Here is a 41,845-nt window from a genome sequence, read left to right as displayed (position 1 = left end):
GCCGCCAAAGGCTCTACCTTTGAGGTAACGCGGCGGCCGCACCTGGCCTCGCCGCAGAAACGCACGCCGTTAGGCGTCGTCAGTGAAACCTCTCTTTTCTTCCGGAACACCATGCATCAACTCCTGGCTCGCCCCCGTCGTCCTACTCTCCGTCCTCAAGTGCGGCACCCACCGAGCCAGCCGCGCCGGCTCCGCCGCCGGTCGTCTCGACGGATATGCCACCCCTCCTCGAGCGGCGACCGCTTTCGATTGCCGACGCCGATCTCCCGGACCGCTTCTTCAGTCCGGCAGCTGTCGGTCCCAATGGCGAGGTAGTGTATTTCAAGGCGCTTGAAGCCAGCCGATCTTCCGCATCGTGGACTCGACTGGGCAGCGCATCGGTGGCTTCGGACGGCAGGGCGAGGGACCTGGAGAATTCCGGCTGCCATTGCAGCTCCGGAGTGTATGGCGACTCGATTCGCATCCAGGATTTCTCGCGGTTGGTCTCGATCGACTATTCAATGGCGGGGAAGTATCAGGGCGAGCGAAATGCGCGCATCCTCAAGACGCAGCCGCTGGCGTGGCTCCGTGACTCCGTCGACATCTGGGACCTTTCGCCCACTGGCGCCACGGCAACACCGGCAGTCGTTCGTCAAGCGCTTGATGAATCGAAGGTCGGACGGTCATTCCGGCGACCGACTCCGGGCTCCAGCACCTGGCGGACGTCTTCCGTGCCCGCCCTCGACCGGTCATCCCGTATGCCGCCGGTGCAGGGCGCGTTTATCTCGCCGATCCGTACGCGTATCGCATCCACAGCTATGACGCGTCGGGGAAGCCGCTGGCGGTGTTCGGACGGGATCTCCCACCCCACTTCCGCGGCCCCCAAGAGTTGGCACAGGTCCGCGAGGCCGTGCTTCGCGCACAACGACCGGTGCCAGGTCCGAATGGTCGGTCGATGGGGGTCAGGATCAGGGCCGCCGACTGCACCCGCTCGCGAAGGAAATCACGGCGTACTTCCACCGCACGCCCCTGCACGTAGACCGAGCGGGGCGGCTCTGGGTGATCCGCACCACCAATGACTCCACCACGATCGACGTGTTCGCGGACACGACGTTTTTTAGCCGCACCACGCTGCCCTGCTTCCTGCTCGTAACGGGGTACCCCGCGGCGGTGCTGAACGGCGGATGGCTGCTCTGGAATGCACGCTCCCCGACACCGCGGATCGGCGGTCTGGTTGCAGCCTACCTGGGTACTAGATCCCGTTCGGCAACCACCCAAGAAGGACGACGCCTAACAAGCGTTTGCTGCGGTCGGGGCCTGACGCCTCGGCCCACGCGCCGTAGCTTTACGAGGCACGCGCGGGCCTCGGCAGGCCCCGCCGCAGAAACGCACGACGTTAGATGGACCCTTGGCGTTGGTGCTATGCGATCGCCTTGGCGATGTCCTTCGTCGTGGCGCCCAGGTGCAGCAGCGACCGCATGAGGAGGTCGAGGGACACCGTGGGATCGGCGGCTTCCATCTTGGCGACCCGCGATTGGCTCGAGCGGAGGACCTTGGCCAAGTCGCCCTGCGTCAGCCGCTTCTTGTTCCGCCACGTGCGCAACGTCTGGCTGAGTGCGAGGCGCATCTCCACCAGGGCGGCCTCTTCGGGACTCAGTCCGAGGAAGTCCGCCGTCGAGCCAACCTCCCACCCGGCGGCCTTCAGCTTCTCGCGCTTCGTGGTCTTCATCTCAGGACTCCCGGGTGGCGGCGTCGTACGCCTTGAACCGTTTCTGGCAGGTGGTGATCACCAACTGGGGCGTCTGCGCTGACTTCTTCGCGAAGACCTCCCCGATCACAATCGCGTCCGAATCGAGGCGGTACACAATCCGCCAGGTCACATCGGCATCCGGCACCCGCAGCTCGTGCACCCGACGGCCAATCGAGGGCATCGGGCGGGAATGCGGCAGCGAGAGGGGATCTCCGCGCTGGAGCTGGCGCAGCAGGAGCCCCGCCTCAAGCCGGGCGGCCGCCGAGAAGGGTGGTGTTTTGACCTCGCCCTTGAGCCAGACGAGCGGCTTGTTCCGGTCGGCCATGAAGTGCAAAATATGTCAGGTTTGACATACGCACAAGGGGCCATCTAACAAGCGTTTGCTGCGGTCGGGGCCTGACGCCTCGGCCCACGCGCCGTAGCTTTACGAGGGCACGCGCGGGCCTCGGCAGGCCCCGCCGCAGAAACGCACGACGTTAGGATGGCGACCCACGATCACGACAGAAGTTTTTGGGTGGTCGATCGCGACGCGGCGTCCGTCGCGGTGGCACGCAGGGTGGGATCGGTGCGCGGTGCGCCGCGCAGGAAAGCGGGTCTCGAAGGCGGGGCCGCACGGGGCGTCAGCAGGAGAGCCGACAGCGGCCGGCGTGCCGTGCGCAGTGGGCGACCCAGAAGCCGCTGCGGCCTCCCGCCCTCTGTCCTCCGGGCAAGCCCGTACCCCACGGCCCCGCGGAGCGAGTGCTGGCCCAGGCGCAGCGCACCCGTCTCGCATCGATAACCGCAGTGCACCACGACCACCGTGCACGGTCTGCATCCTAACAAGCGTTTGCTGCGGGCGTGGCCATGGCGGTGCGGCCGCCGCCAAAGGCTCTACCTTTGAGGTACGCGGCGGCCGCACCTGGCCTCGCCGCAGAAACGCACGCCGTTAGGTGGCCCGACGAACTACAGCGAGGGGCGAAATGACCCAGTCCTTTCAGATCAACGCACCGCTGTTGGAAGGGGCCGACCGGGAGGCCCGGAGTCTTGGGCACCGCCAGGTTGGCCCCGAGCACTTGTTCCTCGCCATCGCGAGCAATCCCGATCCCCTCGCGCGGACCTTCCTCGATCAGAATGGCCTAGAGTCGAGCTCTCTCCGCCAGTCAGTGACCGATCTCATCGGGCCTCCGCCGGCGCCGCCTGCACCGAGCGACGTTTCGCTCACGATTGGCGTACGCGCGCTTATCGCGATCGCGTCGGCAATTCGTGAAGCGAAGAGTAGCGGCCATGGGGCCGAGGTGTACTCGCAAGCCGATCTACTCAACGCGCTGTTTAGCGATGAAGTGGCCACACCCGCGTTAGTCGGCGCAATGCTTGAGCGCGTTGGGCTTAGCCCGGCATCGGCCAGGGCGCAGCTCGCGGTTCTGTCTAGGTCGGCCACCTAACAAGCGTTTGCTGCGGTCGGGGCCTGACGCCTCGGCCCGCGCGCTGTAGTCTTACGAGGGCACGCGCGGGCCTCGGCAGGCCCCGCCGCAGAAACGCACACCGTTATGCCGACTCCCACGACCGATGGCCCGCGGCACCCGCCCTCTTGCCGTGTACGTACAACACATGTACAGTTGAACCATGAGCGACCTTCGGTTTGAATGGGACCCGCGGAAGGCCGCGGCCAACCTCCGCAAGCACGGGGTGTCGTTCAGTGAAGCCCAGTCCGTGTTCGCCGACGAACATGGCCTCATCATCGACGACGTCGAACACTCGGCTCAGGAGGAACGCTTCGTACTCCTCGGCATGAGTACCGCCAGCCGAACCCTGGTGGTGGTGCACTGCTATCGCGCCGAGGATCTGATCATCCGGATCATCTCGCACGGAAGGCAGACCGGATCGAGCGCCGTCAGTACCAGGGAGGGAACCTCGGCCATGGAGGATCGCTACGATTTCTCGAAGGGCCGTCCGAATCCCTACGCCAAGCTCTTGAAGAAGCCGGTGACCATCCGCCTGGACACGTCGACCGTCGAATACTTTAAGGCGTTGGCGGAGGAGTCGGAGATTCCCTATCAGACCTTGATCAACTTGTATCTGCGCGACTGCGCCACCCACCAGCGTCGGTTGGACTTGCGGTGGCGGCCTTCCAAGGCTGGGGCGGCATAACAAGCGTTTGCTGCGGTCGGGGCCTGACGCCTCGGCCCGCGCGCTGTAGTCTTACGAGGGTACGCGCGGGCCTCGGCAGGCCCCGCCGCAGAAACGCACGCCGTTATGCGGCAAGAGTGCAATGGCGCCCGGACGCTGCCTCCGGCAGAGGACAGATGCGATGCTGACCCAGTGCGCCATTCGTCCACTTCTCGTAGTCCTGCTTATCGCAGGCTGCCGCGACGTCCCGCCCCCGCAGCCGAGCATCAGCACCCAATCCAGCGAGCAGCTCCCGGCCATTCATCTGCACCACACGTCGGATCACCTTGAGAACTCGCCCACCAGTCTGGGAACGCAGTTTGCCGTCAATCGCGACGGGATGGTGATCGCCAATGTTCCAACCAACCGCCAGATGGCGTATGTGGTGATCGACAGCAGCGGGAATGTGGTTGCCGCCGCCGGACGGGTGGGAGAAGGCCCTGGTGAAGTCCGTGGCGGCACCATCATCTTTGCCGAGTCGACCTTCGTCATCGCTAGTGAACGATTGGTGCAGTTCGATCTCCGCGGGAATCCAACCAGTACGACCGCGCTTTCATTCGAGTCGTATCCTCGGGCCTACGTGGCCCCGGATCAACTATTGGATATCACGCCCGGTTCCGGAGGAGTTCGTCTGGGGCTGACCTCGTTGACCAGCGGAAAGTTCCGGCCCCTCGTGTCGAGCGCCACCGATACGTTCGTCGCTAACTCCTTTGGCCTTCCCCTCCGTCCTGACGGGGGGACCCGGAATCCGACGCTGGGATTGTGGTCGGGCGGCATTCTTGTGGGGGATGGTTGGACCTACAGGCTGGCCCTCTACGACTGGAGTGGACGCCCCGTTCGAAGCCTGCGACGTGAGCTTGACCCTCCGGTGCTTTCCGAAGCGCGGCTGGATCGCGAAGTGGAGCTGACGGTCCGTAGCCTCCGGCTCGCTGGCCGCCGAATGGACCCGGCCGCCACTGCGCAACTCCGGCGCACGACTGCCACAGCCCAACAGCGGCACTTCACATTCTTCCGCCCCACCGGCCTAGACGCAAAGGGCCGGATATGGGTCCTCGGCGTCGAGGCTGATTCGGGATTCGCGGACGTGTTCAGCTCGGAGCACTTCTTGGGGCGCATCAGCTTGCCCTGCGCAGGCTTCTCACACGGCTGGTCTCTCGCAGGCACCTGGCTTGTCCTCGCCTGTCTGCCCGATGCACCAGACTTCGCCGGAGACGCCGTGTTCAAGGTGTTCAGAATCGAGGGATAGGTGCGAGGATCGCGGTGCGGCTGCGACGCGCGTGGCACTGCCGCATAACAAGCGTTTGCTGCGGGCGGGGCCTGACGCCTCGGCCCACGCGCTATAGACTCATTGAGGCACGCGCGGGCCTCGGCAGGCCCCGCCGCAGAAACGCACGACGTTAGGCAGCAAAGCAATGTCCCACGAGCACCCAACTTCCTTTCGCGGAGCCTCCGATGCTCGCACTCGCCGTTCTGATAGCTATCTCGGGTAGCACGCCTTTCTCGCTCGAGTTCCAAGTTCAGGTTCGTGTCTCCCAGGGGAGCGATACTACGAGGACCACATTCCGGCTCGCTGAGGGAATCGAGGGGCGCGCCATTGTCCAAGGCCCGAAATCGTTCACCCGAGTGCACGCCACAGTTCGCCGGGCCACTTCCGAGGGCTGCCTTCGTGTGACGGTGGGCTCGGCGACGGCTCCGGACGAGGCGGCTGTAGATCGGTTAAAGGTGCAGCCTGCCCCGGTGATCGAATTGTGCGGCACCTCGACGGCGAACCTGTCCATGGAGGGTGGCCCTTCGTATCAAGTAACTGTGCACGAGGTCAGCGCACCCGAGTAGTCGGGTGGCCCCGAAGAAGTGAGGCCCCATCCTTGGGCGCGGGACCCTGATGTTCATCGTCTGGCGGACTGCTGCCTAACAAGCGTTTGCTGCGGTCGGGGCCTGACGCCTCGGCCCACGCGCCGTAGCTTTACGAAGGCACGCGCGGGCCTCGGCAGGCCCCGCCGCAGAAACGCACGCCGTTAGGCGTCGTCAGTGACCTCTCTTTTCTTCCGGAACACCATGCATCAACTCCGGCTCGCCCCCGTCGTCCTACTCTCCGTCCTCGGGTGCAAGGCACCCACCGAGCCAGCCGCGCCGGCTCCGCCGCCGGTCGTCTCGACGGATATGCCCCTCCTCGAGCGGCGACCGCTTTCGATTGCCGACGCCGATCTCCCGGACCGCTTCTTCAGTCCGGCAGCTGTCGGTCCCAATGGCGAGGTAGTGTATTTCACAGCGCTTGGAAGCCAGCCGATCTTCCGCATCGTGGACTCGACTGGGCAGCGCATCGGTGGCTTCGGACGGCAGGGCGAGGGACCTGGAGAATTCCGGCTGCCATTGCAGCTCCGAGTGTATGGCGACTCGATTCGCATCCAGGATTTCTCGCGGTTGGTCTCGATCGACTATTCAATGGCGGGGAAGTATCAGGGCGAGCGAAATGCGCGCATCCTCAAGACGCCGCTGGCGTGGCTCCGTGACTCCGTCGACATCTGGGACCTTTCGCCCACTGGCGCCACGGCAACACCGGCAGTCGTTCGTCAAGCGCTCGATGAATCGAAGGGTCGGACGGTCATTCCTGCGACCGACTCCGGGCTCCAGCACCTGGCGGACGTCTTCCGTGCCCGCCCTCGACCGGTCATCCCGTATGCCGCCGGTGCAGGGCGCGTTTATCTCGCCGATCCGTACGCGTATCGCATCCACAGCTATGACGCGTCGGGGAAGCCGCTGGCGGTGTTCGGACGGGATCTCCCACCCCACTTCCGCGGCCCCCAAGAGTTGGCACAGGTCCGCGAGGCCGTGCTTCGCGCACAACGACCGGTGCCAGGTCCGAATGGTCGGTCGATGGGGGGTCAGGATCAGGGCCGCCGACTGGACACGCTCGCGAAGGAAATCACGGCGTACTTCCACCGCACGCCCCTGCACGTAGACCGAGCGGGGCGGCTCTGGGTGATCGGCACCACCAATGACTCCACCACGATCGACGTGTTCGCGGACACGACGTTTCTTGGCCGCACCACGCTGCCCTGCTTCCTGCTCGTAACGGGGTACCCGGCGGTGCTGAACGGCGGATGGCTGCTCCTGGAATGCACGCTCCCCGACACCGCGGATCGGCGGTCTGAGTTGCAGCTCTACCGGGTACTAGATCCCGTTCGGCAACCACCCAAGAAGGACGACGCCTAACAAGCGTTTGCTGCGGTCGGGGCCTGACGCCTCGGCCCACGCGCCGTAGCTTTACGAGAGCACGCGCGGGCCTCGGCAGGCCCCGCCGCAGAAACGCACGACGTTAGGCCAATGGCGCCCGGACGCTGCCTCCGGCGAGGACAGATGCGATGCTGACCCAGTGCGCCATTCGTCCACTTCTCGTAGTCCTGCTTATCGCCAGGCTCCGCGACGTCCCGCCCCGCAGCCGAGCATCAGGCACCCAATCCAGCGAGCGGCTCCCCGGCCATTCATCTGCACCACACGTCGGATCACCTTGAGGGAACTCGCCCACAGTCTGGAACGCAGTTTGCGCGTCAATCGCGATCGGATAGTGATCGCCAATGTTCCAACTAACCGGCAGATGGCGTGATGCGGTGATCGACAGCAGCGGGAATGTGGTTGCCGCCGCCGGACGGGTGGGAGAAGGCCCTGTTAAGTCCGTGGCGGTACCATCATCTTTGCCGAGTCGACCTTCGTCATCGCCAGTGAACGAGTGGTGCAATTCGATATCCGCGGGAATCCGATCAGTACGCGGGACCGCGCTTTCATTCGGAGTCGTATCCTCGGGCCTACGTGGCCCCGGGATCAACTATTGGATCATCCCCGGTTCCGGAGGAGTTCGTCTGGGGCTGACCTCGTTGACCAGCGGGAAAGTTCCGGCCCCTCGTGTCGAGTGCCACCGATACGTTCGTCCTAACTCCTGGCCTTCCCCTCCGTCCCTGACGGGGGACCCGGAATCCGGACACTGGGATTGTGGTCTGGCGGCTTTCTTGTGGGGGATGGTTGGACCTACAGGCTGGCCCTCTACGACTGGAGTGGACGCCCCGTTCAGCCTGCGACGTGAGATTGACCCCCGGTGCTTCCGAAGCGCGGCTGGATCGCGAAGTGGAGCTGACGGTCCGTAGCCTCCGGCTCGCTGGCCGCCGGAATGGACCCGGCCGCCACTGCGCAACTCCGGCGCATGACTGCCACAGCCCAGCAACGGCACTTCGCATTCTTCCGGCCCACGGCCTAGACGGAGAGGGGCGGATCTCCAGGGTCCTCGGCGTCGAGGCTGATTCGGGATTCGCGGACGATGTTCAGCTCGGAGCACTTTTGGGGCGCATCAGCTTGCCCTGCGCAGGCTTCTCCACACGGCTGGTCTCTCGCAGGCACCGGGTTTTCTCCCGCCTGTCTGCCCGATGCACCAGACTACGCCGAGACGCCGTGTTCAAGGTGTTCAGAATCGAGGATGGGTGCGAGGATCGCGGTGCGGCTGACGCGTGGCTGCCGCATAACAAGCGTTTGCTGCGGGCGGGGCCTGACGCCTCGGCCCACGCGCCGTAGCTTTACGTAGGCACGCGCGGGCCTCGGCAGGCCCCGCCGCAGAAACGCACGACGTTAGCCGGACCGACACGGAGGTTTCTCGATGAAAGCACGGATCGCGCCACTAGTACTCGGAAGCATGCTCATCGTCGCGGTGTCCCTGCCGGGCGAGGCCGGGGCTCAGGCAGGCAACGCCCAGCGACCGAACGTCGTACTCATCATCACTGACGATGTGGGCTACGGCGACCTCGGAAGCTACGGCGCGCCGGACGTCAAGACGCCACACATTGACGGCCTCGCAACGGACGGTGTGCGACTCACTGACTTCTACGCGAACGGTGCCACATGCACGCCAACCCGGACAGGCCTCATCTCCGGCCGTTATCAGCAACGCTTTGGATTGGAGGCTCCGCTTGGGGGCTCCGTTGACCTGGAACGCGGGCTGTCTCCCACGGGGCGGTCGTTGCCGCAGCTACTGAAGAACAATGGGTACGCAACCGCGCTCGTCGGCAAATGGCATCTGGGGTGGAAGCCCGAGATGAGTCCGCAGGCCCACGGGTTCGACTTCTTCTTCGGGTTCAAGAGCGGCAATACCGACTTCTACCACCACACAGACGGGCGTGGCCGGGCCGACCTCTTCGAGAACGACCGCCCGGTAGAAGTGCCCGGCTACATGACGGACCTCATCACCGAACGGAGCGTGGGATTCATCGAGCAGAACGCACGGCGACCATTTTTCATCGACGTCGCGTACAATGCCGCGCATTTTCCGTATCAGGTTCCCGACAAGCCGTCGAAGGCACGCGACAACGGGAGGCACCTGGGGCCCATGGACGACTCGACGAGCACACGCGCTGATTACATCGCAATGCTCGAGCGCGTCGATCAGGGCGTCGGCAGGATCCTCAGGGCCCTCGACAGCCTTGGTCTGCGGCAGAACACGATCGTGATCTTCACCAACGACAACGGCGGCGAGTGGTTGTCACGCAATACGCCCCTCTTCCACAACAAGGGGACAGTGTGGGAAGGCGGGATCCGGGTACCTGCGATTCTTCGGTGGCCGGGTCACATTCCGGCGGGGCGCGTATCCGACCAGGTCGCGATCACGATGGACCTGACTGCCTCCATTCTCGCGGCGACTCGCACGCCAGTTCCCGACGATGCCCGCCTCGAAGGAATCAACCTGTTCCCAGTGCTCGAAGGGCGCGCGGCGGCGATCGAGCGGACGCTGTTTTGGCGCGTGGTCGGCGGGCGCGCACAGCGGGCGGTTCGCTCGGGAGACTGGAAGCTGCTTTTCGACGGCCCCAGGGCGATGCTTTTCAACCTGCGCACGGATATTGGCGAGCGAAACAACGTGATCGGAGACCGTTCCGACATTGCCCGACGACTCAGCCCGCTGCTCGCGGCATGGCAGGCGGACGTCGAAGACGAGGCCAAGCGCGCAACGCCACGCTAAATCATCGTGGCGGCACTCCATGTCGACATCGCATTCCTTCTGGCCGGCTAACCAGCGTTTGCTGCGGGCGGGACCTGACGCCTCGGCCCACGCGCCGTAGCTTTACGAAGGCACGCGCGGGCCTCGGCAGGCCCCGCCGCAGAAACGCACGACGTTAGCCGGACAAGTCAGCCTGTGAGGCGTTCGTCCATGTTACGATGTGCTTCGGTGTTGATCGCTGTTATGCTCGCTTTCCCCGTTGCTGCCTCGGCGCAACGTCAGGGAACAGGCTTCCTCAATCGCGTTGTCGTGGAGGGAAGCGAGACGCGTCGCTATCAAGTGTTCGTGCCCGCCGACTACACGAGCAGCCGACGTTGGCCTGTCGTCCTCTTTCTTCACGGGGGTGGTGAGCAAGGGAACGACGGGCTCATCCAGACTGAGGTTGGCCTCGGCAGTGCGATCCGTCGTGACGCTGAGCGCTGGTCGGCGATCGTGGTGTTCCCTCAAGTTCGCGACGGAAGGCCTTGGAATGGACAGGACGCTGCATGGGCGCTCAAGGCTTTGGAGCAGACGCAGCGTGAGTTTGCCACGGATCCATTCCGAGTGTACCTGACAGGCATGTCCCGCGGCGGGGCCGGCGCGTACTATCTGGCTTATCGTCATCCCACGCTCTTTGCAGCGATCCTCGTCGTCTGCGGCCGGGTGCGGCTTGCCGCGAACCGTGATGGCCAGCCCGCACGCGATACGGACCCCGTGATTCCAGTGGCTGATGGCGATCCATTCGAAGCACTCGCGGCGAAGCTGAAGAATGTGCCTCTCTGGGTATTTCATGGCGATGCCGACGCCGTAGTGCCCGTCGAGGAGTCTCGCCGTGCAACCGCGGCCCTGCGGAAGGCTGGTTCACCCGTGATTTATACTGAGCTTGCCGGCGTCGGCCACAACGCCTGGGACTCGGCCTATCGCAACCCCGAGGTTGTACAGTGGCTGCTTTCGAATCGAATCAGTCGCTAGCGATGACGGCTAACATGAGTTGGAGCTGGCGAGGGCGAGACTACGGGGTGGCGGCCTGCGGCCGCGATCTCTCGCAGCTCAACTCTATCCGTTAGGGCTAACGACCGACATCGCGATGTGGCCTGACTTGCTGGGCAGACGGACGTACGGTATACTGTACGTCGTAACGTCCTTATCCCGGAGCCTGCATGTCCCGCATCCGTCCCTCCACCGACGTCCGACCGGTCACCGAATTCCGGGCCAACGCCCTCCGCCTTCCTCGACCAGGTCCAGAGCACCAAGCGCCCGGTCGTCCTCACCCAGCACGGACGCAGTGCCGCGGTCCTGCTCGACGTCGGGGTGTATGAAGATCTGTTGGACGAGGTCGCCCTGCTGCGTGATGTCCGGACCGCAGAAGGCCAGATCGAGGCTGGCAAGGTGGCACCGCACAGCGTCGTGGCCCGCCGACTCAAGGCCCGCCTGCTCAAGTGAAGGTCACGTGGACCGCCCTGGCCGAGCAACAGGCTGCCGAGGCCTTTGCGTACATCCAAGCCGACCGACCCACAGCGGCGGTGCGCTGGCTCGACCAGCTGCTCGCGGCAGTCGCAACGCTCGCCGAGTTTCCCGATGGCGGCCGAGCGATTCCTGAAGTAGGTCGCCCGGAGCTTCGTGAACTGATCGTGCGGCCCTATCGCGTGATGTACCGCCGTGACCCGAAGCACGCGTTCATCTTGAGTATCCGGCATGGTCGGCGGATGTTCGACGAGCACACCTTGGAGTCGTAGCCCTAACAAGCGTTTGCTGCGGTCGGGGCCTGGCGCCTCGGAAACGCACGCCGTTAGCTGTACAGGCACCCAGCGCATTCCTTGACGACGGGGCCGACCGTTGGCATCTTACTGGTAAGTCATCTCCAGGAGCTGCCATGCGTGAAACCGCTACCACGACCCTCTCCTCCAAGGGACAGGTCGTGATTCCCGAAGAGATCCGCAATCGACTCGGCCTCAAGGCCGGCACCCAATTCGTCGTGCTCGGCGATGGGGATGTCGTCATCTTCAAGACCTTGGAGCCCCCCGCGCGTGGCGAGTTTGCGAAGCTCGTCCGTGAGGCCCGGGTGGCCGCCAAGCGCGCCGGCCTGAAGCCGTCCGACGTGACGAAGGCCGTCGCCAAGGTCCGCCGTTCCAAGTGAGGGTGGTCCTCGACACCAATGTGTTGGTCTCGGGGATCTTCTTTGGAGGAGTACCCGGGCAGATCGTGGATGCCTGGTCCGATGACCGGCTGTCATTTGTGCTCACGCCGGAGATCCTTGAGGAGTACGCGCGGGTGGGCCACGCCATGGCCGCGAAGTATCCGGATGGCCGCAAGGCCTTCACGGCCATTCTCGAGATCTTGACGGTCCATTCGCCGGTTCTCGCGGCCGCGCCCTTACCGGCGCCGGTGAGCGCGGACCCGGACGACGACAAGTTTCTCGCCGCAGCCGTCGCGGGGGGCGTCCAGATCCTCGTCTCGGGGGACCGCCACCTACTCGATGTTTCCGGATGGCAGGACATTGAGGTCGTGACGCCACGGGCGTTTGTGCGCGAGCATCTCGCCGCCACTGACAGCTAACCTGCAAATGCAGCGAACGAGCGCGGTTGTGATGCGGCTACGCCGCCCACGCCTCGCCGCTGATTTGCGAATCTTTGGAACGCATCGGCCTCACCCCCGTCGGGTGCGCCGACGCCGCGCGTTACACAGCACGGCTCGAGGTGGCTCAGCCTCCCATTGGGCGGCTGCTGTGGCACCTTCCATGGTCCTTCTGCATCCCGAGGCCGCACCATGATCCTGCCCGTCGAGATCGAACAGGAAGTTGATGGTCGATGTCTTGCCGAGGTCACCGACCTCCCAGACCTGATGGCCTACGGGGTGAGCCGCCCAGATGCCGTCGCCCGCGTTCAGGCACTTGCCCTCCATTCGCTCGCGGAGCGTCTGGGGCATGGCGAGACCGTCCCGGCATGTCTCCAGCGGGTGATCGCAACCGCATGAACTCCTCGGGCGTGGCGAAGGCGAAGCACAGCGAAGCGACCGCGGTGACGCCAAGAATGGAAATGCTCGAGCTCGGCGAAGGAGGTCGGAGCCTCTTCCGGATCCTCATCGAGGGCGACGGTGAGATCGCCAAGGGCAAGGGTCGCGAACTCGCCACTGTGATCGCAGTGGCCGACCGCGTGTTGCGCGAGGTAGACGTATAGAGGTGCGATTCACGTGTTTGCTGACCAACCAACCGCGCGAATGTGCTTCTGCATTTTTTGGTACCGCCCTCCTCAGGACCACCTTCCGATCGCTATGCGCTGGAGTAAGTTCTGACCCACCGCATCGGGCGGCCGCAGGATAGCTCGCCAGGATAGATCGAATGAAGCCGGATGACTTTGAGAAACTCGTCGTCAGCATCCGGCAGGCCGGGCGCATCCGTGCCGGCACATTGGAACCGGCCCGCATGACGACCCTGGAATCCCCGCGCATGACCTCGCGTGAGATCCTCGCCTTCATCCAGGAGGGCCGCGAGGCTGGGCTGCGCCACATCCGATCCAAGCGCAAGGAGTGAGTCGCGATGGCCTGGAGCGTGAGGCACACCGAGCATTGCGGAGCCAAGAACGGCGGTGGACACTGGGGCACTCGTCGTGAGGCGAAAAGTGGCAGCAGCCATCGTCGCCGCGAGGCGGACAAAGAATATCTTCGGCTGGGGTTTCGTGACGTCCTATCGGATCGAGTCGTCGGTGCCGGAGGTACGCGTGAGACACGGTGAGTGCCATATCGGCCTCGAATTCTATACGGCCACCAAGCGTTGGCGATGTACGGACATGGGCTCTCGGACCATCATTGCGATCGCACTTGATGCGCCAGATGAGAGTTGGTACAATGGCCCGCCGTATGCGGTGAGCGAGATCGTCTTTGACGAGTATGACTTCGACGGGATGTCCGTGTCACCTGATGATGTCTGCGACGAACCCCCAAGCCCTGAAACGCGGGTGGGGTGGGCCAGCGCGGCCGCCACGCTGGCAGCCAGGCAGGAGGGGCTTCTCGACGAGGACCGCGCCCCAGGTGCTACGGAATGAGTCGCACCATGTGGTCGCGAACCCAGGCCGCCAGCTGCGGTTCCTTGAGGGAGCCGGCCGCCAAGGCGGTGATGACCTGCACGAGCTCAGGTTCCGTCGCGTCGAGCGCCTTGCCGTTCAGGCCCAAGAAGACGGCCATGGTCAGGAGGGCAATGCGCTTGTTGCCGTCGTTGAAAGGGTGGGCCGTCGCCAGTCCGAAGCCGTAGGCCGCCGCCAGCCCGGCGAGGTCCGCGTCCGCGTCGTAGTGCCATTTCTGGCGGGCTCGAACCAGGACGGCTTCCAGCGCATCGGCGTCGCGCACACCCAGCATCCCCCCGTGCTCGCGGAGTTGGTCGAAATGGGCGGCCTCAACCACCAGGCGGGGAACCCACCGCGGCTCGCGCACGGACTACTTCGCCAGCTCGCGCAAGGCATTCCGGAACTTCTTGGCGGCGTCGGCGGCCAGCGCCAGCCCGGCCTCGACATCCGGATCGTAGGGACTCAACAGGATCCCGCGCTCCGTTTCGACCGCGAGGACGCGGTCGCCGACGGCGAGGTGGAGCCGGTCGGCCATGTCCTTGGGCAGGGTGGCCCCGATCGAGCCGCCGACTTGGCGCAACGTGATTTCGCGGACCATGGACCGCTCCAGTAGTACGGGTATGCTACCACAGTAGCACACGGGTACTACTTCCGTCAAGGCGCTCGAACCAGCGTTTGCCGCGGTCGGGCCCTGACGCCCCGGCCCACGCGCTGTAGCTTCTCGAAGGCACGCGCGGGCCGCACCTGGCCCCGCCGCAGAAACGCACGACGTGAGATGGAGGGAGGCAATGCCAGTGGAGCCTGACGGGAGGGTCGCTCTTCGCCGTGTGCAGCGCGCGGCGCTTGTCCTCGCCGTGGCGATGGGTGCCGTCACGGCACAGGCGCCGGCGCAGAAGGCGGCAAGCGCCCCCGCGGGGGCGCGAATCCTCGTCTTCTCCAAGACCGCCGGCTACCGCCACGCCTCCATCGAGACGGGAACTGCGGCCATCAGGACGCTCGGCGCCCAGCACGGTTTCGCCGTCGACGCGACCGAGGACGCGACCGCCTTCACCGACCGCAACCTCAAGCGCTATCGCGCGGTCGTCTTCCTCAGCACCACGGGCGATGTGCTCAACCCGACGCAGGAGGACGCCTTCGAGCGTTACATCCAGGCGGGAGGGGGCTACGTCGGCATCCACAGCGCGACGGACACCGAGTACGCGTGGCCATGGTACGGCAAGCTGGCCGGCGCCTACTTCAACGGACACCCCGGCAACCCGAACGTGCGGAAGGGGACGTTTCGCGTGCTCGACCGGGAGCACCTCTCGACCAAGGGGCTCCCGGCGCGATGGGAGCGCGAGGATGAGTTCTACTCGTTCCGATCGATCGATCCGTCGATCCGCGTGCTCGTCGACATCGACGAGCAGAGCTACGACGGGGGGACGAACGGCGCCAACCACCCGATGAGCTGGTACCATGAGTACGACGGTGGGCGGGGGTGGTACACCAACATGGGGCACACCGACGCGACCTTCGCCGAGCCATTCTTCCTGCAGCACCTGCTGGGCGGGATCCGGTACGCGATGGGGACTGGGGCGATGGATTATCGTCGCGCGCGCCCGGAGGAGAATCGCTTCACCAAAGTAGTGCTGGGGGAACGGCTCAACGAGCCGACGGAGCTTGCCGTGCTCCCCGACGAGCGCGTGCTGTTCATCGAGCGCAAGGGGGCGATCCGGCTCTACACGCCGGCCACAGGGAAGGTCACGCAGGCCGGCACGATCCCCGTGAACCTCACCTACCTCAATGGCGACCAGGCCGAGGACGGACTGCTGGGCCTCGCGATCGACCCGGGGTTCGCGACGAACGGGTGGATCTACCTCTTCTACTCCAAGTCCGGCCCCGAACCACGAAACGTGCTGGCGCGCTTCGCGATGCGCGGTGATTCCGTGGACGTGGCCAGCGGGACGGTGATGCTCGAGGTCGAGGTGCAGCGCGAGCAATGCTGCCACACGGGGGGCTCGATCGCCTTCGACGGGCGTGGGAACCTCTTCCTCTCCACCGGCGACAACTCCAACCCGTTCGCCAACGGCTACGCGCCGATCGACGAACGCCCGGGGCGCATGCCGTGGGACGCGCAGAAATCGTCGGCCAGCACCAACGACCTGCGCGGGAAGATCCTGCGCATCCATCCGGAGCCGGACGGGTCGTACACGATCCCCACGGGGAACCTCTTTCCCCCGGGGACGCCGAAGACGCGTCCCGAGATCTACACGATGGGGCATCGCAATCCGTACCGGATCTCGATCGACGCGCACACCGGCGTGCTGTACTGGGGAGATGTGGGCCCCGATGCCTCGGTCGACTCCGTCGATCGCGGCCCCGCCGGCCAGGATGAAGTCGGGCGCGCCGCGCGCCCCGGCAACTACGGCTGGCCGCACTTTGTCGGCGACAACAAGGCGTATCGCGACATCGACTACGCGACGATGCGCATCGGGCCGCCGTTCGATCCCGAGCACCCGCGGAACGACTCGCCGAACAACACGGGGCTCACCGAGCTTCCGCCGGCGCAGAAGGCGTTCATCTGGTATCCGTACGGTCCGTCGGCCGACTTTCCGCTCGTCGGCTCGGGGGGGCGCGCCGCGATGGCGGGGCCGGTGTTCTACCGCGAGGACTTCGCCTCGGCGGCACGCCCATTGTCGGCGTGGTATGACGGGAAGCTCTTCATCTACGAGTGGATGCGCGGCTGGATCATGGCGGTGACGATGGACGCGAACGGGAACTTCGCCGCGATGGAGCGCTTCCTGCCCAGTTCGAAGTTCGCGAACCCGGTCGACATGCAGTTCGGGCCCAACGGCGACCTCTACCTGCTCGAGTACGGGACGACGTGGTTCAAGGGGAACGACGATGCGCGCCTGATCCGCATCGAGTTCAACCCGGGCAACCGCGCCCCCGTCGCGGTCGCCCGCGCCGACAAGACGATCGGCGCGACGCCGCTGCGCGTCGCGCTCGACGGCTCGGCGACGACCGATGCCGACGACGACGCGCTGTCGTACGCATGGACCATCACCGGCACCGGTGGGCGCGTCGTGCGCCGCCTGACGGGCGCACGCCCCTCGCTCACCCTCGCGGCGCCGGGCACCTATTCGGCCACACTCACGGTCAGCGACGCCCAGGGGGCGAAGTCGACGTCGCAGCTCTACCTCACCGCGGGGAACGAGCCGCCCGCGGTCGCCATCGACGTCGCCGGCGACAACACGACGTTCTACTGGCCGCACACGCCGGTGCACTACGTCGTCCGCGTGACCGATCGCGAGGACGGGTCGCTGGCAACGGGGCGCATCGCGGCCAGGCGCGTGCGCGTGTCGGCGCAGTACCTCACGGAAGCGCCGGCGATGGGTGGCGCGGCGTCGGCCGTGCCCCACGCGGACGGGAAGGCGTTGATCGAGGGGGGCGATTGCCTCGGGTGCCACAAGGTTGACCAACGCTCGATCGGGCCGGCGTACACGGCGGTGGCGGCGAAGTACGCGACCGATTCCACGGCGGCCGCGCGACTCGCGTCCAAGATCCGCGCTGGCGGGACTGGCGTCTGGGGGAAGGTGATGATGCCAGCGCATGCGCAGCTCTCCGAGCGCGACGCACGACTCATGGTGCGCTACATCCTGGGGCTGGCGCCGCGCGAGTCGGCGGCGATGACGCCGCTCCCCGTACGCGGGCGCTACCTCCCGCCCGATTCGGCGAGCGCGACGTCCGGAGGCATCGTCCTGCGCGCGACCTACACCGATAATGGTGCAAACGGCCGCCTTGGCGTGACGACCGAGACGTCGCGGTTGCTGCGGGCGCCGACGTTGGCCCTGGCCGAGGGGGAACTCTCGGAGGGGGTGGCGACGAAGGAGGTCGCCGGCATCCCGGGTGACGTGGTCGCGGTGAGCCGATCGGGCGCGCACCTGCGGCTCAGGGGGATCGACCTCACGGGGATCGGCGGAGTGGCGATCGCCGGCGTGGCGCTCGCGGCCGACAATGCCGCCGGCGGAACCATCGAGGTGCGGCTCGACTCCCTGAGCGGGCCGCTGGTGGGAACGACGGAGGCGATGGGCGCGAAGGGCGACAAGGCGCTCGACCGGCGGCGCGTGCCGGTGCCAGCGACGCCGGGGGTACACGATCTCTATCTCGTGTTCCGGAACGAGCGTGCGACGCGTGGGCAGCTCTTGTTGTACGTGACGACCGCGACATTCGAGCGCCCATGAGGAGGCCACGTCGAATCGCGCACCGCGTCGGAGCTTTCGGACTCGTACAAGGAGGATGGATGAGATCGCTCGCTGCAGGGCTCCTTATTGCCGTCGCCCTCCTGCCGACGAACATGTCGGCCCAGGCCGGGCGGGCCGGTCGGCCCAACATCATCTACATCATGAGTGACGACCACGCGGCGCACGCGATCGGCGCGTACGGGTCGCGCGTGAACGAGACGCCCAACCTGGACCGGCTCGCGCGCGAGGGCGCGCTGCTGACGAGCGCCTTTGCCACCAATGCGATCTGCACACCGAGCCGTGCCGCGATTCTGACCGGTCAGTACGCGCACATCAACGGCGTGACGATGTTCAATCGATTCGATGGTTCGCGCATGACCGTCGCGCGGTTGCTGCAGCAGAGCGGCTATCACACCGGCATGGTCGGCAAGTGGCATCTCGGGAGCGACCCCGTGGGCTTCGACCGATGGGAGATCCTCCCCGGGCAGGGGGTGTACCACGACCCCCTGTTCTATACCGCGACCGGCGAAAAGACGTACACGGGACGGTACGTGACCGATGTCATTACCGACTTGGCGCTTGATTTCCTGGCAACCCGTCCGCGCGACAAGCCGTTCTTCCTGATGCTGCACCACAAGGCCCCTCACCGGCCATGGGAGCCAACGGAACCCCACGCCGCACACTTCGCGGCGCAGCACATTCCTGAACCGCTCACGTTCTGGGATTCGTACGCGACGCGCACGGATGCGCTTCACGAGAACCAGCAGCGCGTCGGTGCCGACCTGACCAATCGCGACTTGAAGCGGGCGCCGCCGACTGGCCTCGAGGGGCCGCAGCTCGCGAAGTGGCGACAGACCAAGCCGGACACGGTGACCATCATGCGCGGCGGCAACCCCGTCACCCTGACCGGGGAAGCGCTCGTGCGGTGGAAATATCAGCGGTACATGCAGGACTACCTGGCGACCATTCAGTCGGTGGACGAGAGCGTCGGCCACGTGCTGGCGTACCTGGCCAAGGCGGGCCTCTCGCGCAACACCCTGGTCGTCTATACCAGCGACCAAGGGTTCTTTCTTGGCGATCACGGCCTCTTTGACAAGCGCTTCATGTACGAAGAGTCGATCCGGATGCCCTTCCTCGTGCGCTGGCCGGCTGGCATCAGGCCGGGCACCAGGAGCGACGCCATCGCCCTGAACGTTGACTTCGCGCCCACCTTCCTGGAGGTCGCCGGCCTCCCGACGCCAGCCGACATGCAAGGACGAAGCCTGCTGCCGCTCCTGCGAGGCCGCCCGCCAGCGGATTGGCGCACGGCGATGTATTACCGCTACTACCACGACCCCGGTGACCACAATACGAGGGCGCACTACGGCGTCCGCACGCGCACGCACAAGCTGATCTATTTCTGGAAGAAGGATCAGTGGGAACTCTTCGACTTGGTGAACGATCCGTACGAGGTCCACAATCTGTACGGCCAGCCTGGTCAAGCGGCCCTGACCGCAACCCTGAAGGCTGAGCTCGCGAGACTGAAGCGGGACATGCGCGACACCGACCAGTTGGCCGACGAGCAATTGCCGAATGGCGTGGACGGCCCGGTGGCGCGGTTACGGGGGAAGTGACGAACGCGACGATTCCCGCGACGTCGTCCAAGGCCTGAGCCGGCGAACGGGGAGGACCCGGCGCTATCCGCGGCTTCCGGGAGTTGCTAGACGGCGGTAGCCTTCGTGGGGATTGGGCAGCGCGATTCCATGTAGACCCTTGGGTGGCCAGAATGAATCCAGCGAAAGTCGTCCGGAGCAACGTGGTCACACTCACTGACCTCCCCAATGTCGGTAAGGCCACTGCCGGCGATTTACGACTGCTGGGCATCAAGCATCCACGTGACCTGCAGGGGCGCGACCCCTACGACATGTTCGATCAGCTCTGTGCGATCACCCGATCGAATCAGGATCCGTGCGTCATCGATGTGTTCCTCTCGGTGACCGCATTCATCAATGGCGGCGAGCCGAAACCGTGGTGGTCGTTCACGGCGGAGCGGAAGGCGGTGGGGCGGCAGAGAGTGCAGGCGAAGTAGCGCGGTGTTCCACGCTCGGCGTCAGCCGGAGGACAGTGCATTGATTTCATACGAGCAAGCGGGGCGACGGGCGTTGGTCCTTCTGCTCGCCTTGAACGGCATCATGTTTGTCGTGGAGATTGTCATCGGCTGGCGCGCCGAATCCATGGGGCTCGTCGCGGATGGGCTCGACATGGGCGCAGATGCCGCCGTGTATCTGTTGGCGCTGCTGGCGATCGGGGCGCGGGACGGCCGGAAGCTCGCCGCCGCGCGATTTGCCGGCCACGTACAACTGTTGCTGGCCGTCGTCGCGATCCTGGAAATTGGCCGCCGCGCGCTCCTGGGGAGTGCTCCCGAAGCCCCCACGATGATCGGCATTTCCGCTGCTGCCCTCGTGGTGAATGTGGCCTGCCTCACCGTGCTTCGCCGCTACCGCGACGGTGAGGTGCACCTTCGGGCGGCATGGATCTTTTCAGCGACCGATGTCCAGGCAAACCTCGGGGTGCTGGTAGCCGGTGTCCTCGTCGGAGCCCTGAAATCGCCAATCCCAGATCTGGTGATCGGACTCGTTGTCTGCTGGCTCGTGCTCCGTGGTGCACTCCGCATCAGACGTCAGGTTGCGGCGGCGGAAGCCAGCGCGCTGCAGCTGGTCGCCTCGCACCCCAGCTAACACGCCCTCGTTGCGCTCGGGGCCGGACGCCTCGGCCCCGAAGCGCACGACCTCCGACCGCTTTCGACCCAGCCGACCTGTCCCTACCTTTTGGCATGCCGCCTCTTCCGTCTGACATCCTTGCCGCAATCCACGGCTGGGATCACGCGATGCTGACCAATGACGCTGACGCCATTGGCCGCTTCATGGCTCCCGACTGGGTCATCATCGGGACGGATGGGAGCGTGGATGGGCGGGAGCGGTTCCTGAGCTTGATTCGGTCAGGCGATCTGACCCACGACGTCATGGAGTCCAGGGATATCCAGGTCAGGCTGTTTGGTGATGTCGCCTTCGCCGTGGCCGAAGGAACCTCGGGTGGACAGTTTCGTGGCCAGCCCTTTCGCCTGGTGGAGCGCGTCTCCTGCCTCTTCCATTGGAGCAACGGCGGATGGCTCTGCCATTCCACACACCTGTCGCTGATCCGAGCAGTCCCCGCCGAGGCATAGCGACGAGGAGCAAGGCATCATGCAGGCGGCCGCGGTTCCAGCCTTGTGCTCCCCCACCAGAGCAGCAGACCGATCGCCAGCACGACGAGAAACTGGATCATCTCGCCGATCGGTCGTGCCAGGAGGAGCACGGCGCACATGCCCACACACAGGGCGGATACCCCTCTGCCTGCCGGAACGCGGAACACCGTCGCGGCCGAATCGTCGGATCGCCGCAGGACGGGGAGCGCCGCACAGGTGACCAGGTAGATGATGACGCGCAGGCCGACGGTGATGGTCAGTGCCGATGTGAAGGTCGTCATCAGCGTGAACAGGAGCATGCCGCCGGCCGACACGAGGATGCCGAGGAATGGTGTCTGGTACTTCGGATGCACGGCGGCGATGGCAGGCCACAGCTGCCCTCGCTCGGCCATCGCAAAGGGCATCCGACCCGCGGCGAGGATGATGGCGTGGGCCACGCCGAGCGTCGAGACCAGCGCGCCGACGACCATGACGGCAGCCCCGACGGGTCCGAACAGCCGTGCTGCCGCATCGGCGAGCGGTCGTGCGGAGGTCCCCAGGTCGGGTAACGTCCCCACCGCCACTACCTGGACCCCCACGTACACCGTGGCGACCACCGCCAGGCCTGCCAGGAGGGCGAATGGAATGGTCCTCACCGGGTCGCGTACTTCGCCCGCAGGTACCCCCAGAGTCTCGAAGCCGCTGAAGGCGTAGATGGCGAGGAACACCGTGCTGGCCATCGCGGCCATCCCGGGGGCCGTACCACCGCCGCCAGCCGCCATCGATCCGGTGGCGCGGAAGAGATCGACGTCGAGGTAGAAACTGCCGACCACGATGAAGAGCGCGAGCGGAGCGAGCTTGCCGATCGTGAGCGCGGTGTTCACGAGGGCGGCGCGTCGAATCCCCAGCACATTGACCATCGCCAGCACGACGACGACCGCGAGGATGACCGCGGCACGCCACACGCCCGTGGTGATGCCGGGCACGAACCACCCGGCGTAGTTCACCATCAGATTGGTCACCGCGGCGAAGCCGCCGAGTTGGGTGACCCACATGAGCCATCCCACTTCGAAGCCGACGACCGGCCCGAAGGCACGATAGGCGTACAGGTACGGGCCGCCCGTGTCGCTGAATCGGCTGCCGACCTCGGCAAAGCAGAGGGTGATCAGAGAGACCGCCAGGGCTGCACACACCATGGCGGCCACGCTGTATGGTCCGACCCCCGCGTAGAGAACGGCCGGAATCCCGAAGATGCCCGCCCCGATGACTCGGTTGACGGCGAAGGCAGAGAGGTCACGACGACCCAGCGCACGGTCGAGGGCAGGCTCGGCGGGTGTGACGGATGGAATCGGCATGAGGCGGGCAATTCCTCCTTCCTGGGTGTCCCGGGAATGACCAGCGTGCCGGCATGCCACGCGACCTGCTGCCGCGAAGCAATGATTGCCTGACGGCCGCACGAACGGTAGACAGCGACGAGCCCCGCCGCCGGGTCGGTGGGTCTCGTCCCGAGGGGGTGGGTGGCGGCTGGCGCACGCGGATGCCGGTGGTAGCTTTCGCTTCGCGGTCGCCTGCCCCGTGCGCCTTCAGCGCTGGCACGCACCCTCACACCGCGGAGCCAGCCCTCATGAAACGTCTCCTCCTGCTGTCAGTCGCCCTGCTCCTCCCGAGCACCGCCTCGGCGGATGTGCGGCTTCCCGCGATCATTGCCGACGGGATGGTGCTCCAGCGCAATGCGCCGTTGCGATTTTGGGGTTGGGCCGAGGACGGCGAGACGGTGACGGTCGAGTTTCTTGGTCAGAAGCGCACCGTGACCGCCACACGGGGCGCGTGGGAGGTGACGCTCAAGCCGGTCACGACCGCCGGGGGCCCATTCCGCCTGGTGATCGCCGGGAAGAACCGGATTGAGTTCTCGGACATCCTCGTGGGTGAGGTCTGGCTGTTGTCGGGGCAGAGCAACATGGAATGGAGCCTCAAGAATTCCTTCCAGTCCGCCGACGCGATCGCCACGTCGGCCAATCCGAACATTCGACTCTTCATGGTGCGCAACAGCAGGTCCGACGAGCCCACGAACGACGTCGAGGTGCAGCAGCCCTGGGGCGCTGCCTCTCCCGAGACGACCGCGGGGTTTTCGGCGGTGGGCTACTTCTTCGGGCGAGCGCTCAACGCCAAACTGGGGATTCCCGTCGGCCTGATCTCCGCGGATTGGGGTGGCACGCCCGCCGAGGCCTGGACACCGGAGCCACGGCTGCGCAGCAGCGCGTCACTCCAGTCGATCATCGACAACTATGCCGCCGCCACGCCAGGCTACGAGGAACGGCTCAAGAGCTGGCAGGAGGCGTCCGACAAGGCCAAGCGGGATGGCACCAGTGTCCCCGGCCGCCCGAATCGCTGGCGCTACAGCGAGCTCTACAATGCGATGATCGCCCCGCTCACCCGCTTCCCGATCAAGGGTGCGCTGTGGTATCAGGGCGAGTCGAATGCATCGCGCGCGATGCAGTACCGTGAGTTGTTTCCCGCGATGATCGACGCCTGGCGAGCACAGTGGGGTATCAAAGACTTTCCATTCTTGTTGGTTCAGCTTGCTCCGTTTCAAGGAAGTGGGTCCGACAAGCTGGAGTACGCGGAGCTCCGCGAGGCGCAGGAGATTGCCACGCAGCGGCTCAAGAACGTGGGGATGGTGGTGATCACCGACGTTGGTGAGGAGAAGGACATCCACCCCAAGAAGAAGCAGCCCGTCGGAGAACGACTGGCCCTGCAGGCTCGGAAGCTTGCGTATGGCGAAAGGGATCTGGTCGCGGTCGGCCCCACCCCTCACGCACGCGCGCTTCGAGGGTGCCAAGGCCGTCCTCACCTTTGACCATGTCGGCTCCGGACTGGTATCCGGTCCCGAGGGCAAGCTTGTCGGCTTCACCATCGCCGGTGACGATGGCGTCTTCGCGGTCGCCGACGCGGTCATCGAGGGGAGAGGCCGCGTCGTGGTCAGCGCCGCCGCGGTCGCACGACCCCGCGCCGTGCGCTATGGCTTCCTGAACTTTCCCGTGGTCAAGCGCTGGAACAAGGAAGGCCTCCGCGCAGCCCCCTTCTGAACCGACATCCCCAAGTGAGACGCGCCGCATGGGAATTCTGACCTTCAGCCTCAACCTGACCCTGGACGGCTGTGTCGACCACCGGGAAGGGATCGCCGACGACGAGACCCACGCCTTCTTTACCCGCCTCATGGATGAGGGCGGGGCGATGCTGTGGGGCCGCGTCACCTATGAGATGATGGAGAGCTTTTGGCCGGCGGTGGCCCGCGGCGACGTCGAGGCGCCGTCCGCGTTGCGCGACTGGGCGGTGAGCCTGGAGGCCAAGCCGAAGTATGTCGTGTCGTCGACACGAACGCACTTCCCGTGGACCAACAGCCACCACATGTCCGGCGATCTGCGCACGAGCGTGCAGCAGTTGAAGGACGCGACCCCGGCCGGCGTGCTCCTCGGGAGCGGCAACCTCGCGACCCAGCTGGACCGGCTCGATCTGATCGACGAGTACATCTTCCTGGTCCACCCCAGGATCGCCGGCCACGGCCCGACCCTGTTCCAGGACGGGCTGCCCAGCACGCGACGCCTCGACCTGGTCTCGGCGACGCCGTTCCGGAACGGCGTGGTCGCCATGCACTACCGGCGTGCGGGCGACTGAGAACGCGCATCTCCATTCCGAACAAGGCAACGCGGATGAAGCTCAACAATTTCAGGAGCACAAGGGGCAGGCTGCGCCGCGCGTTCCTGCTGGCCACGTGTTGCGTGCCGGTGTGGGTCGTGGCCGTCGATGCCCAATCGCGCCCGCCTGTCTCGCGCTCGACCCCGACCGGAGCGGCCCGGCGCGAGCCAGGGTCGCCCGCGCTCGCCCTCACCCACGTCTCCGTGGTCAACGTCGAGAGCGGGCAGGTGTCTCACGACTACACGGTCGTGATCGCTGGTACGCGCATCGTAGCAGTGGGTCCGCGCGCGCGCATTCCAGTCGGAGCCCGCGTCATCAATGCGAGCGGCAAGGTCCTGATTCCCGGCCTCTGGGACATGCACAGCCATTCGTTGGACCGGTGGGAGTGGTCGTCCTTGCTCAACGTGGCCAACGGCGTGACCGGGTTTCGTGATCCCGGGGCCGTGAAGCCCACGGATGAGATTGTTCGACTGCGCCGCTCCGTGGGAGCAGGACACACCTTCGGGCCGCGGTTTGTCGCGAGTGGTACGATCATCGACGGGTCACCCAAGTCCCGGGCGACCTACGTGGCCATCGACAGCCCGCTGGCGATGCGCGTCGAGATGCAGCAACGTCAGCGCGCGGGGCTCGACTTCATCAAGGTGTACACGCGGCTCTCTCGCGACGTGTTCCTCGCCGCAGCGGACGAAGCAAAACGGCTCGGCATCCCCTTGACGGGGCACGTGCCGCTGGCGATCACGGCGGCAGAGGCTTCGGACGCGGGCATGAGGAGCATCGAGCATTCGTACCGGCATCGCATGGCGTGCGCGACGGCGGAGGACGAGATCCGACGGCTGCTCCGGGATCTGATCGCGATCGGGGTGGCGGGGGACGACCAGCGCTACGCGGCCACCGAAGACTCCGCATTCGTGCTGGGGCTGAACACGTACAGCCCTGAGCGCTGCCGGCAATTGGGCGAGCGCTTTGCCCGGAATGGCACCTGGTTCGTGCCAACGCTCGTGGAGATGCAGACACGGTTCGTGTCGGAGTATCCGTTGAGCGACGAGTTCAAGAATCGCTTCAAGGATCCGCGGTTGCGTTACGTCGCTCCGGAGCGCGTGCTCGAGTGGCGGACCGCCATGACGCTCGACGCGGGAATCGTGCAAGGACAGTTCAGCTATGGGCCACGCGGGCCCGATAGCCTCCTCGCCGAGCGTGCGCGCGAGGTGGCGAACCGTCTGCGAATGCCTGCCGACCTGCAGCGCGGCGGTGCGCTGTTGCTGGCTGGTACGGACGTCGACAACCGGTTCCCGTTTCTGTTTTCGGGTTCAGCCTGCACGATGAACTCGCGTTGCTGGTCAAGGGTGGCTTGACCCCGTTGGCCGCACTGCAGAGCGCGACCATCAATCCGGCGCGATTTCTTGGACGCGAGCAGGAGTTGGGGACCGTGGCCGAAGGCAATCTGGCCGACCTGGTCCTCCTTGATGCGAATCCGCTCGACAACATTGGCAATACGCGACGCATCGCGGCAGTGGTACTGAACGGGCGCTATCTCTCACGTGCAGAGCTGGACAGGCTGCTCGATCGCGCCGCCGCAATCGTCAAGCGGTAGCGCGGCAGCAGTGTCACAGGGGTGGTGTTTGGCCGGATAGCCAATCGCACGCCTCCTTCACGCCGCTCCCAAGCAGAGTTCATCGAGGCGGGTGTAGCTATGCTCCATGCCCTCGGCCATGCCGGTGGAGACCGCGTCCTCGCGCGCTTCCTTCGAGGCGAACGTCATGGTGCAGAGAAGCGTCGTGATGCCGTTGTCTTCACGGAGTGCCAGTGACACGATGCAGGGATCGCCAACGGGCATGGCGAAGCCCGCATTCCCCGGATCGAAGAACTGTTCGTGGACGAGCGTGGACGGTTCGTCGACGGCGGTGAAGGTGCCGAAGAAGCCGAACTGTTGGCCGTCCTCGAGGTTTCTCCACAGCCACTTGTAGCTGCCGCCGACACGGACATCCATGTCGCACACCGGCATGTCCCAGCCGTCATAGCCCTGCCATTGCCGCACGAGGTCTGGCCTGACATGCGCATCCCACACCAATTGGCGGGGCGCATTGAACGTGCGTGTGACGCACACGTCCCGATCATTCGGCAAGGTCACTTCGGCGGGCTTGGGCATCGGCTTCTCCTGGGTACGTAGTCGTGATGGCGCGCCGACCTGGGCTACCTGGTGGTCTTGCGCTTGGACGGCGGGGCCTGAAGCACCTCCAGCAGCGTATCGAGCCGCTGGTAGTTCTGTTCGAAGATCTCGCGGTACCGCTCGATCCAATCGACGGCCTCTGCCAGTCGCTTCGGTTCCAGCTTGCGGGGACGCCGCTGAGCATCGACGCCGATCGAGATGAGGCCGGCGCGCTCCAGCACTTTCAGGTGCTTGGAAATGGCCGGCTGGCTCATCGCGAACGGCTTGGCGAGTTCCGTCACGGTGGCCTCACCCGTCGCCAGGCGCGCCAGGATGGCGCGGCGCGTGGGGTCGGCCAGGGCGGCGAAGGTGAGGTCGAGGTATTCCGAAGCGTACATAACCACCTCTTTCCATAAGGATATGGTTATATACAATACCAAAACAGAGCCGTCAAGCCCATGGGCCAAGGCCCGTCAGGCCCGGCGTAGCTTCCGGGGCGCACCCGCTACTTGCCACACTCCTTCACTATCCTCGCCACCACCGCCGCCGGGTTGCCGAGCGAGGCGGCCGTCTTGATGGCCAGGCCGGTCGCGCGGAACACCGTCGGTGGCTCCCCGTGTCCGCTGTTCTGCACGATCGCGCTCTGGCGCAGGAAGTCGATCGTGACGATCGATCGGTAGGGATCGGCGAGGTTGTCGCCGATCTCACCCGCTGGTCGCGATAGTCGTACGGCGCATTGTTGTCATCGACGCGCACCATCACCATCCGCACGGGCTGCTGCTTCGCCGGCCCGAACAGCATCACGAACGCCCGGTGTCCCTCGGGAAGGTTCGGCACGGTGATCTTCCCGCAGGATGCATTCTCCTCCGTCGCCGCCACGATCGGCACCAGCGAATCCACGGGGACCGCCTTCACCATGATCGGCCCGGTCGGCGTCATGGCCCGCGGCGCTTCGCTCGGGGGCGGCGCGCTGGGCTTGCCCGTGGCCGAGGTGCGGAAGGAGTACGCCCAACTCCACCCCAGTTTCCGGTCGTCTCGCTCGACCCGGAAGGCCATCACGGTCTTTCCTGGATCGACGAGCAGCTTGGCAGGATAGGTGCCGCACACTTGAAGGGTGTTTTCGCAGCGGGAGATCGTCACCTCCGTGATGGTGATCGCGTACTCCAGGTCATTGCGGAAGTAAATCTTCCGCGCCGCCCCATCGGCTTCGAGGACGTCCCAGTACTGGTACGGCTGTCCCGGCACCGGCGGGCGCGACTGGGCGGCGAGCGGATTGGCGGTCATGGTCCAGCATGCGGCAAGCACTGCCAGGGCGGCCACGCGGTACCGAAGCATCGGGATTCTCTGAAAGGGATCTGGTCAAATTCGCACCGGACGCGCCACCGGGCAACCGGTGGCGCACAGCCGGGACGGGCGCTCGCAATTGCCTTGGTTCGCTCGGCGCTCGTATCCTTCGCCGGGAGCTGAATCCAAGCGTCTCGCCGCACGCCACTCCCGACGCGTGGCGTCCCGCCCAACCGGCACTTGCCGCCAGCGAGGCCTGAATTGGCTACTCCAGGCTACCGACGCGACCGGCGCGTCGCGATCTGTGCCGGACTGGCGATCATCGCGACCACGACCGGTTGCTCCGCCGCGCCTGACTCGCGGAACTCGGTGCAGTCCGCGCAGGTCGACTCACTCTTTCGCAGCACGATCCGTCCGGACGCGCCGGGCTGTGCCGTCGGCGTCTACCGTAGCGGCGAGATCGTGCTCGCGCGCGGGTATGGGGTTGCGAGCATCGAGGACGGACGCCCGCTCACCTCGCGTTCGACGTTCAACCTGGGCTCCGCCTCGAAGCCGTTCACCGCACTTGCGGCGCTCATGCTGGTGGAGCGCGGCCAGCTCGCCCTGGACGACGACGTGCGTCGCTGGGTGCCGGAACTCCCAGACTATGGCCGCCCGATCCGCGTGTTCGATCTGTTGCAGCACACCAGTGGCCTCCGCGATTTCGGGACACTCGAGGTGCTTGCCGGACGAGACGTCACGACCCAGACGCAGTTCCTCCGCCTCATCGCGTCGCAACGTGGCCTGAACTTCGAGCCGGGAACGCGGCACGAGTACAGTCACACGGACTTCGGTGTACTCGGTCTGATCATCCAGCGCGTCGTCGGCGTTCCGTTCGGTCAACACATGCAGCAGGCGGTGTTCGCCCCCTTGGGAATGCATGCGAGTTTCGTTGACGACCGAAGCACTAACGCTTCGAGAGACCGGGCCTTCGGTCACTCCGTCTCGCTCGAGGGGCCGAGCGTCGAGTTCCCCACCTCGCAGACATTTGGTGGGGACAACGTCTATGCCTCGGTCGAAGATCTCGCCCGCTTTGACCGCAATTTCGACCGACCACTGGTGGGCGGAGAGGCGACGATCGCGCGCATGCTCAGCCGACCGGTGCTTCCGAGCGGCGACACCATCCCGTACGCCTATGGCCTCCGACTCGGCGTGTACCGGGGGCTCAAGACCATTTGGCGCCGTGGCCACCCCCCGGGCACGCACGCTGTGTTTTTGCGATTTCCGGAGCAGCGATTCACTGTCGCCACGCTCTGCAACTCCGACGATCTCGAGGCGCCGCGGTTGGCTGAGCGTGTGGCGGACATCTATCTCGGGGCTGCAATGAGTCCGGCGAGCAAACGCGCGCCAGCGCCCACCGCCGTCGTGTTGCCGCCCGACGCACTCGCGCGGTATGCCGGCACCTATCGGCCGATCGACGACCCGTGGGACGTGTGGCCCATCGAGGTGCGGCAGGGCGTCCTGGGGGAGGTCGTCTTCGACGATGCGACGGACGAAGTGTTCTATCCGATGACACCTGCCGGCGATGGTCGCTTCTTCGAGGTTGGGCGCACGGGCGTGGTGGGGCGATTTACGTTCCGGCCAACGGCTTCGGGCGGTCCCCTGCGGCTGGAGATGTCCTGGAACGACGAACCCATCGGCGCATCCGAGCGGGTCACGGATGCGGCAATCTGGCGACCGTCCGCCGTCGCCATCGCCGAGTATGCCGGGTTCTGGTCTTGCCCGGACCTCGATGCCGGATGGCAGCTTGAGGCTCGCGGTGCAAAGCTCTTATTGCGCCGGCCCGGTCAGGTTGACCTGACCCTCCGGCCAGTGGCCCGCGACCAATACCTGCGAGGCTTCGGGCCGGACGGCGCCGTGTCGGCGCGACTGCAGTTCCGTCGCGATCGCGCCGGCCGGGTGAGCGAACTGGTCGTGTCGACTCCGCCGGGCGAGGACTCGGTCCGCGACCTGCGCTGTACTCGGGCAGGTTCGAATTCTTGACCTCGTTTTCGAGCGCAGACATGGCACCAGACCAAGCACACCCCGATGACCGATCGAACGGCTGGGAAGACGTGGCCGCCACGTTCATGGCCGTGCGATCGCGCGCCGGGGTGGGCGCCGTCCGGGCGTGGGCGCGGTCAGTGCGGCCGGGGGGTGCCGTGCTCGACTTGGGGTGCGGAAGTGGCGTGCCGATCGCGGAGACATTGCTGACGTGTGGCTTCGACGTCCATGGCGTCGACGCCTCCCCAAGCCTGGTGGCGGGGTTTCGAGATCGATTCCCGCACGCGGCGGTCGTGTGCGAGGCCGTCGAGGACTCGACGTTCTTCAATCGGACCTTCGACGGGGTGGTGGCCATTGGGCTGCTCTTCCTGCTGTCGGAGTCCGCGCAACGGGACGTGATTCGCCGGGTCGCAGCGGCACTGCGACCCGGCGGGCAGTTCCTCTTCACCGCACCGGTGGAGCCGTGCCGTTGGACCGACTCGCTCACCGGCCGCGCGTCGCAGTCGCTGGGCGCCGAGGCGTATGGCGAGGCCCTCGCCGAGGTCGGTCTCAGTGTCGGTGCCACGGACGTTGATGAAGGCGGGAATCACTACTACGCGGCCATGCGTCCTCTCGGCACGCGCTGACGGCGCACCGCTTCGACGGGCTGGTATATTCGCCATGTCGCCATGTGGGCGCGATCGCACCACCAGTGGAGGCTCCGCCATGCAGCCACGATTCCGGCCAACCATCATCGTCGCCCTGCTCGCCACCCTCGGCGCCACGGCGACGCCAGACACGTTGTCGGCGCAGGCCCAGGGGTTGCGCGCCCTGGAAGGGGAATGGATCTACGTCGAGGACCGCACCGAGGGGCGCGCCCTCGAGCAACTCGGTCCGCCGATGAGCTCCACCTTCTCGATGCGCGTGGAGCAGGGCGCGGTCATCCTGGTGCGCGGCCATGGCTCCGGGCACACCAACGTGCGGGTTGCCCTCGACGGAGCCACCACCACCATCACGGAGCCGACGCAGGCGGTGCACTACCGCGGCGCGTCGAAGGACGATGCGTTCACCTATCAGGTGAACTTCGTCCGCAGCTCCACCAACACGCCCGACGGGCTGATTCGGCGCGAGTTCCGCATCACGCCCGAGGGGCTGCTCGTACGCGCCGCGTCCGCAGCGGCCGGCCCGTATGAATCGGTCGCGCTCTACCGCCACGCCGAAGACATCGCGATGCCCGCGCCGATCAAGGCCGCCATTGGCGACATGGCGTGGCTGGCCGGCCCATGGGTGGGGACGAGGAGCTCGGGGTCGTCGATCGAGGAGCGATGGAGCCCCGCACTGGGCGGTGCGATGCTCGCCACCTCGCGGACGGTCTCCCGCGGCAAGATGTCGGCGTTCGAGTACCTGCGCATCGTCGAGCGTGACAGCGGGCTGGTCTACATCGCCCAGCCCGGCGGCGCTCCGCCAACAGTGTTCGTGCTCACCGAGCTGACGAAGAGCCGCGCCGTCTTCGACAACCCGCGCAACGACTATCCGAAGCGGATCGTCTACGAGCTCTCGGCCGACGGAGCGCTGCGCGCCACGATCGGCTTCATGAAGGGTGGCACGCCCCGGCGCTTCGACTACACGCGTGAAGCCCGATAGGACCCGAACTCCTGAGGACCGCACCGGAACGATGCGCACACTTCTGCCATTCCTCCTCAGCCTCTCCCTGGTGTCGGCCTGCGGCCAGCCACTTGCCAGGACCGCGGCGGCGCCGCGCAAAGCGGTCTTCATCATCCTCGATGGCATCCCGGCCGATGTGATCGAACGGGTGGCCACGCCGTCGATCGATGCGATCGCGGCGGCCGGCGGCTATGCGCGCGCCCATGTCGGCGGCGAACTGGGTGGCCCCACCGAGACACCGACCATCTCGGCGCCCGGCTACATCAGCCTGCTGACGGCGACGTGGGCCAACAAGCACAACGTCCGCGGGAACAGCAAGCTGTCGCCCAACTACGACTACTGGAACATCTTCCGGATCGTCGAGTCGGTCGATCCCTCCCGCCAGACCGCGATCTTCTCCACCTGGCTCGACAACCGGACGGTGCTCCTCGGCGAAGGCCGCCCCGACGCAGGCAACTTCCGGCTCGATCATGCCGCCGACGGCTTCGAGCGGGACACCGTCGCCTTCCCGCACGATCCGGCGTCGAAATACATCCTGGCCATCGATGAACGCGTGGCACGGACGCCGCCGCGTACATCGCGGCGAAGGGTCCGGACCTTTCGTGGGTCTATCTCCAGCACACCGACGACGCCGCGCATGCCAACGGCGACGGCGAGGGGTTCGACACGGCGGTGCGGCAGGCGGATGCCCGGGTGGGGCGCATCTGGGAGGCGGTCAAGCAGCGTCAGGCGATGGGCGAAGAGTGGATGATCGTCGTGACCACCGACCACGGGCGCGATGCGCCAACGGGCAAGGGTCACGGTGGGCAGTCCGTCCGTGAGCGCACGACGTGGATCGTGACCAACCAGTCGGCGCTCGGTCCGCGCTTCACGAATGGAGCGCTGGCGATCGTGGACATCGCGCCCTCGATCCTGCAGTACCTGGGCATCTCCGCGCCGGCGGCGGTGGCAGGGCAGATGGAAGGCGTCTCCTTCCTGCGGCCGCGTGCACGCTGAGGCCAGCGCGCTTCAGACCTTCTGAATTCCCGCTACCCCGTGCTCGACGCGCCACCGGCTCGCCGTTTCCACCGGCGCGCCCGGCCGCGTGATGTACGGCACGGTGCGATAGTCGGTGTGCCACGCCTCCGGCGTGACTCGGCAACTCAAGTAGCCGCGCCGCGCGTTCTGCCATTTGGTGTGCGGGTTCTCGGCCAGTGAAGCTTCATTGACGCCACCGGAGCGATCGGCCCCATCGCCGCCTGAGGCGATACTGGTCCCGACAAACTCCGCGGCCACGATGGGGGCGCCCGGGCGGCGGAAGTCGGCGCTCAGTTCGTTCACCCAGGCGGAGTGGATATCACCGGTGAGCACGACGGTCCGGTTCGGTGCGCGCTTGGCGATCGTGCCGAGCAGGCGGTCGCGGGCTGCGGGGTAGCCGCTCCACTGATCCATCGAGAGCTGGGCCTCGGGTCCGGCACGGAAGTCGAACGGTGCCATCATCACCTGCTGCGCGAGCACCTGCCACCGTGCGCGGTTCGCGCCCAACCCTGCGGTGAGCCACGATTCCTGGGCGTCACCAAGCATGGTGTGCTGCGCACTGCCCCAGTCCCCACACGGCACGACGCGATTGCCGTCGTTGCATGGCTGATCGCTGCGATACTGGCGGGTGTCGAGCGTCCACAGCTGCGCGAGGCTGCCCCACGCCGTGGTCCGGTGAATGGTCAGCTCCGCCCACGACCGAACCCGCGGCACCCGCACCGGCTGGTTCTCCCACCACGCCTGATAGGCCATGGCCCGACGGGCACGCATCTGCTCCTCGGACTCCATCCCGTTCTCGCCGACCGAGCCGGCATAGTTGTTGTCGACCTCGTGGTCGTCCCAGGTGACGAGCCAGGGACAGCTCGCATGGGCGGCCTGGAGGTCCTGATCGGTCTTGTACTGGGCGTAGCGCATGCGGTAGTGCTCGAGCGAGGAGATCTCGATCGTCGCGTGCTTGCGCACGTTGCCATCGCGGCCGCTGTACTCGTAGATGTAGTCGCCGGTATGGGCGATCAGGTCGAAGCGCTCCCTGGCCATGTGCGCGAACGCGGTGTAGTAGCCCGCCTCGTAGCCCTGGCAGCCGGCGACGCCGAGCCGCAGCGAGTCGATCGCGCCTGCTGCCGGGGTGGTGCGCGTCCGGCCGATGGCACTCACCGCATCCCCGGCCATGAAGCGGTAGAAGTAGTCACGGCCGGGCTCGAGCCCCGTGGCGTCGACGTGCACGCTGTGGCCCAGTTCCGGGGCGGCGGTGGCTTGCCCCTTCTGGATCACGCGGCTGAAGGCCTCGTCGGCGGCCAGCTCCCAGCGCACGGCCGTGCGCACCGCGTCCATCCCGTACCCGGGCACCAGCGGCTCGGGCGCGAGCCGCGTCCACAGCATCACGCTGGTGGCGGTGGGATCTCCGGAGGCGACGCCGAGGGCAAAGGGATCGGCCCGGAAGGAGGGGCGCAGGCGGACGCGCCATTCGGTGGGAATGACGGCGGCCAGCGCGGCGTAGCGCGCCAGGTCGAGAAAGGAGCGACGATGCATCCACGGTTCCTGACGAGGGGAGAGCCACTAATCTGCAGGCGGCACCGCCATCGCGCGAGGGATGTGAAGGGACCGTTACGTCGCCCCGCCCAGGAGGTCGGTCCGTCTGCGTATCGTCGGGGAGACCGCACTTGCCGGCGCGATGACGGGATTGGAGATTGAGGGCGCTCCCACCTGTCGAGCCACCGTCGGTGCCCCGAGTGAAAGGCCAATGCCCCCAGGAAAATCCAGATGACGCGAGTTCGAGTCGAGAGCTATACCATCTCCCTTGACGGTTACGGCGCAGGCCCGCATCAGGACCTCAGCAATCCCCTCGGCGTTGGCGGGCCTGATCTGCATCAGTGGCTCTTCCCGACGCGCACCCTGCAGCGCGCCTTGTTCGGCAACGAGGACGGCACCACCGGGGTGGACGACGACTTCGCCGCGCGCGGCTTCCGGAACGTCGGGTCGTGGATTCTGGGGCGGAACATGTTCGGGCCCATCCGCGGCCCGTGGCCGGACATGGAATGGAAGGGATGGTGGGGGGAGAATCCACCGTATCACTTTCCCGTCTTCGTGTTGACGCATCATGCGCGGCCACCCCTCGAGATGGAGGGCGGCACGACCTTCCACTTCGTGACGGGCGGTATTCACGAGGCGCTGGACCGCGCACGCGAGGCGGCGGGCGACCGCGACGTGCGGATCGGTGGCGGAGCGAGCACGATTCAGCAGTACCTGCGTGCGGGCCTCATCGACGAACTGCACCTGGCGATTGCCCCGGTCTTCCTTGGCGCGGGCGAGCGGCTCTTCGAGGGCGTCGACATGCGGGGGCTGGGCTACCGGTGTGTCGCGAGTGCATCCACGGAGAAGGCGACGCACGTGGTGCTGCGTCGGGAGCCATCGTGAGCCCTTCAGCGCCAAGCAGCCAGCCTGCGGCCGAGCGACGCGCAGCGGAATCGACGATGCGTGCCTTGCTGGCCACGATCGCCCCCACGCAGCAACGACTCACCGCCACCGTGCGCCGATGGCTGCGGGCGCGTCTCCCTGCGGCCCATGAGTTGGTTTATGAATATGCCGACTGTGTCGTCCTGAGCTTCTCGCCGAGCGGCCGCGGCATGGAGGGCATTCTCGGCATCCGCACGAGCGAGGACGAGGTCCGGGTGTACTTCAATCCGGGCAAGGGATTGGCCGATCCGGAGAAGCTCCTGCAGGGCACTGCCAAGCTGACCCGGTGGATCACCGTGGAGAGCGCGGCGACCCTGAAGCGTCCGGCCGTCGTGGCGTTGGTCGACCAGGCGATTGCCCGCAATCGGATCCCGTTCGTGCATACCGGGCTCGGGCCGGTGACCATCCAGTCACTGCGATCGAAGAAGTAGCGGCGCCTCAGGGGGTGCGGCGCAGCACCAGTTGCCATTCCGCGGTCACCGGCGCCTTCCGCCCCGCGATCGGATGCATCCACTCGAAGGTGAAGCTGCGAGTCAGGACGACCGCGGTCGCGCCCTTCGTGAAAGTCCCCTTCATCACGCGCCACTCGTCGAGCGGGTTCATCTTGTGGATCATCTCGAATTCGAGGTCGACCGGGCGTGATTCCAGGTCGAACGGCGCCTTGGCCATCCACTCCGGCGGGCCCTGCTTCGGCGTGCGCAGGTAGCTCACGTCGCACCGGCTGAAGATGCGTGGCGATTCGAAGGCGTAGCTCCCCTGATCGACATCGAACTGCAGGATGGACGAGCGCACCTGCGCCTTGGGGTCCGGCTCGTCCCGAGCCGGGCAATGGTACCGCGCGACATCGAGCGTGATGTTCCGGGGCGACGCGATCGGACCGAAATAGGTCGCGCTGTCGTTCACCACCATCTCGATCGGTTGCCGACTGTCGGCGATCCACGTCTCGTAGCGCAGGGTGTCGCGCGTATTCGGAGTTCCGGCAATCCCGCCACCCTTGAACATGCGGTCGAGAACGATCCGTCCGCGGGCAACCCGGTCGACCTTCCAGGTGACCTGCATCTTCCCACCCGCGGGGAGGCGTTCCTCGATCGTGCCACCACCCCGCACGGTGAGGGTGAAGTCTCCGGTCCACGCGGGCTTCGAGGCGGCAACCTTGGTTTGCAGGAGGACGGGCAGCAGGAGCGCGATCAGCATGGGCGGGTCGGGATTGAAGTTGGAGTGGCGGGTTCCGACGAGTGTACCGTGAACCCGCGGTGCTGGCCAGTGGTGGCTCCTGACGAAGGATCTGAGGTATGTTCTCTGGCCGCGTCACCACGCGCAGGCGGCCTCGACACAATCAGGGGGAACGATGGCACGGATCACCGGCATTGGCGGCGTCTTCTTCAAGAGCACCGGCGACCACGCCGCGCTCGGCGCGTGGTACAAGCAGCACCTCGGCCTCTCGCTGGAAGATTGGGGGGGCGCCATCCTCAGTTGGCCGGACGACAAGGCGAGTGATGGCGGACTGACGGTCTGGAACGCGGCGGCCAAGGAGACGAAGTGGTTCAGCCCCAGCACGTCGGCCTTCATGATCAACTATCGCATCGACAACATGGACGAGATGCTGGCGCAGCTCAAAGCCGGTGGCGTCGATGTCCTCAAGGGCCCCGAGTCCCATGAGAACGGCAAGTTCGCGTGGATCATGGACCCTGACGGCAACAAGGTCGAGCTCTGGGAGCCGATGGCCTGGGACGACAAGAACAAGGAAGGATGAGGGCACCAGTGGGGTACCGACCGGGAGGCGCCCGTCGATTCTGAGGATCGGGCCTCAGGATCGGCGCAATTCCTGCATCGGTGGATCGGACCGGTGGGTGTGCCTGCCGGCGACTGTTCCCATTCACCGGCATGTGCCGGTCCGTGACGGAGGGTGACGATGACGCGTTGGCGCATGAGTGCGATCGTGGGGGCCGCCTTCGGCCTGGTGGCATGCGGGCAGCGGGCGCCAGAGCCGGTCGCGGTCGCGACGGCCGCCTGGGCTCCACCGTCGGACTCCGCGATCCCCGAGGGCCCCCTCGGCATGTCCATCCGTCGCGGTCGCGCCCTGCTGATCGACACCCGCGACTCGCTGCCGTCCTACGCCACCAGCTCACTCAATTGCACCAGCTGTCACCTCGACGGCGGTCGTCGAGCCAACGCGGCCCCGCTCATCGGCGTGCATGGTCGCTTCCCGGCCTACCTCTCCCGGGCCGGCGCGGTCGTCTCGCTCGAGGATCGCGTCAATTACTGCTTCACCCGCAGCCTCAGCGGCAACCGACTTCCGTCCGACAGCCGCGAGATGCAGGACATCATCGCGTACCTCGCATTCCTCTCGCATGGCGCGCCGAGCGGCGCACCGGCGCCCGCCCCTGCGATCGCGGGCATTCCGGTCCTGCAGCCCGACCCGACCGCCGGGAAGACCGTGTACACCACCGTGTGCGCATCGTGTCACGGCGCCGACGGGGCCGGGATCGGTGGTGCGATGCCGCGCGCGCCGGCACTCTGGGGTCCGAGGTCCTACAGCATCGGTGCCTCGATGGCACGCGTCGAGCGCGCTGCGTCGTTCATCCGGCACAACATGCCCTTCGGCGCACCAGGCACGCTGACCGATCAGCAGGCGTGGGACGTGGCCGCCTACATCGACGCGCAGCCGAGGCCGGACATGCCGGGGAAGGACGCCGACTGGCCGTCGGGTGGCGCGCCGGATGATGTGCCGTATGCGACGGCCGGCCGAACGGCGTCGATGTCACCACCGCTGTTGCCGCGCGCCACGCCCGAACGTGCCATGGTGCCGCCGCCGCCGTCCGTTCGACCGCGGTAGCGCTACGGTGTGGGTGCCGGTCGGCTCGCGCCAGTCGCCGTGCACCCAAGCAGCGCCGATGCCGGAATCGCTTCGACCTCGCCGTCGAGATTCGCGAAGATCACCAATCCCCCGACGGCAATCGGTCCCGCGCGATCGGATCCCACGTCCCGGCGGAGGGTGCAGCGCAGCACCCCATCCTTGAGTTGCCGCAGCTCGATGACCCCATCACGCCCCGCAATGATGACCTGATCGCCGAGGATGAGTGGCGGGCCACGGGATGCGTGCGCCTGCCCGCCCCAGACAATTGCCCCGGTCTTCGGGGCAAAGGCGAGGACGGTGTCGGCGATCGGCAGGATGACGACGCCGAGTCCGTCCTGGATTGCGGCGGTGCCGGCACTGTGGCCCTCCACCGTGCGGCGCTCGGGAAACAAGGAGCTCCGCCACATGACCGCTCCGGTCGCGAGGTCGAGGGCAAAGAGAATCTGTCCGGCGCCGGCGCCCTCATCGCGGTAACTCGGGAACAGGAGCTTGCCCAGCAGATTGGCCTGCAACCCGACCGGCAGCCGCAGGAATTCGCCCAGGCCAGGCGTCAGCGCCGTCGCCACGCCGCTGACGACCACCACGCCGTCATCGATGGCGGCGCTCCCATGACCGAGCATGCGCAGGTCACGCAGCTCGCGACACCAGAGCGTCTGCAGGGTCGACACCGCCACCGCGCAGGTGTGGTAGTGCTCGAGCGTGACGACGAGGGTGTCCCCGGTGCGCACCGGCGGGCCCATGATGACCGCCCCGGGGAGCGTCATGGTGCCGAGGAGCTTCCCCGTGGCCAGCAGCCGCTTGCGCAGCGTCCCATCAGCAGAGACATAGACGACCACGGAATCGAGAATCGTCGGAGAGGTCATCACCGAGCGCTCCTCGAACTCGGTCCAGAGGCGCCGGCCGGTGACGAGGTCGAAGGCTGCGACTCCCGATGGCGCGCGGGCCAGAAATGAGCGATCGCTATCGCCGAAGCCGACCACGACAATCCGGCCGTCACTCACCGGGTCCTGGTGAATCCAGTTCGGCGCTCGGGCCGACCAGCGCCGGGCGCCGGTCCGGCGGTCGAGGGCAGCCAACAACCCGGTGCCATGTCCACCGATCAGCACCAGATCACCCGACGCACTGGCACCCGTCCGCACCGCCGTGTGCGTGCTCGCGCGCCATCCGGGGCCGGCGCTGTCTTGCGACGCCAGGACGGCTTCCCGCCTCGCATTGCCGCGATGCTGCAGCCACGATGCGCCGGCGGGGCCCGGCGTGACGATCGGATCGGCCGCCGCGCCGCGCGGCGGCGGCGCCAGCACCACGCCCGTCGGGAGCGTGGCATTGCTCGCACACCGCGGCGTGAGCTCGGCCCCGGTGACGTCGTCGCCATCGACGTCGACCCGTGCGTGACACGTGGCGATGGCCGACGCCGCCGCGTACTGCGCCCAGATCTCCCAGCCGCCCTTCGCGCGTGGCTCCACGCCAAGGGAAACGCCCGGAGGCAGCGCCCACCCATCGGGAATCGGGAGCAGCGCGCCAGCGGAGTCGATACCGACGTGGAGGGCGACCCGCACCGCCCACTCCGCCGCATCGGTCGGTTTGTGGTCGAGTGCCGGTTCGATCATCTCGCCCGATCCATCACCCATCGTATGGGCAGCCGCCGCGAGTGGGTGCGGGAAGGACCGCTCCATGCGCAGCAGCGCGAGGCGGGAGACCACCATGCCGACAAGCAGCAGGGCACCGAGATAGGCCACGCCGCGAGCGAACTTCCGCGGGTTGCGCCCCCAGGGCACGAGCAGGGCGATGAACGCCGCGCCAATGACGCCGAACACCGCATCGGCGCGTCGGTGGGTCGGGATCAAGTCGGGACTGAAGTGGTTCCGAACGCGCCAGGCGAGGAAGGCCACCGACAGCACGATCACGGCGATCACGGCCGCATCGACGAAACGCACGACGCCTCGCGGGGCGTGGGCGGCGCGCTTGGGCCAATTCGAGGAACTCATGTACCATCTCCGACGTGGCAGGTGAGCAGGTCGGCGGTCGGGATCGCCTCGATTTCACCGTCGAGATTGGCGAAGACCAGCATGCCTTCCGTGAGGATCGGCCCCGCGCGATCATAGCCCCTTTCGCGGCGCAGGGTACACTGCAACACCCCGCTCTCCAGCTGTCGCACCTCGATGACGCCATTCCGCCCCGAGATGATCACCTGGTTCCCGAGGATCAGCGGGGCACCCCGGGCCTGATTTGCACCACTGGTCCACCGGATGGTGCCAGTTGTCGGCTCGAAGGCGACGACGGTGTCGGCCACGGGCAGCACGATCACCCCGATCCCGCCCTGAAGGGCCGCCGTGCCGGACGTGTGGCCGTCCACCGACCGACGACGCTCGAAGAACGGGCTTGTCCAGCGCACTTTACCAGTCGCGAGGTTGATTCCGCTGAAGACCTGCCCAGGGAAATGGGCGACCCGATAGTCAAGGTACTCCGGGAAGAGCAGGGCCTTGAGCATCTCGGCCTGAAGACGCAACGGCAACGCCACATAGCTTGAGAGCCCTGGCGTGCCCGCAGTCGCCACCCCACTGGCCACGATAACCCCATCCTTGATCGCGGCGCTGGCATGGCCAACCATCCGCAGTCCGTTTTGTCTCAGACACCAGAGCACTCGCAACGGTGAGAGGTCCACACCGCAGGTATTGTTGGGGTCAAGCGTGACAACGAGCGTGTCACCAGTCAGTACCGGGGGCCCCATGATGACCCCGCCAGGGAGCTGCGTCGTTCCGAGCAGCTGTCCCGTCACGAGGAGACGAACTCGAAGCACGCCATTGGAGGTGACGTACGCGACGATCGAATCGTGGATCGCCGGGGAGGTCATCACCGAGCCGTTCTCGAATTCTGTCCAGAGCCGGCGTCCTGAGACCAGATCGTAGGCCGCCACGCCGGATGGGGCATGTCCGCCAAAGGAGCGGTCGTTGTCGCCGAACCCAACGGCAACAACCTGCCCATCACTGACCGGTGCCTGATGGATCCAGTTCGGAAGCTGTGCCGACCACCGACGCACACCATTGGAGCGGTCGAGCGCGACCAGCAATCCACTCCCGTGTCCTCCCACCAGCACCAACTCACCCACGACGCTGACGTCGGCTCGAACCGGTGTATGGGTCGTGGCATGCCAAGCAGTCGGTGTCGAAGGCCCTCCCGGCGCGGCAGCCGCTCGACTCGCATTGCCGCGATGCTGAACCCAGGGCGCGGCCCCGGACGGTGGCGAGGGTAGGGACGTTCTGCCCGCACCCCGGACAGGGGGCCCAAGCACCACGCCTGCCGGAAGCGCCGTGGTGGTGTCGCAACTCGGCGTGAACTGAAGGTCCGCGGTGAACTC

The 41,845-nt window shown here is 66.4% G+C and carries 43 protein-coding genes and 2 pseudogenes (1 of these 45 cut by a window edge); 33 read left to right on the top strand and 12 right to left on the bottom strand.

Going from position 1 to position 41,845, the window contains the following annotated elements:
* Window positions 1–1,399: 1,399 nt before the first annotated feature.
* Together IPG05_14310 and IPG05_14305 are read right to left on the bottom strand one after the other, a co-directional pair.
* On the bottom strand, window positions 1,400–1,708 hold the full coding sequence (locus IPG05_14310; GenBank protein ID MBK6496248.1) for a helix-turn-helix domain-containing protein: 309 nt from the start codon (window positions 1,706–1,708) through the stop codon (window positions 1,400–1,402).
* 1 nt (window position 1,709) lies between these two features.
* The gene (locus IPG05_14305; protein MBK6496247.1) at window positions 1,710–2,054 is read right to left on the bottom strand and encodes a type II toxin-antitoxin system RelE/ParE family toxin; all 345 of its coding nucleotides are present in this window, start codon (window positions 2,052–2,054) and stop codon (window positions 1,710–1,712) included.
* A 634-nt stretch (window positions 2,055–2,688) separates the two neighbouring features.
* Here IPG05_14305 and IPG05_14300 point away from each other — a divergent pair.
* From IPG05_14300 to IPG05_14230, 15 genes and pseudogenes are all read left to right on the top strand, one after another.
* Window positions 2,689–3,150 (top strand): Clp protease N-terminal domain-containing protein, encoded by a 462-nt coding sequence (locus tag IPG05_14300; protein ID MBK6496246.1) that lies wholly within the window; start codon window positions 2,689–2,691, stop codon window positions 3,148–3,150.
* A gap of 181 nt (window positions 3,151–3,331) precedes the next feature.
* Window positions 3,332–3,732: pseudogene (locus tag IPG05_14295) on the top strand (BrnT family toxin).
* Window positions 3,626–3,856: a BrnA antitoxin family protein gene (locus tag IPG05_14290; GenBank protein ID MBK6496245.1), complete on the top strand. Its 231-nt coding sequence runs from the start codon at window positions 3,626–3,628 to the stop codon at window positions 3,854–3,856. Before IPG05_14295 ends, IPG05_14290 begins: the two are co-directional and overlap by 107 nt.
* A 160-nt stretch (window positions 3,857–4,016) precedes the next feature.
* The gene (locus tag IPG05_14285) at window positions 4,017–5,120 is read left to right on the top strand and encodes a hypothetical protein (GenBank protein MBK6496244.1); all 1,104 of its coding nucleotides are present in this window, start codon (window positions 4,017–4,019) and stop codon (window positions 5,118–5,120) included.
* Window positions 5,121–5,929: 809 nt separating this feature from the next.
* Window positions 5,930–7,087 (top strand): hypothetical protein, encoded by a 1,158-nt coding sequence (locus IPG05_14280; GenBank protein ID MBK6496243.1) that lies wholly within the window; start codon window positions 5,930–5,932, stop codon window positions 7,085–7,087.
* A gap of 1,429 nt (window positions 7,088–8,516) precedes the next feature.
* Entirely contained in the window at window positions 8,517–9,869 is a 1,353-nt protein-coding gene (locus tag IPG05_14275; GenBank protein ID MBK6496242.1) for a sulfatase-like hydrolase/transferase, read from the top strand.
* 207 nt (window positions 9,870–10,076) lie between these two features.
* Window positions 10,077–10,859 carry a prolyl oligopeptidase family serine peptidase gene (locus tag IPG05_14270; protein ID MBK6496241.1) on the top strand — a complete coding sequence of 261 codons (783 nt, stop codon included), beginning with the start codon at window positions 10,077–10,079 and terminating at the stop codon, window positions 10,857–10,859.
* Window positions 10,860–11,033: 174 nt separating this feature from the next.
* Window positions 11,034–11,330 carry a type II toxin-antitoxin system Phd/YefM family antitoxin gene (locus IPG05_14265; GenBank protein ID MBK6496240.1) on the top strand — a complete coding sequence of 99 codons (297 nt, stop codon included), beginning with the start codon at window positions 11,034–11,036 and terminating at the stop codon, window positions 11,328–11,330.
* Entirely contained in the window at window positions 11,327–11,623 is a 297-nt protein-coding gene (locus IPG05_14260) for a type II toxin-antitoxin system RelE/ParE family toxin (GenBank protein ID MBK6496239.1), read from the top strand. The genes IPG05_14265 and IPG05_14260 overlap by 4 nt, the downstream gene beginning before the upstream one ends.
* 137 nt (window positions 11,624–11,760) lie before the next feature.
* A complete protein-coding gene (locus IPG05_14255; protein MBK6496238.1) occupies window positions 11,761–12,024 on the top strand; it encodes an AbrB/MazE/SpoVT family DNA-binding domain-containing protein in 264 nt (87 codons plus the stop codon).
* Window positions 12,021–12,443, top strand: a complete 423-nt coding sequence (locus tag IPG05_14250; GenBank protein ID MBK6496237.1) for a putative toxin-antitoxin system toxin component, PIN family — start codon at window positions 12,021–12,023, stop codon at window positions 12,441–12,443. The genes IPG05_14255 and IPG05_14250 overlap by 4 nt, the downstream gene beginning before the upstream one ends.
* A gap of 210 nt (window positions 12,444–12,653) precedes the next feature.
* Window positions 12,654–12,860 carry a type II toxin-antitoxin system HicB family antitoxin gene (locus IPG05_14245; protein MBK6496236.1) on the top strand — a complete coding sequence of 69 codons (207 nt, stop codon included), beginning with the start codon at window positions 12,654–12,656 and terminating at the stop codon, window positions 12,858–12,860.
* Entirely contained in the window at window positions 12,857–13,063 is a 207-nt protein-coding gene (locus IPG05_14240) for a hypothetical protein (protein MBK6496235.1), read from the top strand. Before IPG05_14245 ends, IPG05_14240 begins: the two co-directional genes overlap by 4 nt.
* Before the next feature lie 161 nt (window positions 13,064–13,224).
* Complete coding sequence (locus tag IPG05_14235) at window positions 13,225–13,416, top strand: hypothetical protein (protein ID MBK6496234.1); 192 nt, start codon at window positions 13,225–13,227, stop codon at window positions 13,414–13,416.
* 88 nt (window positions 13,417–13,504) lie between these two features.
* Window positions 13,505–13,927 carry a hypothetical protein gene (locus IPG05_14230; GenBank protein MBK6496233.1) on the top strand — a complete coding sequence of 141 codons (423 nt, stop codon included), beginning with the start codon at window positions 13,505–13,507 and terminating at the stop codon, window positions 13,925–13,927.
* Here the strand turns inward: IPG05_14230 and IPG05_14225 are convergent.
* Window positions 13,917–14,237, bottom strand: coding sequence for a type II toxin-antitoxin system death-on-curing family toxin (locus IPG05_14225; GenBank protein MBK6496232.1), 321 nt, complete (start codon window positions 14,235–14,237; stop codon window positions 13,917–13,919). The genes IPG05_14230 and IPG05_14225 overlap by 11 nt on opposite strands.
* A gap of 78 nt (window positions 14,238–14,315) precedes the next feature.
* Entirely contained in the window at window positions 14,316–14,543 is a 228-nt protein-coding gene (locus IPG05_14220) for an AbrB/MazE/SpoVT family DNA-binding domain-containing protein (protein ID MBK6496231.1), read from the bottom strand.
* A gap of 190 nt (window positions 14,544–14,733) precedes the next feature.
* Between IPG05_14220 and IPG05_14215 the strand changes: the two genes are divergently transcribed.
* The 5 genes from IPG05_14215 (at window position 14,734) to IPG05_14195 (ending at window position 21,370) form a co-directional block, all read left to right on the top strand.
* Window positions 14,734–18,168: a ThuA domain-containing protein gene (locus tag IPG05_14215; GenBank protein ID MBK6496230.1), complete on the top strand. Its 3,435-nt coding sequence runs from the start codon at window positions 14,734–14,736 to the stop codon at window positions 18,166–18,168.
* A 113-nt stretch (window positions 18,169–18,281) separates the two neighbouring features.
* Entirely contained in the window at window positions 18,282–19,781 is a 1,500-nt protein-coding gene (locus IPG05_14210) for a sulfatase (GenBank protein ID MBK6496229.1), read from the top strand.
* Window positions 19,782–19,933: 152 nt separating this feature from the next.
* Window positions 19,934–20,236, top strand: a complete 303-nt coding sequence (locus IPG05_14205; GenBank protein MBK6496228.1) for a helix-hairpin-helix domain-containing protein — start codon at window positions 19,934–19,936, stop codon at window positions 20,234–20,236.
* Window positions 20,157–20,885, top strand: coding sequence for a cation transporter (locus IPG05_14200; GenBank protein MBK6496227.1), 729 nt, complete (start codon window positions 20,157–20,159; stop codon window positions 20,883–20,885). Before IPG05_14205 ends, IPG05_14200 begins: the two co-directional genes overlap by 80 nt.
* A 95-nt stretch (window positions 20,886–20,980) precedes the next feature.
* Window positions 20,981–21,370, top strand: a complete 390-nt coding sequence (locus IPG05_14195) for a nuclear transport factor 2 family protein (protein ID MBK6496226.1) — start codon at window positions 20,981–20,983, stop codon at window positions 21,368–21,370.
* 17 nt (window positions 21,371–21,387) lie between these two features.
* Here the strand turns inward: IPG05_14195 and IPG05_14190 are convergent, their stop codons facing one another.
* Window positions 21,388–22,725 carry an APC family permease gene (locus tag IPG05_14190; protein MBK6496225.1) on the bottom strand — a complete coding sequence of 446 codons (1,338 nt, stop codon included), beginning with the start codon at window positions 22,723–22,725 and terminating at the stop codon, window positions 21,388–21,390.
* 269 nt (window positions 22,726–22,994) lie between these two features.
* Between IPG05_14190 and IPG05_14185 the strand changes: the two genes are divergently transcribed.
* The 4 genes and pseudogenes from IPG05_14185 (at window position 22,995) to IPG05_14170 (ending at window position 26,657) form a co-directional block, all read left to right on the top strand.
* Window positions 22,995–24,227 (top strand): sialate O-acetylesterase, encoded by a 1,233-nt coding sequence (locus IPG05_14185; GenBank protein ID MBK6496224.1) that lies wholly within the window; start codon window positions 22,995–22,997, stop codon window positions 24,225–24,227.
* Window positions 24,145–24,456 carry a hypothetical protein gene (locus IPG05_14180; GenBank protein ID MBK6496223.1) on the top strand — a complete coding sequence of 104 codons (312 nt, stop codon included), beginning with the start codon at window positions 24,145–24,147 and terminating at the stop codon, window positions 24,454–24,456. Before IPG05_14185 ends, IPG05_14180 begins: the two co-directional genes overlap by 83 nt.
* Window positions 24,457–24,484: 28 nt before the next feature.
* On the top strand, window positions 24,485–25,045 hold the full coding sequence (locus IPG05_14175; GenBank protein ID MBK6496222.1) for a dihydrofolate reductase family protein: 561 nt from the start codon (window positions 24,485–24,487) through the stop codon (window positions 25,043–25,045).
* A 377-nt stretch (window positions 25,046–25,422) separates the two neighbouring features.
* Window positions 25,423–26,657, top strand: a pseudogene (locus IPG05_14170) (amidohydrolase family protein).
* 57 nt (window positions 26,658–26,714) lie between these two features.
* On the opposite strand, the gene IPG05_14165 reads toward IPG05_14170, so the two are convergent.
* From IPG05_14165 to IPG05_14155, 3 genes are all read right to left on the bottom strand, one after another.
* Complete coding sequence (locus IPG05_14165) at window positions 26,715–27,212, bottom strand: SRPBCC family protein (protein MBK6496221.1); 498 nt, start codon at window positions 27,210–27,212, stop codon at window positions 26,715–26,717.
* 44 nt (window positions 27,213–27,256) lie between these two features.
* Window positions 27,257–27,610: a winged helix-turn-helix transcriptional regulator gene (locus IPG05_14160; protein ID MBK6496220.1), complete on the bottom strand. Its 354-nt coding sequence runs from the start codon at window positions 27,608–27,610 to the stop codon at window positions 27,257–27,259.
* A gap of 127 nt (window positions 27,611–27,737) precedes the next feature.
* Window positions 27,738–28,547: a hypothetical protein gene (locus tag IPG05_14155; protein ID MBK6496219.1), complete on the bottom strand. Its 810-nt coding sequence runs from the start codon at window positions 28,545–28,547 to the stop codon at window positions 27,738–27,740.
* A gap of 210 nt (window positions 28,548–28,757) precedes the next feature.
* On the opposite strand from IPG05_14155, the gene IPG05_14150 reads away from it, so the two are divergent.
* From IPG05_14150 to IPG05_14130, 5 genes are all read left to right on the top strand, one after another.
* Entirely contained in the window at window positions 28,758–30,518 is a 1,761-nt protein-coding gene (locus IPG05_14150) for a serine hydrolase (GenBank protein MBK6496218.1), read from the top strand.
* 20 nt (window positions 30,519–30,538) lie between these two features.
* Entirely contained in the window at window positions 30,539–31,144 is a 606-nt protein-coding gene (locus IPG05_14145) for a class I SAM-dependent methyltransferase (GenBank protein MBK6496217.1), read from the top strand.
* 79 nt (window positions 31,145–31,223) lie between these two features.
* The gene (locus tag IPG05_14140; GenBank protein MBK6496216.1) at window positions 31,224–32,141 is read left to right on the top strand and encodes a hypothetical protein; all 918 of its coding nucleotides are present in this window, start codon (window positions 31,224–31,226) and stop codon (window positions 32,139–32,141) included.
* 31 nt (window positions 32,142–32,172) lie between these two features.
* Complete coding sequence (locus tag IPG05_14135) at window positions 32,173–32,913, top strand: alkaline phosphatase family protein (GenBank protein MBK6496215.1); 741 nt, start codon at window positions 32,173–32,175, stop codon at window positions 32,911–32,913.
* Window positions 32,910–33,158: a hypothetical protein gene (locus IPG05_14130; GenBank protein ID MBK6496214.1), complete on the top strand. Its 249-nt coding sequence runs from the start codon at window positions 32,910–32,912 to the stop codon at window positions 33,156–33,158. Before IPG05_14135 ends, IPG05_14130 begins: the two co-directional genes overlap by 4 nt.
* A gap of 12 nt (window positions 33,159–33,170) precedes the next feature.
* Here IPG05_14130 and IPG05_14125 read toward each other — a convergent pair whose 3' ends face one another.
* Window positions 33,171–34,709, bottom strand: coding sequence for an alkaline phosphatase D family protein (locus tag IPG05_14125; protein ID MBK6496213.1), 1,539 nt, complete (start codon window positions 34,707–34,709; stop codon window positions 33,171–33,173).
* A 231-nt stretch (window positions 34,710–34,940) separates the two neighbouring features.
* On the opposite strand from IPG05_14125, the gene IPG05_14120 reads away from it, so the two are divergent.
* Together IPG05_14120 and IPG05_14115 are read left to right on the top strand one after the other, a co-directional pair.
* Window positions 34,941–35,594 carry a dihydrofolate reductase gene (locus tag IPG05_14120; GenBank protein ID MBK6496212.1) on the top strand — a complete coding sequence of 218 codons (654 nt, stop codon included), beginning with the start codon at window positions 34,941–34,943 and terminating at the stop codon, window positions 35,592–35,594.
* Window positions 35,595–35,650: 56 nt separating this feature from the next.
* Complete coding sequence (locus tag IPG05_14115; GenBank protein ID MBK6496211.1) at window positions 35,651–36,064, top strand: hypothetical protein; 414 nt, start codon at window positions 35,651–35,653, stop codon at window positions 36,062–36,064.
* A gap of 7 nt (window positions 36,065–36,071) precedes the next feature.
* On the opposite strand, the gene IPG05_14110 is transcribed toward IPG05_14115, so the two are convergent.
* Window positions 36,072–36,827, bottom strand: a complete 756-nt coding sequence (locus tag IPG05_14110; GenBank protein MBK6496210.1) for a hypothetical protein — start codon at window positions 36,825–36,827, stop codon at window positions 36,072–36,074.
* Window positions 36,828–36,981: 154 nt separating this feature from the next.
* Between IPG05_14110 and IPG05_14105 the strand changes: the two genes are divergently transcribed.
* Together IPG05_14105 and IPG05_14100 are read left to right on the top strand one after the other, a co-directional pair.
* Window positions 36,982–37,386 carry a VOC family protein gene (locus IPG05_14105; GenBank protein MBK6496209.1) on the top strand — a complete coding sequence of 135 codons (405 nt, stop codon included), beginning with the start codon at window positions 36,982–36,984 and terminating at the stop codon, window positions 37,384–37,386.
* 159 nt (window positions 37,387–37,545) lie between these two features.
* Window positions 37,546–38,469, top strand: coding sequence for a c-type cytochrome (locus IPG05_14100; GenBank protein ID MBK6496208.1), 924 nt, complete (start codon window positions 37,546–37,548; stop codon window positions 38,467–38,469).
* A gap of 2 nt (window positions 38,470–38,471) precedes the next feature.
* Here the strand turns inward: IPG05_14100 and IPG05_14095 are convergent, their stop codons facing one another.
* A complete protein-coding gene (locus IPG05_14095; protein MBK6496207.1) occupies window positions 38,472–40,475 on the bottom strand; it encodes a PQQ-binding-like beta-propeller repeat protein in 2,004 nt (667 codons plus the stop codon).
* On the bottom strand, window positions 40,472–41,845 hold the 3' portion of the coding sequence (locus IPG05_14090) for a PQQ-binding-like beta-propeller repeat protein (GenBank protein ID MBK6496206.1). Its footprint extends 591 nt past the window's final position; only the last 1,374 of its 1,965 coding nucleotides appear in the window; its start codon lies off the right edge, out of view; its stop codon occupies window positions 40,472–40,474. The genes IPG05_14095 and IPG05_14090 overlap by 4 nt, the downstream gene beginning before the upstream one ends.

It is taken from the genome of Gemmatimonadota bacterium (assembly GCA_016704275.1).
Lineage (GTDB): Bacteria > Gemmatimonadota > Gemmatimonadetes > Gemmatimonadales > GWC2-71-9 > Palsa-1233.
The sequence above is the reverse complement of the archived record's forward strand: the minus strand, read 5'-3'. Positions and strand labels throughout refer to the sequence as shown.

Excerpts from the sequence above, each read along its gene's own strand:
- IPG05_14310 (MBK6496248.1), bottom strand. The coding sequence starts at position 1,708 with ATGAAGACCACGAAGCGCGAGAAGCTGAAGGCCGCCGGGTGGGAGGTT.
- IPG05_14305 (MBK6496247.1), bottom strand. The coding sequence starts at position 2,054 with ATGGCCGACCGGAACAAGCCGCTCGTCTGGCTCAAGGGCGAGGTCAAA.
- IPG05_14300 (MBK6496246.1), top strand. The coding sequence starts at position 2,689 with ATGACCCAGTCCTTTCAGATCAACGCACCGCTGTTGGAAGGGGCCGAC.
- IPG05_14290 (MBK6496245.1), top strand. The coding sequence starts at position 3,626 with ATGGAGGATCGCTACGATTTCTCGAAGGGCCGTCCGAATCCCTACGCC.
- IPG05_14285 (MBK6496244.1), top strand. The coding sequence starts at position 4,017 with ATGCTGACCCAGTGCGCCATTCGTCCACTTCTCGTAGTCCTGCTTATC.
- IPG05_14280 (MBK6496243.1), top strand. The coding sequence starts at position 5,930 with ATGCATCAACTCCGGCTCGCCCCCGTCGTCCTACTCTCCGTCCTCGGG.
- IPG05_14275 (MBK6496242.1), top strand. The coding sequence starts at position 8,517 with ATGAAAGCACGGATCGCGCCACTAGTACTCGGAAGCATGCTCATCGTC.
- IPG05_14255 (MBK6496238.1), top strand. The coding sequence starts at position 11,761 with ATGCGTGAAACCGCTACCACGACCCTCTCCTCCAAGGGACAGGTCGTG.
- IPG05_14245 (MBK6496236.1), top strand. The coding sequence starts at position 12,654 with ATGATCCTGCCCGTCGAGATCGAACAGGAAGTTGATGGTCGATGTCTT.
- IPG05_14240 (MBK6496235.1), top strand. The coding sequence starts at position 12,857 with ATGAACTCCTCGGGCGTGGCGAAGGCGAAGCACAGCGAAGCGACCGCG.
- IPG05_14235 (MBK6496234.1), top strand. The coding sequence starts at position 13,225 with ATGAAGCCGGATGACTTTGAGAAACTCGTCGTCAGCATCCGGCAGGCC.
- IPG05_14225 (MBK6496232.1), bottom strand. The coding sequence starts at position 14,237 with ATGCTGGGTGTGCGCGACGCCGATGCGCTGGAAGCCGTCCTGGTTCGA.
- IPG05_14220 (MBK6496231.1), bottom strand. The coding sequence starts at position 14,543 with ATGGTCCGCGAAATCACGTTGCGCCAAGTCGGCGGCTCGATCGGGGCC.
- IPG05_14215 (MBK6496230.1), top strand. The coding sequence starts at position 14,734 with ATGCCAGTGGAGCCTGACGGGAGGGTCGCTCTTCGCCGTGTGCAGCGC.
- IPG05_14210 (MBK6496229.1), top strand. The coding sequence starts at position 18,282 with ATGTCGGCCCAGGCCGGGCGGGCCGGTCGGCCCAACATCATCTACATC.
- IPG05_14205 (MBK6496228.1), top strand. The coding sequence starts at position 19,934 with ATGAATCCAGCGAAAGTCGTCCGGAGCAACGTGGTCACACTCACTGAC.
- IPG05_14200 (MBK6496227.1), top strand. The coding sequence starts at position 20,157 with ATGGCGGCGAGCCGAAACCGTGGTGGTCGTTCACGGCGGAGCGGAAGG.
- IPG05_14195 (MBK6496226.1), top strand. The coding sequence starts at position 20,981 with ATGCCGCCTCTTCCGTCTGACATCCTTGCCGCAATCCACGGCTGGGAT.
- IPG05_14190 (MBK6496225.1), bottom strand. The coding sequence starts at position 22,725 with ATGCCGATTCCATCCGTCACACCCGCCGAGCCTGCCCTCGACCGTGCG.
- IPG05_14185 (MBK6496224.1), top strand. The coding sequence starts at position 22,995 with ATGAAACGTCTCCTCCTGCTGTCAGTCGCCCTGCTCCTCCCGAGCACC.
- IPG05_14180 (MBK6496223.1), top strand. The coding sequence starts at position 24,145 with ATGGCGAAAGGGATCTGGTCGCGGTCGGCCCCACCCCTCACGCACGCG.
- IPG05_14175 (MBK6496222.1), top strand. The coding sequence starts at position 24,485 with ATGGGAATTCTGACCTTCAGCCTCAACCTGACCCTGGACGGCTGTGTC.
- IPG05_14165 (MBK6496221.1), bottom strand. The coding sequence starts at position 27,212 with ATGCCCAAGCCCGCCGAAGTGACCTTGCCGAATGATCGGGACGTGTGC.
- IPG05_14160 (MBK6496220.1), bottom strand. The coding sequence starts at position 27,610 with ATGTACGCTTCGGAATACCTCGACCTCACCTTCGCCGCCCTGGCCGAC.
- IPG05_14155 (MBK6496219.1), bottom strand. The coding sequence starts at position 28,547 with ATGCTTCGGTACCGCGTGGCCGCCCTGGCAGTGCTTGCCGCATGCTGG.
- IPG05_14145 (MBK6496217.1), top strand. The coding sequence starts at position 30,539 with ATGGCACCAGACCAAGCACACCCCGATGACCGATCGAACGGCTGGGAA.
- IPG05_14140 (MBK6496216.1), top strand. The coding sequence starts at position 31,224 with ATGCAGCCACGATTCCGGCCAACCATCATCGTCGCCCTGCTCGCCACC.
- IPG05_14135 (MBK6496215.1), top strand. The coding sequence starts at position 32,173 with ATGCGCACACTTCTGCCATTCCTCCTCAGCCTCTCCCTGGTGTCGGCC.
- IPG05_14130 (MBK6496214.1), top strand. The coding sequence starts at position 32,910 with ATGATCGTCGTGACCACCGACCACGGGCGCGATGCGCCAACGGGCAAG.
- IPG05_14125 (MBK6496213.1), bottom strand. The coding sequence starts at position 34,709 with ATGCATCGTCGCTCCTTTCTCGACCTGGCGCGCTACGCCGCGCTGGCC.
- IPG05_14120 (MBK6496212.1), top strand. The coding sequence starts at position 34,941 with ATGACGCGAGTTCGAGTCGAGAGCTATACCATCTCCCTTGACGGTTAC.
- IPG05_14115 (MBK6496211.1), top strand. The coding sequence starts at position 35,651 with ATGCGTGCCTTGCTGGCCACGATCGCCCCCACGCAGCAACGACTCACC.
- IPG05_14110 (MBK6496210.1), bottom strand. The coding sequence starts at position 36,827 with ATGCTGATCGCGCTCCTGCTGCCCGTCCTCCTGCAAACCAAGGTTGCC.
- IPG05_14105 (MBK6496209.1), top strand. The coding sequence starts at position 36,982 with ATGGCACGGATCACCGGCATTGGCGGCGTCTTCTTCAAGAGCACCGGC.
- IPG05_14100 (MBK6496208.1), top strand. The coding sequence starts at position 37,546 with ATGACGCGTTGGCGCATGAGTGCGATCGTGGGGGCCGCCTTCGGCCTG.
- IPG05_14095 (MBK6496207.1), bottom strand. The coding sequence starts at position 40,475 with ATGAGTTCCTCGAATTGGCCCAAGCGCGCCGCCCACGCCCCGCGAGGC.